This window comes from Epibacterium sp. ABZ3_068 (assembly GCF_056159265.1).
The window spans coordinates 2288932-2344056 of sequence record NZ_JBSWUV010000001.1 but is presented as its reverse complement, the minus strand read 5'-3'; the positions used below and the strand labels follow the sequence as shown (position 1 = coordinate 2344056).

Sequence of the window (55125 nt, the reverse complement as noted above, 5' to 3'; positions counted from 1 at the left end):
CGAGGTTCTGATGGAAGACCGCGCCACCCGCCATCAGGTGCTGGGTGAAATGGTTGAGTTCTTCGCCCGACACAGCTGACACCCTTGCGCCCCCTCGCTCTTGCCCCGTCTGGGTGACCTGTCGCTTGTGCTTCTTCGATGGGCACCATAGATGTTGAGGAAAGCATTCTCACAATCAGGAGCCCCCATGTTCCAGCTTCCCTTCCCTGTCTTTGACGTCAATGCATCTTCGGGTTCTGATGAACTCGGCGCCCTGCCGGAATGGGATCTCTCTGATCTCTACTCCGGCGAAGACGCGCCCGAACTCACCCGCGATCTGGACTGGCTCCAAGGGGAATGCGCCGCATTTGCCAAAGATTACGAAGGCAAGCTGGCTGAGCTGGACGCCGACGGGCTGCTGCAATGCGTGTTGCGCAATGAAAAGATCAACCAGGTCGCAGGCCGCATCATGTCCTTTGCGGGTCTGCGCTACTACCAGCTGACCACCGATGCGGGCCGGGCAAAATTCATGTCCGACATGCAGGAACAGATCACGATTTTCACCACACCGCTGGTGTTCTTCACGCTGGAACTGAACCGGATCGACGACAACGTGCTGGCCGCGCATTTTGCCGCCAACGCGGATCTGGCGCGCTATAAACCCGTGTTTGACCGCATCCGCGCGATGAAACCCTACCAGCTGTCCGATGAGCTGGAGAAGTTCCTGCATGACCTTGGCGTTGTGGGCGATGCCTGGGAACGTCTGTTTGATGAAACCATCGCCGGCCTGACCTTTACCGTCGACGGCGAAGACCTGAACATCGAAGGCACGCTGAACCTGCTCACTGAACAGGACCGCACCAAACGCGAGGCCGCCACCCGTGAGCTGGCCCGTGTGTTCAACGACAACATCAAAACCTTTGCCCGCGTCCACAACACACAAGCCAAGGAAAAAGAGATCGTTGACCGCTGGCGTGGCATGCCGACCCCTCAGACCGGGCGCCACCTGTCCAACCACGTGGAACCCGAGGTGGTCGAGGCGCTGCGCGAGGCGGTGGTTGCCGCCTACCCCAAGCTCTCCCACCGTTATTACGAGTTAAAGCGCAAATGGCTGGGTCTGGACCGCATGCAGGTCTGGGATCGCAACGCGCCGCTGCCCATGGAAGACACCCGCACCGTGAGCTGGGCTGATGCGGAAAAAACCGTCATGGACGCTTATACCGCCTTTGATCCCCGCATGGGTGAAATCGCCGCGCCCTTCTTTACAAAGGGCTGGATCGACGCCGGTGTGAAGCCGGGCAAGGCCCCCGGCGCCTTTGCCCATCCGACCGTCACCGATGTGCACCCCTATGTGATGCTGAACTACCTGGGCAAACCGCGCGATGTGATGACCCTTGCGCACGAACTGGGCCATGGCGTGCACCAGGTGCTGGCCGCCGAACAGGGAGAGATGCTCTCTTCCACGCCGCTGACACTGGCTGAAACCGCGTCTGTCTTTGGCGAAATGCTCACCTTTCGCAAAATGCTGGATGCGGCCGAAACGCAGGAACAGCGCAAGATCCTGCTGGCCGGCAAGGTCGAGGACATGATCAACACGGTGATCCGCCAGATCGCGTTCTATGATTTTGAATGCAAGCTGCATGCCGCCCGCGCCGAAGGTGAACTGACACCGGAGGACATCAACGCGCTGTGGATGTCGGTGCAGGCGGAATCCCTGGGTGAAGCCTTTGATTTTGTCGACGGCTATGAGACCTTCTGGGCCTATATCCCCCACTTCGTGCATTCGCCTTTCTACGTCTATGCCTATGCCTTTGGCGACGGTCTGGTGAACGCGCTCTACTCGGTCTATGCCGAGGGCGGTGAAGGCTTTGAAGAGAAGTATTTCGACATGCTCAAGGCAGGCGGCTCCAAACACCACAAGGAGCTGCTCGCCCCCTTCGGTCTGGATGCCTCGGACCCCAAATTCTGGGACAAGGGCCTCAGCATGATCTCCGACATGATCGACGAGCTTGAGGCGATGGAAGCCTGATCGTTTGAACAACCGGCCTGGCCTGTTTTAAGGCTGGGCCGATTTTTTATGAGGACATTTTTAGATGGCGACACTTACCTACAGCTCCCTGTCCGATTTTTCGGCCTTCGCTAACACATTTATCCCCGGCGGTTTTATCTTTCCCACGCCGCGCTACCGGTTCATTGACAGTGGTAATGGCAAGGTCACCTATATCCACATACAGGATCAGGCCAGCACCAGATATTACAATATCAACCCCAGCGTGACCCTATTTGGCCCGGACCTGCGCGCCAATGAAAACGGGGGGCTGTCGGGGACCGTCACCAGCTTTACATTCGCCTCCGAAAATCGCGGTGAAATCGCTACGGTTTCAGGCGTTTCCGGAGATGGCGCGCTTTTTACTAATATTCTGACCGCGCGCATCAACGGCGACAACATCGCAGGCTCCGCCTTTACCGAGCTCCTGGGAGGAGCGATCTCCGTTTTGACCCTAGGTGCCGAGGACGACCGCGTCTTTGATCGCGGCCTTTTCAAAGCGGTCAATGACCTGGACCTTGGCGCAGGCAACGACAGTTTCTTTGCCGGGCGACCACGGGATACCGATCGTAGCATTGATGGCGGTGCAGGCTATGATACTTTGATTCTGGACGATTTTGGCAGACCAGACCGCTTTGTGGTGGACCTGCGCCAAGGGCGCATCATCGCCGATGAAACCAGCTTTGCCTTCACAGGCTTTGAAGTCATCAAAGGAGATGCGTTTGTAGACCGCTACATTGGCTCATCTGCCGGAGACAATGTTCAGGCGGCCGGTAGCGATGACCGCATTCTTGGGTTTGGCGGCAATGACACGCTCAACGGTGGGTATGGCGACGACTTGCTACGCGGCCACAGCGGGCGCGACCGCATTCACGGTGCCGCAGGCGAAGACACGCTTTATGGCGGTGTCGGCGATGACACGCTCTGGGGCGGGTCGCAGAACGATCGGCTTTCTGGCGCAGCTGGCAAGGACCGCCTGTTTGGTGGCTCGGGCAAGGACAGGCTGTTTGGCGGCACCGGCGATGATCTCATAAAAGGCGGAAACAGCCGTGACCGGCTGTTCGGCGGGAGCGGCAATGATACGCTCGACGGCGGCGGCGGCAACGACATCCTCAGAGGCGGCGCCGGGGCGGACACCTTTGTATTCAAGACCTTCGCCAGAAATGACCGGATCAAGGATTTTTCCATATCCGACGGTGACCAGATCCAGTTCGTCTCTTCCGGGGACTGGGATTTTGATACCCAATCGCTGACCCTGACCGATCAAGGGCTCCATCTGACTGCGTCAAACGTTGAAAGCGACACGATACGGCAGGTCACGGTGAGGTTGGACGAGGAACTCCTGAGCTCCATTTCAATTGATTCACTTGAGGACTCGATCATATTTGCCTGAGGGAGGGCTGAAGCCAGCTGATCTTTGGCAAAACGGGCCCCTTGCCCCGTCAGGTCTCGGACCGAAGGAATGCCCTTTCCCAGCAAACAGGCCAATGAACTATGCCAATTTCTCTTGCGCCACTGGACTGGTCTGACGGGCACAAGGTATCGCAGATCGCGCCCTACCCGGACCAGATCCCCTTTGCCGGCACGGTGGAGGAGATCCTCCAGGAACCGCCCGCGCGGTTTGACCTGCATCAGATCCTGTCCACGGATTCGCAAGGGAACGCCACTCCTGTTGGTGTGTTCAAGATCGACCGTAGCTATCACAGCAGCTTTCCCTTTGCGCCCGCGACCGAAATCGGACTGCGTCGACGCACGCTTCCAGGGCGAATGTATTGGCACGACTGCCATGCGCAGCCTTGGGCCCTATCTCGCTCCGCTCTATCCAACCGCGACTTACGTCTACCTGACCGTAAATCTCCGCAATCTCACTGCGTTCTCGGTCTACAGTCGTGCAGGATTTGAAAACACCGGCAAGACTTGGCCGCTTGGCTCTGCCGGCCCGCAGGCCATCATGCGTCGGCTGCTGGCTCAGTCCTAGGACCGCCTGCGCCGTCCAAGCCTCTGTTTTTCCGAAATGAATACAGCGCTCACCTTGAGGCATGGAGCCGCGCGGTAAAAACCTGAGAATTTTGCTTAGCTTTCAAATCCGACAAAAACAATCAACCATTTGATTTTACTCACTTTTTTCTTGCCTCCCGCAAAGAATCGTCGTATCCACAGTTCAGACAAAAGAGCAAGCCAAGGTCAAAGGCAGCTCGCAACGGCACACACCAGCCAGCCCCAAGGCCAGCCAGACGTGCCAACGCCAGCCACCGACCGATCGTTAGCCAGCCCACATGTCTTCTCCAGCTCGCCAGCGTATTTCAGCCAGTGCCAGCCAGTCTGATCCAGCCATCGCCAGATCCTCCCGACACCCATCCGAACGCACCCACCCTAATAAGGCAGGCCCGTTCAAGACAGGTTCCTCCGCCCGCAGCCGCCAGCAAAACAAGACCCCCGGCCATGATTCCAGAGCCGGGGGTGTTTTGCCGGGCGCGCTTTAATGGCGACGGTGAAAATCCTGCCCCACTCCCTCCAACACCTTGGCTGGCCCAGGGCATCGCGGGCCAGAATGCTGTCATAAAGCCTCACCCTCATCTGGAAAATATCATCCCGATCTGCGGCCAAAGAGGGTATCGAAATTGCCTAATGTTTGGGCCGGATCAGGATGTGCCGAATAGAGAGCGCACAACACTATTGCCCCCTCAAAAACGCGGCCCGGCGCGCAGGTCACGCGCAATATTCCTAAATCAGTATGTCAAGAATTTTAACTTCTTCGTGAAAAACTGGATTTCACAATCAAATTCACGAGAAGTCCCATGGGCGCCAGCAACACGCCACTACCTGATCTGATAGAGCTTTCGTCCATAAACTCCAACGCCACGTTCACCGTAACGCCCGGCGGCGGAGGGGATATTGAAGGGGTCGTGGACAATGCGACCTATTCGGACAGCCAAGCTGGCAACACCGGCTCCTATATCGGAGAGCTGAACGATTCCTACGCGAGCGAAAGTGGAACGCTCGAAATTGATGGTGTGGCTTACATTATCCAACTGGTTACCCCCCTCAGCGACACCGCCGATCCGGTGACTGTCACCTACGACGGCGGAGCGTCCTCGGTCGATCTTTACGGGGATGAGGCCGTCTCAGAAGTCGCCTTCATTATCGCCTCCCCTCTGGGCGGCGGTTCTGACCGGTACTTTGCGGTCTTTGACGACAGTGTGGGTGATCTTCCCGGCATCACATCCATCCAGATCCGCAACCTGGACTGGAGCCCGGCGGGTCACGATGTGCAGCTGGACGTTTCGGGCGACAATAACGTGGCTCCGGTCTGCTTCCTTCAGGGCACGTTGATCCGCACCCCTTTGGGGGAAATCAGCATCGAACACTTAAAGCCGGGTGATCTGGTCTCCACCGTTGACCACGGCCCGATGCCCATTCGCTGGATCGGCCAGCGTGAGATGATCTTTACCCCCGAGAACGAACAGCACAAACCCATCCAGATCAAAGCCGACGGGCTGGCCGCCGGTTGCCCTTCGCGCGATCTGGCTGTCTCTCCCCAGCACCGGATCCTGCTGGACGGGCCCGAGGTTCTGTGTTTTCACGGTGCGGCCGAGGTTCTGGCCGTTGCCAAAGGGTTGACGGACATGCCCCGCGTGCGCCGCATGAAAGGCAAATCCGACGCGGTGTATTATACGTTGATGCTGGATCACCATGCCCTTTTATGGGCCAATGGCACCCGTTGCGAGAGCTTCTATCCCGGTCGGGTGGCCATGGAATTGCTGTCTCCTGCGCAACGGCACGCCATCGCGCAGGAGTTTCCCAATCTGAGCCGGGACGTGCAGCAAACCTATGGCCCGCATGTGCGCCCCGTGCTCACCTGTCAGGAAAGCCGCGCCTTATCCGCAGCCATATCTGGTCCAAGGGGCGAAACCCTCACTGCAGCCGAATAGCCGCGCCCCTAACCTAACCTCACCTGTGTCTGGACCTATGTCGTCTGGATTAGTTCTCGACCGGGACGATGTCGAAGACAAAGAAATGCGCCTCGCCCCCTTCGTTAGAGATCCAGTGGTCGACCTCTTTGCTCTCCAGAACGGCGGTCCCCGGCGCAACCAGAGTTTCCTCTTTACCCCGGTGCTCCATCACACCGTCGCCAGAGATCACAAAATAGGCACCCGGGCGGGTCTCGTGGTTATGGGAGGCAACAATTCCACCGGGCTCAACTTTTACCTGACGGATGCGGACCTGATAGCCCTCCATCGCCGGAATCTGCGCACCCAGTTCCAGCGCCGCCTTGCCAAAGACGCTGACGCCCTTGTGTTCGGTCGGGGCAACGTGGTCTTCATGGGCCAGCGATGCGGTTGCGGTTAGAATAAGGGCGGCGGCGGGGCCTGCGAAGGCGGTCATAAACGATTTCATTTGCGGTCTCCTTGGAACTCTAAAACCCCACGTCCGCGAACACCCGCGTCACGTGGACAGGGGTTTATTTGCCTAACTGAGTTAGCTACTCAAATAACCTTTCTGACAGGACATCGTGAGCTAACATCCCCGTGTAGACGCTTGACAGCCTTCAACAACCGCCACTACCACCGATTAGACCCCGCGAAAACTTGCCCTATTTGGATAGGATATGGATGACAGTTCTTTCACCTTCCCCCGCACCGTCACGCGCGAGGCGCTATTGATCGGCGGCAATGACAGGCTGTTGCGCAGGCTGCTTTATGACGTCACCGCGCTGGCCACCCGGATCGAACAGATGCGGGCGGAATTTGCCAAACGTCTGGGCGTCACCAAACCACAGTACAATATCCTGCTGCACGTGGCGCAGCATCAGGGCGATCATGGACGTACTGTTGCACAGGTGGCGGAGGCGCTGCATGTCTCTGGCGCTCATGTGACCAAAGAAGTCGGACGCCTGGTTGAGATGGACCTTTTGCAGAAGGCCCAGAACCCCGAAGACGGCCGCAGCGTTCTGGTCAAGATCACACCAAACTGCGCCACAGCCATTGACGCTCTCGCCCCGGTTTTGCGCAATGTGAACGACAGCCTGTTTGGCTCACTGGACCGCGACAGCTTTACCACGCTCTCGGACGGCATTCACGAAACATTGAAGGACGCAGAGGCCACGTTGCGCAAGCTGCCGTTCTTTCTGGAGACAAATGATTAGGCGTTACCCCGGGACCTCGTCGCGATCGGTCATGCCATAATCCCGCAGAACCTCTGCCACCCGGATCCGGTAATCGTGGAACAGATCCGCCCGCCCTTCGCGTTGCGCAGTCCTATGCGCAGTCAGCTCGCGCCAGCGTGCCACCGCAGCCTCATCCTCAAAGACCGAAAATGACAGGTATTTCCCCGGCGTCGTGAGGCTCTGGAACCGCTCAACCGAGATAAACCCCTCCACCTGCTCCAGCATTGGGCGCAGCTTGGCGGCGATGTCCAGATAGCTCTCTACCTTGCCGTCCTTTGGCTCGACTTCAAAGATCACAACGATCATGTCTGGCGTCCTTCTTTCGACTGCCCATGGGGCGCTGAAACCAGCTTGAGCCAGGTCCGGTCCTCCCGCAACAGGAACTTCTCACGCTGGGCAAACTCATAATTCTCGCGCCCCAGGGGATCTGCCGCCAGCCGCGCACGATAGGCCTCATACGCCGCAAGGCTGGCCACGTTATAAATCCCATAGGCCAGCGTCGACGATCCCTCATGCGGGGCGTAATACCCCACCAGATCCGCACCGCAGCGCGGGATGGCTTGCCCCCAGTTGCGGGCATAGTCCGCAAAGGCGGCGCGTTTGCTCGGATCAATGTGATAGCGGATAATACAGGTCAGCATTGCAGGCTCCTTTTGTTTGCCCGCCTGTCCTACCGCATTGAAACACGCCAATGCTTCGACTAAGATCGAACTATGAAAGACGGACCAGACATCGCCCGCATCGCCACGCTGATCGGCGACCCTGCCCGCGCCAATATGCTGGTGGAGCTGATGGGCGGCAAAGCCCTCACTGCCGGGGAGCTGTCCCGCGTGGGGGGCGTGTCGCAGCAAACCGCCAGCTCGCATCTGACCAAACTGGTGGACGGCGGCTTGTTGCAAACCGTGAAACAGGGGCGGCACAAATATTTCAACTTGGCCTCTGACGAGGTTGCAGGCGTTCTGGAAGCCTTGATGGGCGTCGCCGCCAAGTCCGGCCATTTCCGCACCCGCACCGGCCCCCGCGATGCCGCTCTGCGCAAGGCGCGCGTCTGCTACAATCACCTCGCGGGGGATATGGGCACCCGGCTTTATGACGGGCTGATCGCCCAGGGGCATCTGTTCAAGACCGGCACAGGCCCCGTCCTGACCGACACCGGTGCTGCGTTGATGTGCGATTTTGGCATTGATCTTGACGCTCTCTCCCGCAAACGCGCACCCTTGTGCCGCGATTGCCTGGACTGGAGCGCGCGCCGCGCCCATCTGGCCGGCTCACTGGGGCGTGCGCTTTTGACCCGGATGGAAGACTTGAACTGGCTGACCCGCACAGAGGGCTCCCGCGTGGTGACGTTTACCCCCAAAGGGGAAATCGCCTTTGCCGCGACTTTTGAAGTCTAACGGTGGTTTGATCGTTAAAATTTGAGACAATGCAACAGATACCGCCGGAAAAACCCTGCCATATCTGTGCCAACGGCCCAAAACGTTGCAAAATTTTCTGCTTGTCCAAACGGTCAATTGTTTCGCGTGCGAAACATTTTGGGCTTTTTTCATCGGCTTACAACAATGGCCAGGGGCTGCGGGTTTTCGTCTGACGCAGGATAAAATGGGTCTGGCTTTCGCGCACCAACCCCGAGGACAACACGCCTTTCATCAGAAAGGTTTCCAGATCCTCCGGGTCTTTGGCTGCAACCTTCAGGATAAAATCCGCCCCTCCGGTGATCGTTGCACATTCCACAATCCGCTTCTCTGCGGCGACCAGCCTGTTGAAGGATGCAATTGTTTCTTCCTGGTGGTCCATAAGGGTCACAAACATATAGGCAAGCGCATGAAGCCCAAGCCCCTTGGGGTCCAGCCGCGCCACATAGCCCCGGATCAGGCCTGCGTCCTCCATCCGTTTGATCCGCCGCCAACAGGGGGATTGCGACAGGCCTGCGGCCTCGGCCAGTTCTTGCAAAGAGGCTTTTCCATTGGTCTGTAAAACCGCCAGCAGCCGGTGATCCGCATCATCCAGTTTAAGTGAAATTTTCCAATCCTCCCGCCCACTGCGCACAGGTTTGCCTCAGTTGACTGTAACTTGCGCAAGTTAGGCAAGTATTTTCCCAGTTCTCGCGCAAAACTGAACCTGACACTTTTTGGCAGAAGAGGAGGCGCAGATGCCAAAATCCACCAAATACGAGGCCAAAGCACCGGGGCCAGATGGGCGGATTGCCTATTCGGCGGCGGATGATGCGGTTTGGGCCGACCTTTATGCACTCCAGGCCCCCGAGATCCGCAAACATATGGCACGCCCCTATCTGGACGGGTTTGACCGCATCGCCCTACCCCTGAGCCGCGTCCCCCAATGTGTCGAGATCACCGCACGGCTGCAAACTCTGACAGGCTGGCGCGTTGATCCGGTGCCTGCCCTGATCGGGTTTGGAAGGTTCTTTGACATGCTGGCCAATCGGACGTTCCCGGCGGCCAGTTTCATCCGCTCTCGCGAGGATTTCGACTATATTGAAGAACCGGACATTTTTCATGAACTTTTTGGCCACACGCCGCTGCTGACCGACACCCGGTTTGCCGCGTTTTCGCAGGCCATTGGCCGCACTGGCACCCGCTGCGCTCCCGAGGACTACAGCTGGTTGATCCGCCTTTACTGGTTCACGATCGAATTTGGCCTCTTGCGCGAAGGGCAGACGATCAAGGCTTTGGGTTCGGGGCTGGCCTCTTCGCCCGAAGAGCTGACATGGAGCCGCTCTGGCAAACCGGAGATGCGCCCCTTTGACATTATCGACATCCTGCGTACGCCGTATCGGATCGACATTCCGCAGCCGGTATATTTTGTTCTGGAAGATGCTGATGACCTGTTTGCCGCCACCCAGCGCGATCTGATGGCGGACATACGCACCGCACAGTCCTTGGGTCTGCACGCACCGAAATACCCGCTCAAAGTTGCCTGAAGGAGCCTTCTCATGACCACAGTTTCCTCATCGCGCGGCGGGTTTGACACCCCTCTTCTGAGTCACGACGAGATCGAAGACGCCATTTCCAAGACCCTGCCGGACTGGGCGTTCGAAAGGGATGAAAACGTCCTGATACGCCGTGTGACGGTAAAGGGTTTTGCCAAGGCGGTGTATCTCAGCAATCTTGCGACGTTTCTGGCGGATCAATCGGGCCATCACCCGGACCTTCGGCTGGGTTGGGGGTATTTCGAAATCCGCTATAGCACCCATGATGCCGGAGGCATCACGGCAGTTGACCTGGCCTGTGCGCAGCGGTTTGACACAGCGCTGATCGCCGCCTGACCGCAACCAGCTGTCAGTTCCCTGAACAAAGGAAAACCCCGGCCGATGAGAACCGGGGTTTTCTGCTTCCTGCGTGATGCGGGGGGGGACCGGTTCAGACCCGAGGGGTCGGAGGTGGCCTGACGTCCGATCGCAACATCATGCGGTGGCAAGCATGCCTTTTTCTTTGGCCAGATCGCGCATCTTCTTTTGCAGCTTCTCAAAAGCGCGCACTTCGATCTGGCGAATACGTTCGCGGCTGACGTCATATTCGCCGCTCAGCTCTTCAAGGGTCTTGGCCTGATCAGACAGACGGCGCTGGGTCAGGATGTCCTTTTCACGATCATTCAGCACATCCATCGCCTCGGCCAGCAATTCACGGCGCGCTTCCAGTTCGTCGCGGGCTTCATAATCACCCGCCTGATCCGCATCTTCGTCTTCCAACCAGTCCTGCCACTGCATGGTGCTTTCGCCATCGCCACCCACCATAGCATTCAGCGAGGCATCGCCCCCCGACATGCGGCGGTTCATGGAGATCACTTCCTCTTCGGTCACGCCCAGGTCGGTTGCGATCTTCTTGACGTTATCGGGGTGCATGTCCCCTTCATCCAGAGCACCGATACGGGCCTTGGCCTTGCGCAGGTTGAAGAACAACTTCTTCTGCGCTGAGGTCGTTCCCAGCTTCACCAGCGACCAGGAGCGCAGGATATATTCCTGGATCGAGGCCCGGATCCACCACATAGCATAGGTCGCCAGACGAAAGCCCTTTTCGGGATCAAAGCGTTTCACCGCCTGCATCAGGCCAACGTTTGCTTCTGAGATCACCTCGGCCTGCGGCAAGCCATAGCCCCGATAGCCCATCGCGATTTTCGCCGCCAGGCGCAGGTGAGAGGTCACCATTTTATGGGCCGAGGCTGCGTCTTGCTCTTCGACCCAGCGTTTGGCCAGCATGTATTCTTCTTCGGGCTCCAAAAGCGGAAACTTACGGATTTCCTGCAGATAACGGTTCAGACCGCCTTCTGGTGTTGGTGCCGGCAGATTTGCATAATTCGCCATTTAGATGTCCCTCCCGTAATGTATAACGGTTTAACATTGAGGCATATGGGGTAGCGCAAACAACGCTTCAAGATGCAACATTAATAAACTGGTTAGTTTGGTTTCCCCAAAGGGTCTGTGATGCGTGTCACAGTGATGTGCAGGGCTGAAACATCCGACCAGAACGCACCCATGTTCCCGATTGGTTCGAACCTTCCAGTTTTGGCAGTGTTTTAAAGCGCTTGCCTGCACCGCAAACACCGTCACCCAGGCCAGCGCGGCGCGTCTTCTTTGGCCCATTTTTTCGATCTTTTTTATCACTTGGACCGGTATTGAAACATTTCGGGGAAATTTTCGGGAAGACATTTCCCCACATTCTTTCCGGGACATGCGCCCCTGCTGCCCGGATCGGAGGTTCCTACAGGCTCTGAGCAACCTCTCCCGCCCCCGGATCGGTGTTCTTGTCAGAACCCCGCCCAGCGTTGGGCCGAGCGCCGCGCCGGAGGCGCGGCGCGGGTCGCCTCGGGCTGTGCCCGAGGCGAAACACCTCCTAGCTGCAGTTGTTTCGCATTGGCGAGACAGGTCAGGCCAAGGCGGCCAGCATGTCCTGCATATCCCGCGGCAGTGGCGCTTCAAAGCGGATGGCCTGCCCCGTAACAGGGTGATCAAAGCCCAGAACCGCCGCATGAAGCGCCTGACGCGGGAAGGTGGACAGCGCCGAGATCGCTTTTGGCGTCAGTGCTTTAGGAGAGATCTTGCGTTTGCCGCCATAGGTTGGATCCCCAACCAGACCGTGGCCCGCATGGGCCATATGAACCCGGATCTGATGCGTCCGTCCGGTCTCCAACCAGCATTCTACTAAAGCGGCCGCCGCTGGCGCCCCGAAGCTTTCCACCACTCGGACCCGGGTCACCGCATGGCGCCCCCCCTGGAACAGAACCGCCTGGCGCTGGCGGTCGGTCTTGTGCCGGGCCAGCTGAGTGGTAATTTTCAGGATATTACCGGGTTCAAAACTTGCCCCCTTGACCCCGCGCAGGCGGGGATCGGTGCTAGCGGGCACGCCATAGCAGACCGCGCGGTAATAGCGCTCTACCGTGTGTTTCTCGAACTGTGCGGCAAGCCCCTGATGGGCGGCATCGGATTTGGCGACCACCAGCAGGCCCGAGGTTTCCTTGTCGATGCGGTGCACGATGCCGGGACGTTTGACCCCACCCACACCAGAGAGGTTCTCGCCGCAGTGATGCAGGAGCGCATTGACCAAGGTTCCCGAAGGTGAGCCCGGAGCCGGGTGAACCACCATCCCTGCAGGTTTGTTCACCACAATCAGATCGTCATCCTCGAACACCACCTCCAGCGGGATGTCTTCGGGGCCGATATGGCTTTCATCAGCCTCTTCCACCGTGATCTCCACCTGATCCCCTTCGGCCACGCGGGCCTTGGCATCGGTCTGGACCTGGCCATTGACGGCGATGCTGCCGCCCTCGATCAGTCGGGCCAGACGGGTGCGCGACAGGCTTGCCGCCTCTGGCACATCACGGGAAAGCGCTTTATCAAGCCGCTTAGGCGGGTTTTCCGCAATAACAAATGAGATCTGGCGGCTGCCCATGACGGACCCTTTGGAAATAGAGACAGATGATGAACCGCGCCAGCTGAGGTTCCTGCGCCGGTTGGTGACAGGGCTGACGGCAGTAATGGTTTGCGGGCTTTTAGTCATTGTCGCGCTGCTTGTCATCCGTTTGTCAAACAGCGGGCCGCAATTGCCGGAAAACATCTCCCTGCCCCAAGGGGTGACGGCGCAGGCCGTGACCTTTGGTGACGGCTGGATTGCGGTGGTCACAACCGACCAGAGGGTTCTGATCCTGAACAGCCTGTCCGGAGCTGTGCGGCAGGAGATTGCCATCGAGGCTGAGTAACCCGGCCCCGACGATACTCTCAGATCAGGAGCGCAACAGGACCTTGTTGCTTTCCAGAGCTTGCGCGATGCGGGCGTATTGGTTGCGGTTTCTGTTATCTGCAGAGCGCAAGAGTTTTGTCTTGGCCTCTTCCAGAATGTCTACAGCCTGTGCATTCACGGCAGCCAGCGCATCCGGTGCGATGGGGCGAAGTGGGCGCGTGGCTCTGTCAGCGCCCTGCCCCGGTTGTGAGGCCGTCACACGATTGCGCGTTCGATCCCGGTTCTCGCGTGCCAAAGTACCCAGATTGGCCGAGGTCTCCGCAAGGATACTGCGGACTTCGGCGTAATCGGTCCCCTCGGGAATCTCTTCGGCAATTTGGTCAAGCCGGTCAGACAGACAGTCCACCTGCAGGGTTTTATCATTCAGCTGCTGACAGAAAAGCCGTGCGGCCGTCAGGCTGCCCAGAAGCTCTTTCAAATACAGCGACGAGCCAAACCCGCCTGCAGGAACAACAACTGTATAAAGAACACCGGACGCCTGAGCGGTTGCAACAACCGGTGTAAGGGCCAGCCCGGTAATAGTAAGCCCGGTGACAAGTGAACGACACAAAGCGTGCATTTCCCCCTCCAAAACCATGAACATATTTGTAAACATCAAAGGCCCCAACCGACCGGGCACCTTCTCTCTGTGACTTACCACAGCGATCTGAAGATACCTATGGCTTCCTGCGCCTTTTTCACTGAGGAACGGGCTTGCACCAGACCTTGTGCCTGCCTTAACATGCATACCAGTTGCTGACGGGGTAGATGGTCCTATGTTTATTGATTTCAAAAGAAAATTCTTGTCTACAGCGGTGATCGGGCTGGCCCTTCTGGCCCAGTCGCAAGAGGCAAAAGCACAAATTGTCGAAGCCGCATTGGCGGAAGCCCGCGTACGTCTGGCATGCGGAAGCGGCACCCCAGTTTCGGCGGCATATCTGCCGAACGGGTCAATTGAGGTGACCTGCCGTCAGAACCTGCCGCGCCGCGCGGCGACAGACGCTGCAAGTGTGGAAGCCACTGGCCAAAGCCCCTTTGGCGGGACCGGACTGGCGACAACCCCGGCCGCCGGTGCAATTGCCGCCGCCGTGGTTCTGGGCGTTGTGGTCGGCGACAGTGGCGAAACCACCACAACAACCGCTGCCCCTACGGTTGACTTGCAGTAGCACAGACGCCGGAGTTCAAGCCGGTTAAGCCTAAAACCAATGCGGCCCGTTTCATCTCAGCCTGTTCCATTTTTGGAGCGGGCTTTTTATGTGTCGCGCAGACACAAAATGCGCCGTACAACGGGCGAACAACAGAAGTGATATGTATGATAAGTGGTACCACCTCCCCGGCTCGAACGGGGGACCTCCTGATCCACAATCAGGCGCTCTAACCAACTGAGCTAAGGCGGCACTGCGGGGCGATTTATAGCACAGTTTCAGAGAGCGCAAGAGGGGGAAAACAAACTTTTCTGCGGATCGCCGAAAAACTTTCATACTGGAGCGCAAGGCGTCGGGCCGGTGATGAGCGCGTGGTGGGCCTGCAGGATGCTTGCAAAACGTGATCGCGCAAGGTAGCAGAATTGTTCATTCCTCACCCCAAGCCGGAGGCCGTCATGGGTATCAATTCCGAACGCGATATCGAAGCCAATCTGCAGATCGGCCCCACAGATGCCGGCATGATCCGCCTGTTCATCGAGGCAGACGGGATTGAGATCCCGATGGATTTTGACCCCGAGGAAGCAGAAGAGATTGCCGAAGAAATTCTGGCCGCAGCCCAGGCTGCGCGCGCAGTGGCAGGGTAATCTCCAACCAGCGGTCAGGCGGCTGATCTGCCGGGTTCAAGCGAATTGAGCAATGGCGCTCCTTTCGCAACACAGCTTAACAATCACGTTGCGATAACCTGTACCGGTTCGCTGATCAGCCATCGCCCTCTGGATCGTGCAACAACAAGCCATCGCGCCCAGGCCTAGGGTCGCGCAGGCTGTGCAGACGACGGGCTGCATCCATCGCAAATTTATGGGTCAACTTCTTGCGCCGCGCGGCGGCCAGTTTGGTCTCTGGCCCCATGCGGATGATTTCTGCATCGTAGTCATCTGCAATCAACAGCCCGGTCCCATCTGGCAGCAACTCAGTTGGGAACGCGGTGTCCACTGCCCAGAAATAGCGGTCACACCACTCCAGATAACCTTCCCACTTTTGGTCCGAGGTGAAATCGGCGCGGCTTGACTTGCACTCCACCACCCAGATCTCCCCTTTGGGACCAAGGGCCATAACGTCCACCCGCAGGCCACGTGTGGGTACAAACTCTTCGAGAGATGCAAACCCGTGTGAGCGCAGGTAACGTGCAACACCACGTGCCAGCCTTTGCCCCGGCTGCAGGGAAACCATGTCATCGGGACTGTGATCGGATGTGTGAACCATGGACATAATGTGAACAAGAACAGAACAAAACGCAAGATTTCATCTTTTCCCATAGGCCAATGTCCACATGGTTTGTGCGTTCACCATGCTTGAAATCCGAAATGGAGGCCCGACAGCGTCATCGGATACACTCTATTGTGATCGCATGATGTTTTGGACTTTGGTCGCGCTTGGTTCATCTGTGGTGCTCACTACGTTTGACCCAGACAATAAAGAGGAGCCCCCGATGGCAGATCTTTCGGAAAAAGTGGTCATCACCGATGCAGGCCGCGCGCTGTTGGACGAGCTGCGTGCTGAATATGGTGACGTCGTGTTCCAGCTGTCGGCCGGATGCTGTGACGGAACCGGTGCCATGTGTTTCAAGGAAAGCAATGCCTTTATTGGCAGCAAAGACATCAAACTGGGGGATGCGGATGGTGCGGGCGTGTGGGCCTCTCCGTCGATTGCCGGGATCTGGGAAAACTCGCAGGTGATCATCGACGCGGGACCCGGCTCTGGCGATGGCTTCAGCCTCGACAATGGCCGCACAACCCGGTTCCTGACCAAGGCGCGCATTCTGAGCTCCAACGGCTGAGCCGCGCCGCGCTCTGACCCCGAGGGCGCTGATATTCTGGGTGCAGCGATTCTTTTGGCTGCGCCCAAGGCACAGGATCGAAAGCTGTTGGGCCCGGCCAGGCAGGCTTGTGCATCAAGACATCAGGATCAACAGCTCCCGTCACATTCCCCTTTTTGAACTTATCGTGTATCGCCCTGCGCGCTGCAATCAGCGGGTTTTCAGGGATTTGGGTGACCTTTCTGGGCAAAATCGCATCCATGGCGCGATTTGATACGGCTTCTGCTCGCGCTTTACCCACCTGTTTGTGAAGTCACGTCATTTGGAATTTAAGACTTTTTTAATGACTGTGGCGCGTATCTAAAGTCGTTACAAACCGTAGCTTACCTATTGAAAAACATCATAAAATCCCAGAACAGGATGAATGACATGCCTACAACTCTTGTCGGTACCGCATACCGTATTGATGGCGTCGAACTTGGTCAGAATGACATCATTTCGGCTGGCACACCCCTCACCGCTGTTGAGCTTAAGACAGTGGACCCTGATGCAAATGATTTCATCGTCATCCCAGAGTCGGTGATCTTTGAAGGCACGGTGAATGAAACCGTGTTGAGCGAAGCGGAAGACATTGATTTCTTTGTCGATGGCGTTCTGGTTGCGTCTCAATCACCCACCTATGAGTTCGTTTCACTGAATACCGACGCAGGTGTTGTGTTTGGCATCACCTTCTCCGCGGGCGGGGACACCTATTTCCTGCCACGCAATGAATATGCGAGCAGAACCATTACGTCTGTCACTGCGGATTCTCAAATCCGCGCCAACGATGTGTCCTTTGATCAGTTGGAGTTTGGCCTGCTGCCCCCCGGTGCGACCTCCTTTGAGGGTCTGGTCTTTGGCCCCGGTTCCATTGACGCCCCCGGTCTGGGCACCACCCGTACGGTCATTGATAGCGACGACACCCCGTTTAATGCGGACGAAAGCACCGAGATAAACCCGTTTAACTCAGAGGTTCTGGTAACCGTGACCCTTGATGACGGGCGCACGATTTCCGGTGTACAGGCGTACCAGTCCGGCGGCCTTGATTTTGTGAACAACCAAAACATCGACACGCGCGCCTATGCGGTAGAGGTCGCAACCATCGAGGCGGCGGGCTACACTCTGGACAATGTCGTAGGGGCACAGTTTGAAAGCTTTACCAGCCACGACCTGACCTACGCAGAGGTTGGCTTCAGCGCCGATGGCGTTGTCGATGGCGGCGAAGACCCCGCCCCCACTCCGGAACCAACGCCGGATCCAGAACCGACACCGGCGCCCGAAGTTGTGGTGATACAAGGCACCAGCGGAGCGGACCGCCTGACAGGCAGCGACGGTGACGATGTGATCATCGGCGGCGCTGGACGCGACACGCTGACAGGCAATGATGGCGCAGACACATTTGTCTTTGGCGCGGATGCGGACAATGGCAGCCGCGAACGCGACATCATCACCGATTTTGACGCCACCGAAGACGTGATTGTTCTGGAAGATGGTGTTGGTATTCGCCGCGCCTTTGAACGTAACGGCGATCTGCATATCCAGCTGGATGGCGGGGACCGGGATCGCGTCATTGTGCGCGACGCGGACACCAGCGTCCTCGACGAAATCGTCTTTGTTGCAGATGATTTCCTGGTCTAAACCCAGACCATAGACGGGAGCCTCTCCTGTCTGACAAGACTCCTGCGGGCGCGATGTGCCAAGGCACGTTGCGCCCGCATTGCGTGTGGCTGCTTACGTATTTACACCAAGGGGTGATCGTTTTCCCAAAATTTACCTTCTCGGGCTAGCTTCAGCTTAGGTCGAGGGATTCTGCATCCCCCTTCATATTGGCCTGAGGAAAAGTGTAATGGGATTATCCGCACGGTCGCTGATGTTCAAATTCGCGGCGCCAATACCAGCAATGATCTTTCTATGCGCCCTTGTGGGCGTTTTTGCAGTGCCTGCAATGGTGGAACACACCGCCATTAGCCAAGCCAGCACAATGACTGTGCAAAACGCCCATCAGATCCGCTTGATGTTGGCAGAGTCTGACAAAGAGAATTCATATAACTCAGCGCTTTTTGACGAGAGTTTTGATATCGTCATTCATTCCGCTGAAACCGTCGCCGCGGATCCTGAGCTGATGCAGCTTCACGAAGCGCTGGCAGCGTCGCAAGACGGGTTTATCAGGCAGTTCTCGGATAAAACCGGCCAACATATTCTGCGCATTGTGACAGCCGTATCCCCCGGAAAACCCGATGGCGCGCTGCCCGAAAGCGCACTGATTGACATCAAACGCAACATCGATGCCGCAATTAGCCCGGCGGACAAGTTGGCCTGGACGCTACTGAGCGGTTTGGCGGCCCTTGGATGCATTGGTTTGATTATCTCCATCATTACGGCACGGTCCGTTCTACGCCCGATTGACACCATCTGTGAGGAAGTTGACCGGATGGCGGCAGGTGACCTGCAACAAAAGATTTCCACTGCGCAGCGTGCTGATGAAATCGGCAAAATCGGCCGTGCCCTGCAGTCACTGCAAAAAGATCTGTACGCTGCCCATCAGGCAGAAGAAGCAAGGTCCAGCCTGCAGGAGCAGCAAGCCTTTGTCGTGAGCCGCCTGCGGGAAGGATTGAATGCCATGGCCAAGGGCGACCTGACCATCGTGATCTCTGAAACCTTTCCGGAAGATCACGAGCAGCTTCGCCGTGATTATAACCGCACGGTTGAAACCCTGTCAGAGACCATGCACGAGATCGTCGAAACCTCGAACAGCATCCGCAACGGAGCCTCTGAAATCTCTGCAGCTTCTGACGATCTGGCGATGCGCACAGAAAGCCAGGCTGCAACGCTGGAAGAAACCTCTGCCGCGCTGGATGAACTTACGGGAAGCGTGCGTACCGCCGCAGAGAGCACCCGCGGAATCGAAAGCACAATGGGGGAAGCCCGCACCGTTGCACAGGATAGCGACAGCGTCGTGCGCAGCGCCGTTGAGGCCATGAATGAGATTTCGGAGAGCTCGAACCACATCTCCAAGATCATCACGGTTATTGATGATATTTCCTTCCAGACCAACCTGTTGGCTCTGAACGCTGGCATCGAGGCCGCGCGCGCCGGTGATGCTGGCCGTGGGTTTGCCGTGGTAGCCGCCGAGGTCCGCGCGCTGGCCCAGCGCTCGTCGGATGCTGCAATGGAAATCAAGGAACTGATCGGCAACAGCGCCGAACAGGTAGAAAACGGGGTTCAGCTGGTCGGCAAGAGCGGCAGCGCCCTGTCCGCTGTCGTGGGTCAGGTCAGCGATATTTCCAGCCTGATCTCGGGTATCGCGCAGGCTGCTGACAAACAATCCGTTGGCCTGCATGAGATCAACGTGGGCGTATCGCAGCTGGACCAGGTCACCCAGCAAAATGCCGCCATGGTTGAAGAATCCACTGCCGCCAGCCACCTGTTGAAGAATGAGGCCGCAAAACTGGCCGAACTGGTGGCACATTTTGATATTGAGCGGCGCTCCAACGGTGAAATCTTCCTGTTCGATCTTGATGAGCCCGAGGAGGAGGAGGAAGTAGCAGATATTCCTCCGCCGCCACAAACCTCGGCTCGGATTGCGCAACTGGCCGCAGGGGGCTCCTCCCCTTCACGAGAGTGGCAGGATTTTTGATCTGGGCCCTGCGCAGAGCGCCAACAAACAGCGCTCCAGCGCCCTTAACGCAGCCTCATGAGGCGGATATCGGAAATCCCGCTGACCCCTAACCCAAGACCCAAAACTCAGGTCAGAAACTCAGGCCGGATATTCAGGCCTGAACCTTAGACCAGACAATCTTTCCAGAACCTCTGGCTTTCCAGAACCTCTGGCTTTCCGGAACCTCTGGCCCGCCCCGTCAGGGAAGCAGAGCCAGACGTTTCAGGAACTGGGCCTTCACAACATCCGCAGCGACTCCCATGCAGACATGTACCGGTGCGCGGCCACTGTCGGGAGCCGCAAGCGTCGCCCCGATATCTTCTCCTTCGCAGGAAACTCGCAAAGCAACCTTACGCCGGTCAAAATGTTGAGGATGGGTGCAGGCAATAACCGCCGCCGGATCATGGAGCGAGCACCCCTCGAAATCGCGAACCTTCTTGTAGAAGGCGATGTAGAAATGGGACATGTCCTGGAGCATACCGCCCAGCTCTGGGGAATGGGCCGCAATTGCTGTGAAGTCCTTTGGCGTGCACAGGATCCGGTGCGTCACATCCAGTCCCACCAGTGTGACCTTCTCTCCGGCCTGCATCACGATGTCCGCCGCATGCGGGTCATGATAGATGTTCGCCTCTGCAAATGGGGTGATGTTGCCGCCCTCTTCTAGGGAACCGCCCATTATGACAATCGCTTTGACGTTTTTCACAAATTCCGGATCGCGCTCCATCGCCAGGGCAATGTTTGTCAGCGGACCGATGGGGCAAATGACCAGCTCCCCTTTGTGTTCCCGCGCCATACGAGTCAGGAAATCGGCCGCCTCTTCGGCAACGGCCTGCCCTTTGGGATCCGCAGCCGGAATATCGCCAAAGCCTTCAGCTCCGTGCACCTCGGCCGAAGGAGGAAACGGAGGCAGTACCAGCGGTTTGGCTGCCCCCTGGGCCACGGGGATATCATCCAGCCCGGCCGCTTCCAGCAGGCGCAACGCATTGCGGGTGGCCATTTCGGTGGTCACGTTGCCAAAAATCGTGGTCAGCCCCAGGAGATCAATGTCCGGCGCAGCCGCCGCATAGAAAATCGCCATCGCGTCGTCGACGCCGGGGTCAGTGTCAATGATCAGCTTCATCATTATGTCCTTTAAACGCAGCGCGCTGCCGCTGAGCGGTGCACGCCCCTTTTGGAGGTTTGACGCTTGCACGGATTAACATCCCGCTTCAATCAGAAAAGAAAAGCGCGCCTTCGTTCAGAAGACGCGCCCTTCGTTTCAGCCAAACTGGCAGAAATCAGGTGTTGAACAGGAAGTGCATGACATCGCCGTCCTGCACGATATACCCCTTGCCTTCCGCGCGCATCTTGCCCGCTTCCTTGGCCCCGGCTTCGCCTTTGCCTGCAACATAATCGTCATAGGCAATGGTTTCCGCGCGGATAAAGCCTTTTTCAAAATCACCGTGGATGACGCCCGCCGCCTGCGGAGCTGCGGTGCCTTTGGTGATGGTCCAGGCTCGGGCCTCTTTGGGACCTACGGTAAAGTAGGTTTCCAGCTGCAACAGCTCGTAACCTGCACGGATCAGACGGTCGAGCCCCGCTTCGGCCAGCCCCATCTCTTCGAGGAACATGGCCGCTTCATCGGGTTCCAGCTGGCTGATCTCTTCCTCGATCTGGGCAGAGATAATCACATGGCTGTTGCCCTGCGCAGCAGCCATATCGGCCACACGTTTGGAATGATCGTTGCCCTCAACGCTTTCGCTTTCGCCAACGTTACAGACATAGAGCACAGGTTTTGTCGTCAAAAGCTGCAGCATGTCCCAGGCTTTGGCGTCTTCGGCGTCCACCTCGACGAGCCGCGCGGGTTTGCCATCCTCAAGCATCGCTTGCGCTTCGGCAAGCAACCGGTCCTGCTGCTGGGCTTCCTTGTCATTGCCTTTGAGCTTGCGCACCAGATTGGCCCGGCGCTTTTCAATGCTTTCCAGATCGGCCAGCATCAGCTCTGTCTCGATGGTTTCCGCATCGGCCACCGGATCCACGCGATCTTCCACGTGGGTCACGTCCTTGTCCTCGAAACAGCGCAGAACATGAGCGATGGCGTCAACTTCGCGGATATTGGCCAGAAACTGGTTGCCAAGTCCTTCGCCTTTAGACGCGCCTTTGACCAGACCCGCAATATCCACAAATGTCATCCGCGTCGGAATGATCTGGGCCGAGCCTGCAATTTGCGCCAGCGTGTCCAGACGTGCGTCCGGCACGCCCACATCACCGACATTGGGTTCAATCGTACAGAACGGAAAATTGGCCGCCTGCGCCGAGGCGGTTTTGGTCAATGCGTTGAAGAGCGTCGACTTACCCACATTGGGTAGGCCCACGATTCCCATTTTAAAGCCCATCTTGGCCTCCTGATGCCACTTGGAAGCCGCTTCTAGGCAGCAATGCCCCAAGGCGCAAGTATTGCGCGCGTGCCGTAACCATTCGTGTGGAAATGGCGACATTGTGTTCACCAGATTGTCATACCCCCTTTTGCACGGCTGACTTTCGCCTATATGGTTCCAGTCAAACAAAAACACGATGAGGACGTGGGATGAAATCTTTGCTCGCAGGCGCGGCGCTGGCCGTAGCCGTTGCAGGTGGCGCACAGGCACAATCTCTGGTCTTTGGTCTAGGGTATTCGGATTTTTCTGAAACCGGTTCCGAAGACGGTGTGATCTTTGCTGTGGAGCTGCATGGTGATTCCTTTTTCGAACGCGGCAATTTTTCTGCTGGCTGGGGCGGTGTTGCCTCGATCCAAGAAACCGGAGACGCCTTTGTCGGCGCAGGACTGGTTGGGACATTTGATCTCAAAAACCGCTGGTTCATCGAAACCAGCGTGATGCCAGGCGCCTATTTCGACAACGAAGAGGGCAATGATCTGGGCTCTACCTTTGAAATCCGCAGCCTGTTGGGCGTGGGGCGCACATTGAACAATGGCAACGCCGTGTCGATGTCGATTTCGCACAAGTCCAATGCCTCCACCGCGGAGCGCAATCCCGGCGTCAACAGCCTCATGCTGCGCTGGCACAAACCGCTGTAAAGCGCGGCAGGACTAAACGGTTAAAATGGTCACTTGGGCGGCCGGGATTGATTTCTTGTAAAACTTTCGGCACATCAGTGCAGAACAAGGAATAAAGGCACGCCCATGACCCGCATCGACGCCAAATTCGCCGCGCTGAAGGCCGCAGGCAAAAAAGCATTTGTCACCTATGTGATGGCGGGCGATCCCGATTTCGACACATCGCTTGAGATTGTCAAAGGCCTGCCTGGCGCAGGTGTCGACATCATCGAACTGGGTTTGCCGTTTACCGATCCGATGGCAGATGGCGCCACCATTCAGCTGGCCGGTCAACGCGCGCTGGAAGCCGGCATGACGCTGGAACGCACTTTGGAACTGGCTCGTGAGTTTCGCAAAACCGATGACGAAACACCGATTGTGCTGATGGGCTATTACAACCCGATCTATAACCGGGGTGTGGATCAGTTTCTGGTCGACGCCAAGGAGGCCGGGATTGACGGGCTGATCGTCGTTGACCTGCCCCCGGAAGAGGACGAAGAACTGTGTATTCCGGCTCAGGCGGCAGGGCTGAATTTTATCCGTCTGGCCACGCCAACCACGGATGATGCCCGCCTGCCCCGCGTGATGCAGAACACCTCGGGCTTTGTGTATTATGTTTCGATCACCGGCATTACCGGTGCTGCCGAAGCCCAGGCCGCCGATGTTGCACCCGAAGTGGCTCGGATCAAAGCGGCTGGTGATCTGCCGGTCATCGTGGGATTTGGCATCAAAACACCCGAAAATGCCCAATCCATTGCAGCCATCGCGGATGGTGCTGTTGTCGGCAGTGCCATCGTGAGCCAGATTGCGGATGGCAAATCCGTGAGCGAAGTCCTCGATTTTGTCTCAGCTCTCGCGGATGGGGCGCACCGGGGCTAAAGCCCTCTGCCCGCAGCAAAGTATCTCAACCAAACGCCGCTTTCCAAAAGAGCGGCGTTTATTGTGAAATCCAGCGCCTGCCCGCCCCCACCTATCCCAAAGGATAGGAGCAACCTGCGAACCTAACCTTTGTCGCGCCTCAGGATACCAAAGCAACCGGTCCTTTTTTCGATAATTTTCGCATACTGACCTTATCGAGATTGATGGAGACCAGAAATGGACAAGCTTTGGATTAGCGCACTGACGGGAGCACTGACCGGTGGACTGATGTCCAGCACCAGCGTTGTCCTGTTCGGAATGTCGCTCTGGGGCATTCTGATTGTCTATCCCCTGGTGGGCCTGCTCACGGCAGGTATAATTTACGGTTTCTGGAGCCATCTGGAAGCGCCCAAATCCGATAATCAGAGTGCAATCACAGACAACTTTTCCAACGTGGATGCACTTCTGAAGTGAAAGCGAGCGGGGCAGCGGCCCTGAACTCTAATAAAGTTTTAACAGAACTGTAGACAGCTTATCCTTGCCGGAACCTGTCTGCCGATCTTTAGTGACTTCGGGTGATTGCCGAAAGGTTTTGAAGGGTGAGACTGTGGCGTTTTTTGGTTTGACGTGTGGAATGATATTGGGCGGCATTGCGTCCTTTATCGGGTGTTTTGTATTTGGGATGCCATTGTGGATGGGCTTTCTGACCTACTCCAGCTTTGGTGCGGCAACGATGATTGGCGTGGTTCTGACCATGTATTTGCGCCACGATGACAGCGATGACGGGCATGTATTTGGCCCTGACCGCGAAACTATTTTGGATCAGCAATGGCTGGAAACCGCCTCCGGAGAGGCCAAAGGAAACGCCCAGCAGAATGTCGCTTAACGCCCTCAACCCAATTGGCGTCCGTCAGAGAGACCGCGCGAGCCCGGCGTGGTGTTTCTGATGTCGGCCCTGTCCAACAGGGCCTGAACCACGCACTGTTACCCTTTTTGGAGATCACAACCTGCGCTTTGAGGTTGAATCCTGCATTGACCTATTATTAGCCTTCGTCAAGCATAGTTCAGCAAAAATTAAGCTAGCGAGTTGTCACATGATCTCACGCCGTCACTTTGTCGGAATTACAGCCGCCGCCCTGGGCGTTTCTGTATCGCCGCGCTTCTTGGAAGCGGCTGAACCAAAACCCTTTGATCCTGTCCCCCAGGAAGTGAAGATCAAGAAAGCGTTTGAACCGGGTCAGATCCTGGTCCTGCCCCGGTCTTTCTATCTTTATTATGTGACCGAGCCACGCCGGGCGATCCGATACGGCGTTGGCGTCGGTAAAGCCGGACTTGAATTCACCGGCACTGCCGTGATCCAGCGTAAACGCGAGTGGCCAAGCTGGCGCCCAACCCCCGAGATGATAAAACGCGACCCGCGGGCCTATTCGAAATTTGTCGATAACGACTATATCCAGCCCGGCGGCCCAAAGAACCCGCTTGGGGCACGCGCGCTCTATCTGTATCAGAATGGCGTGGACACCTATTTCCGCATTCACGGCACCAACCGCCCTGACACAATCGGAAGCGCCGTTAGCAACGGCTGTATCCGCCTGACAAACGAACATGTTGCCGATCTGTATGAACGGGTTCCGGTGGGTACTGTAGTGACCGTTCTCTGAGAGGGGCTGACGCCAGCGCCACAAGCCATCCGCAAATCAAGATGATGGGTTTTCCTCGCTAACTCCATCTGCTAGACGATTGCCCGTGGTCAGGCCCCTTAGCTCAACTGGATAGAGCAGCTGACTTCTAATCAGCAGGCTGAGGGTTCGAGTCCTTCAGGGGTCGCCATCACTTCTTTATTTGTCATTACAGCATAACAGTGCCCGTTTTGGGCATAAGCGTGCCAAGTGGCTGTCAAGCGGTTTCTCTCGAATCGCCAAAATAAAGCACCTCAATCTTGGTAAGATATTGATTCAAAACTAACTTCCGGAATGACATTAGTAACATCCTGGCGCAGGTAAATTCCCCCATAGTTCCGACCGCTTGGAGTGAACGGCATGATGCCGGCCATCTTCAAGCTGCGGCTCAAGGAGTTGCGGTGTAGCCCTGCCTCCTCGGATAGCATCGTGAGTGTCGTGAACAGCGATCGAAACGCTGCGATGTCGTTCTCTGTCATGTGATAGATTGCTTGCCCCGTCGTGGCGTTCTTCATCAAAGTTGCGGGCGTGTGACCGTCTTGGATGAAGGCAAGAAAAGCCCCTTTCTGACGCAAACCGATGCTGCGGGCAAAGGCCACAGCGGTCGGAGGCTCGACATTGGTCTTCCTTTGATCAATCACGGCCACCATAGATTTGGGCACCACCAGCGACCGATAGCCCCGTTGTTCGGGCAAATACCCCAAGGCCACAGTCCCATCGAAAATACCATCGGTCACGCGCTTCAGCCCGCCCTGATCTTGCCCTCCGGCGACATGTAAAGAAACCCAGCCCTGATCCCCCCGCGCCACGTTCACCGCAGCTTTGAGCAAAGCATCCCGCAGGTTCTGCGCCTGCTCCTTCCGCCATCGCGCTTTTACTTTCGGATCCTTGACCGATGGAGTCAGAACGCCATGTTCGACAAGCCGTTGGAACTGCGCTTTTGTTGCGCCAAGCGTTGCGCATATCGCAGTTGGCCCAACCCAGTTCGGGATCTCGCGCAGGACATCCTGGAAACGATCTGCGTCAAAGGTCTTGCGCGCGGGCGGTCGTTGGTCACCAACGACAAAAGCGCCCTTCTCCGTCAAAATCCTGTCCAGCAGTTCGTCCCCAATACCAGCCTCAGCGGCTGCGCTGGCGACTGAATGCAGTTTCCTTTTCTCGACAACTTGCCCCAACACCACCTCGCCCGCCGCAAATGGCCAATGGTCCAGGATGCAGGCACGCATGATATCACGGAACCCATCAAATTCCGGCGCATCAGCATAGTCCCGGTTCAACACCGCATAAAGCGCGCCAAAGGCCTTCTTCGGCCCATCCCCTGCACCAGATGCCGCCATAACCAGACCGTCGAGAATAGCCCGAAAAGCCGTTGGGCCCTCATTAAGTGCGGAAAACCCAATGGCTTCGGGCCGCCCCGCCTCCACTGGAAGGTCCCTGCTCACAAAACCATGATCGATGATCTGTTGCCCAATATGCTTGCACAGTCTGGCTGCGGCAAAAACCGTGTGGCCCTTAAACCAGGTTTCGTCTTCCCCCGTCCGCAAACGTCTATCGAGCCACAGATCGTAGGCTGTGACATTGAAGGGTGTTTCCTCAGCTTTCGCCGCGCGAAGTGTTGCCTGCAGATCCGAAAACCCCGCCTGGAAGTCCCATCGCCTCAAGGGCGTATCTTCCTCCCAAAGTGGAACAAGTGGCCGGTTGTGCGTGACGCAAACCTTGGCGTCTTTGAGCTGCCACTCTCCGCGATATGTCATGGCCGTCAAAGGCGCCACAGACTGCGCTGCGATATCCGCTCTCAGGCAATCCGGGCACCCCCGCACCACGGGACTTCGTAAAGTGCGCGACGGGACCAGCTCTCCGCGAAATTGCATACGAATGTCACCTGCGGGCCGCCCGGTCCAAGAAACGAGTTCGCCCAGCTGTTCCGCTCGAAGACCAGCAACCTCAGCCAAAGTCTGAAGCGCGACCTCTTCGAAGTTCAACACCCGCTTGAAGGAGAAACCCATGTCTTTGGAAAACTCAACAACACCGAGGCCATTCGCTGCGGCCAATCGAGACAGGAACGAAGGCAAAGTCTCACGTGCTTTGGGTTCCAGCGTAAGGTTTAGAACGGGCACAACGTCTTCCGATTTAGCAATGTTCTGGAGATTTAGAGAACCTTGTAGATACTGCGTGGACCTCAGGGGTTCAACACGACGGGCGGTTTCCGGAAGTTCGCCGCGTCTGCGAGAGGCTCATGTTCAAGAAGGATTAGCGGCCATTCAAGCCCGCACGACCCTTGGATCGATGCTGCACACTGCACTAAGGTCAGCAATGCGCAGATAGCGACATTTGCAAAGTCTCAGGATCTGCCACCTAGGCAACGGTCTCATGCTGCACGAGCAATGGAGGGAACAGACCTTCGCCGCAGATGCAGCCACCAACCACTGTCGAACGGAAGGGAGGCGGACTTTGCCGTCATTCGATTTTGAGCCCTCGCTGGCGCAGCATTCGATTGCGCGGGCAGCGCGGTTTCCTCCGCGCCACAGGAATTGTCGTCACTGCTGACATTCAAACTGCCGCAAACGACCATGAACCAACCTGGGCGTTTGCCAAACCACTCAGTGACACGAAATCCTCGGGACCACGAATGTGGACTTTGAATTTCCAGCTATTTCTGACGCAGCATCAGCTAGCTGGTTCAATGCTTCAAGCCGTTGCGCAAGACGAGGATCGAAAAACAGCCCGCCCTTGCGAAGGGCGGGCCAACTGCTCAAAGACGGGTTAATTTATCCGGCTGGCACATATGGGAAAGACGAGTGGTGAACAGTGATCAGCAAGTCACCGGCATCGTCGCGGGCATACTCAAAGGTGAATTCTGCCTTGGCCTCTTTACCGGTATTGGCGTCGGTGAAGTAATAATTTCCCATGGCGGTTGCGGAATCTGAATCCAGAATGATCCCCGCGTTTTCGAAACGAACTGCGGTCCAGGGTTGGATAGCAAAGCCGTGGTCCTCTTCGACGATACCGCCAACGAAATAGGAAAGGGCTTCTTCTTCGGTCATGCGAAACTGTTGGTCTGCTGCGCGGGTAGGCTTGAACAGAACCGTGCCCTCATCATAGGCGTAAAGCGTGTCCACATGTTCGGCCGCAATCGCGCGATAGTCACCGCCATCCGAATAGGCTTTGCCGATTGCAACGATGCCGTCCCCCCAGATTTTTTCGGCTGCCAACACATCGGCCTCAGTAATTGCACCTCCTGCAAAGGCCGGGCTGCTCGCGGCCAGCAGGGTCAGTGCACCTGCGACCAGTGCGCCTGTTCGTTTAACCGCTTGGAAGGGCTTGAGTTGCATGTGAATTCCTTTCATGCAGAGCGTTGTTGATGCATGCAAGATAACCGTTTATTGCAGGGCGCACATCTGCCGGACGGTTTCGAATTGGCTCTGCCAAACGGTCTATGCCACCTGGCGGATAACGGCACGAGCGACAGATGTTATGAAGGAAATTAAAGCCCTTTAGATCAGGAGAGCCTCACGCCATGACGGGCGACACTGCCACAACACAGGACCGAAGTTCGCAGAAGAAACTTTTGATCGCGGATGATCACGAACTGGCTCGGTCGGGCTTGCGCGCGATGCTTGGCGGGGAAGACGATCTGGTCATTGTGGGCGAGGCTGTAAATGGCACTGAAGCCGTCGAGCTTTGCCAAAATCTCTCGCCGGATCTTGTTTTGCTGGATGTGCGTATGCCTGGGCTCGATGGCCTGGGCGCGGCGCGCCAGATCCGCGATCTTGGAACGCAGGTCCCTATCTTGATGCTGACGGTTGAGAACAATCCAGACTATCTGGCGCATTCAGTTGCGGCAGGCGCTGTGGGCTATGTGCTCAAGGATGCGTCCCGTGCAGACCTCCTGGCTGCAATCCGGTCGGTGCTAAACGGCGGCAAAGTTCTCGATGGCGGCATGGCAGCGGAATTGATCGGCGCAATGGGTCAGGGCAATACCGGTACGCCCGAAACCTCAAGGCACGCCACGGCAAAGGATGTGGCCTTGACACCGCGCGAATTGGACGTCCTCGAACGGGTGGTCGACGGCATGACGAACAAGGAAATCGCCCGTGCGCTCGGCATGGCGCCGGGGACCGCCAAAGTGCATGTCGAGCGGGTGATTTCAAAGCTGGGCGTGGCCGACCGCACGCAAGCGGCGGTGCACGCTGTCGAACACGGCCTTGTTGCACGACGCCCTTGAAAGCACAGCATCGATATATCGCGGGTTTCTCGCTCCGCTCTCAGGGACTGGCCATAATCGTATTGCCGCTGCTCTCGTTCTTGGGCGCTCTGGCTTGGATCAATCACTCCACCTCCGCAGAGGAAGACGCCGCCAACACCGTGCAACGCACCTTGCGTGCGCAGGACGCCATCGAACGGATCGAAGTGCAATTAGACCGCGCCGCGACCACGGCCGTATTGGCGGGATCAGAAGATGGCACCGTTGAACGAACAGACGCCGCAGAACAGGCGCTCGCTGACCGGTTGGCGCCCATTTTGGAAGAACTGGCGGATGAACTGCGAGATCCCGAACAAATCGAGCGACTGAACCGCATGCGCCCGGCGGTTGACGCGCTCGTGACCCGCGCCGCCACATTGGGGCGTGACCCGATTGGATTTGTCCTGGCTGTGGATGCGGTGCGGCTGGAACTCGACGCCCTGCGGGCGCGCGAAGGCGCTTTGCTGCAGAACCGCCTGACGCAAGAGGACGCAACGCGCCGCAACCAGATACGCGTGATGTCTGCGGCAATCCTGCTCGCCATTCTCAGTACGGTCGCGGTTGCGCTGATTGTCTTTACCGGCATCGTGCGTCGGGTCCGTGCCGTGCAGCGCAAAGCCGAAAATCTGGCACCACGCACCCTGACACTGCCGAATAGGCCACCGGGCGATGAGATAGACGCTCTGGCGGCCTCTATTGATGAAGCAACAAAGCTCTTGGCGGATCGGCAGAGCCGCCTCGAAGATCTTGTCGCCCGTCAGTTCAGGACCCAAGAAGAAGAGCGCCGCCGCGTGGCCTATGATCTGCATGACGGTCTGGCGCAGGTTGCGACCTCGGCACATCAGCATCTGCAAGCTTATGCCGGTCGCTTCCCGCCGGGTGATCCAGAAGCGGCCGCCGCGCTTGATCGCGGTCTCGCACTGGTCAAAACGCTCGTGTCAGAAACACGGACCGTCATCGGCGGCTTGCGCCCTGGTGTGCTCGACGATCTCGGGCTTGGGCCCGCTATCAATGTGGAACTTGAACCCTGTCGGGCAGAGGGCCGTAAGGTCTCCTTTCGCGATGACTTGGAGCACCAAAGGTTGCCAAACTTGGTCGAAACAGTTCTGTTCCGTATCGCCCAAGAGGCGCTCAATAACATTCGCAAACACGCTGGAGAAAGCGCAGCAATTGACATCATACTGAGCTGCTCTGATCGCGCGGCCATGCTCGCTGTCTATGACGATGGCATTGGCTTCGACTTGGCAGAGGCCAGGCCGTCTGCATCCTCGCCGGGGAAAAGTATAGGCCTCGAAGCCATCCGAGAACGCGCAACGTTGGCTGGCGGTTCCGCAGACATCAAAACCCGTCCAGGACATGGTGTCCGCATCGTTATAACCATCCCAATCACTCCCTGAGGTGTAGCTTCAATGCTCGAATGGCTGCTTGTTCTTGTGGCTTGCTAGGCACTTAACTATGTAGATATCGCGATCTTTGGGTTGCGAGCGCGCGCAGCGCGAGTTTGCAATGGCCGAGTCGGGCTCTCAGCCGCCTTGCGGCGGTGCGGCAGCACTGTTGCGGCAAAACAGCGCTCGATCCTACCCGCCTGATGACGCCAGCCAGCCCAAACTCGACATTCGATCCCGGCGCAGAGAGCCCTATGCTGCGGATGCGTGATCCATATGCCAATTTCCCGAAAGCAGCCCTTCGTCGGCCTTGGTGAAGGCTCCCCAATGCTGCGACCGGCGCCAGTGTCAGCGAAGCGCAGTGAGCGACATTTGCAAAGTCTCAGGATCTACCACCTAGGCAACGGTCTCATGCTGCACGAGCAATGGAGGGAACAGACCTTCGCCGCAGATGCAGCCACCAACCACCGTCGAACGGAAGGGAGGCCGGACAAAGCACCATTTCGCTGCGGCTGCGCGAACGACCGTTTTCAGTCGGTGACGACCGGCTTTGCATGGACAGTTGGCTCAATGGGCGTGCCATCATTTTCCGCAGCATGGCGATCAAACATCTTCACGTTTGGCGGCAGAATCGTTCCGGAAGGGGCTTCAGATACGAAGATGTGCTTGCTGTTGTCAGGCCCAACTTTGATCGCGGAGGGATCATCCAACGTTCCAATATATAGACCAATCTTGTCCGGCCACCGTTCAAATGTCAGCGCCAGTTTGGTCCCGCAATGCGAACAGAAGTGTACGTTGATCTCCTTGCCGCTTCCTTCTGACGGTTGTGTATAGGTCGCAGGGCTGGTGCCGCCGAAGCTGAAGTCTTGCTTCTCAAAAACTGGTTGAATCATACGATCCGAACCCGTGGCGCGTTGACAAAATCGGCAATGGCAAATGGTGATCCAAAGCGGCTCAGAACCCGTGTCGTAAGTTACCTGCCCGCATAGACAGCTTCCAGTTAATCCAGTTTGCATTATTTCTCTCAATCGTCTCATTTCGTTTGAAACCAATGCGTTGGGCATTACCCGCTGCAAACATGCCCCGCAGATTCCAGACACCGCACTGCTTTATCGGCATCTGAGGCAGATATTAGTACGTGCTCGCCGTCGTAAGTGCAGACGACAAATACTCCGATGCCATTGGCGGAAAGAGGTTCGATAAGGGACTGGACAATTCCAGCAGCATCAAACGGAAACGGACCAATCGTGCGCAGGCAGGCCCAACCTCTTTCTGATTCCACGTCAGCGGGAACGCGATCTTCAAGGCAGACTAAGGTTGTCTCGTCATCGGAGTTGATAACCGCTTTAAAGCCTGGGCCGTTCAACCAGTCGGGAGCGTCCCCATCGGCTGTAAGTCGAGAAACAGCATAGCGTCCCGGAACAAAACGAATTTGTAGTGTATGGTTCAAAGTTAGGTCCTCCACAGTTTTACTGAAGAAGGACATTCCCAGACATGACCAGTTGCGTCACTTGGGAGCTTCATCTTCTAAGATGATCAATAAGTGTAGGTTAAGCCGCACAGTCGGTGATCGCAAGCTGCCATTCATCCAGCCTACAGCATTCGGTAAATTGGGCTCAAAGCCGCCTTGCGGCGGCGCGGCAGCACTGTTGCAGCAAAACAGCGCTCGATCCTACCCGCCTGATGACGCAAGCCAGCCCTTTCGAGACCTTCACGCGAGGTGGATCAGTGCCATTGCCGCAGGCGCGAAGGAAATCGGCGTTTTCCCAAGAGCGGACTTTCAGACCGCTTTGAACCGCTCCGTGCCACCCCAGTCGCAACGCTTTACAGCGTTTTTTACATCCTCCGCCATCACGCACTCTCTGGCAAGGACAAGAATTCGATGGAAACACTGGTGAGATCGATGAGATCCATCAGGGCCTGAAAGGACCGGCGCTGTGCCATCAAATCATTGGATGCAACGCCCTGTTCGCGCGTCTCCCAGAGATAGAGATCAACCCAATAGCCCCCGTCATCAATGTATAATGTCTGACTGATGAAGCCGGGGAGTGTTTCAAGGTCGGGCAATATTCCGTCTACGGCAGAGACCATCTCATCATTTGAAACTGTCGGCTTTGCCTTCCATTTAACGAGTTCAACAACGCGATTACGCTCCATTACCTAGTCCCTTCCACATGCTGCTTGATTGTGACTTGTCACAGTTTGTTAGCCGTTCTAAGCGTTCTTGATTAGCGATAGTTTCTGAACCATTGTCCTAGATTATGAACAGTAAATTCTATGGCCAAGCTGAAGTGCTCGTTGAAATCGTCCGGCAAGGCTCCATGACCGCCGCAGCGGCGGCACTGCGGCTATCCAAATCGAACGTCAGTCAGAAAATCGCAGAAATGGAGAGTGATCTCGACGCTGTTCTTTTAAAGCGCAATACACGAGCGATTGAGCTGACGCCCGCTGGACACAGAGTATACGGTCTATGCGTGAAAGCCGTAGATGCACTGCAGCTCGCTAGGGGAGAAGTCGGGCACGAGCTTCGAAGCGCCGTCCCCAAGGGAGTTGTGAGCTTGTCCGGTTCGAACCTTTATCTGTCCGAATTCATAATGCCTTTGCTTCCGGGCTTGCGCGAAAACTATCCGTTAGTTCGCATTGATCTAGTCGGGGGCGATTCCCCTGTAGATCAACGCGCCGAAGGCGTTGATCTGCGTATTCGGGTTGGATCAACCGATACCGACGGTGCAAGAACCTATCCGCTTGAGCCACTGGAACGTATTTGCTGTGGTCGAAGCGATCTTATGCTTGAAGCAAGAAAACCTTCTCATCCGAGCGAATTACAGGAGTTGCCACTTATTCTGCGAAGGCAGGAACAACCTGTGTGGGTTTTCAGAAACAGCGGCAAGACAACAAATTACAACGTTACCAACCCCGCAATACATGTGAACAGCTACGAGTTATGTGTTGCCGCCGTTCGCGCTGGCCTAGGAGCCGCGGTTCTGGCCAAAGCTGTTGTTCAGAAAGACATAAACCATGGAAGCATCACTGAACTGCTGTCGAACTGGACGATTGATCCCATCCCGGTTTCATTGGTCGTACCAATATCTAGGCTACGCAAGCCAGAAGTCATGGCTGTAACTCGATACATTTCCAGTAATGTCAAACAAAGTTGCGCCCGCTGAAAGCAGCCTTCAAACACTTTCTCTAGAAAGTCCGTTTCGTCTAAGGTTTTTGGCTGCTGTTCAGCGTGAGCTGCAGTGGCGACAAACCTTAGACTTTGCGGACCTCTGCTTTGCTCTGTCAAAGGTCCGCAATAGTGTTCAACGGTCTTTGCAAATTGACACTAGCGTATTCAGCGCATTGATCGCTGCAGGCAAGCCTCCGTAGAGCGCCATTTGCCAGATTACTTCAGCGATCTCTGTTTCGCTTAGTCCGACTTTTAGACCAGCCTCAATGTTGATACGCAATTGTGGCCCGGTTTGGCCACCCATCGCCGCCAATGCCGCAATTGTCGCGATGTACCGGCTTTTAAGGTCCAAGCCGGGGCGCGCATAAAACTGCCCGTAAGCCATATCTATGACCGTATCCGACATGCCCGGCAGGAGGTGCCCGTATCGTTCATCCAATACCGCCTTCAAACCGGGATTGAGTTCATTCTCCATGGCTGCGCCGGTTTTGTTGATCATCTCAACGCTCCTCCCAGAGTGAAGCCACCATCGACAGTGATGTCTTGACCGGTTACGAATTCGGAGTCCTTGGACAAGAGCCATAGTGCCGTGCCAACAATGTCTTCGGGTTTCCCGTTCCGACGCAGAGGCGTATGGCCTGACAGCCGATTAGAAATTTCGGGATCCAACACCTCATCAGCCATTGGCGTCAGGATAACTCCAGGGCTGATCGCATTTACCCGAATTCCACGCGGCCCCTCTTCGACGGCGCAGACACGCATCATGGCCAGCAAACCGGCTTTGGTTGCGGCATAGGCCGCTGTTCCGGGCATGACAGAATTGGCAGTCCATGACGCATTGATGAGAACCGAGCCACCGTTCATGTGGCGCAGAGCCTTAGCAATGGTCTGTTGCGTACCAATCAGGTTGATCTGAACCAAGGTTTCGAAATCGTCGGCGTCCGTGTCTTGAACGGATTGAAACTCTCCCAATTGTCCGGCATTGGCAAACACGGAGTCTAGCGCCCCATACTCAGCGACAATGGCGTCCATATTCTTCGAAATTTCCTCTGGCTTAGCAATATCACAGACCTGAACACGGGCAGAGCCACCTGCCTGACGTATTTCATCTGCGACGGCCTCAAGCAAGGTTTCCCGCCGCCCCCAAAGCACGACTGTTGCTCCTTCTTGTGCAAGCCCTACTGCAGCTTCCCGCCCCATGCCGGTACCCGCACCGGTGACCAATACCACGCGGCCTTCAAAACGTTTTCTCATGGTGTCTCTCTCATTGCATTGTGTTCGCGTAGGAGCAATTTAGATTGGGAAGGAATTCAGGGTAATTTCCAAATTTATTTCCAGATAGAAAAGGATATCTTTTGAATGGATCTCTTCGTTGCGATGCGCACTTTTGTTGAAGTGTCGCGGGCTGGCTCGATGAATGCAGCTGCACTAAAATTGAATGTCAGCAGCGCATTGGTGGGGCAACGGATCGCGGGATTGGAAGATTACCTGCAGACCCGACTTTTGAACCGGACAACGCGTCAGCAAAGCCTGACGGATTTTGGGCAGATCTATCTGGAACACTGTCAGGATATACTTGAAATGGTGTCCATCTCAGAAGGCAAGGCCAATGATCAGGCCCAACATTTAAATGGGCGACTGCGCATTACCGCACCGGTCAGTTTTGGCACAGCTGCCCTGATGCCTGCCCTCAAGACGTTTACTGAGGCTGCGCCACAGGTTGAGGTCGAGCTATGCTTGTCGGATCGAAACGAGGATCTATTGGCGGATGGGTTTGATGTGGCCTTCCGGGTTGGCCCGCTTGAGGACAGCAGCCTGATACAGGTAAAACTTGCTCCCTACAGAATGGTTGCCTGTGCATCGCCAGATTACCTGGCTGCACATCCTATGCCACAAGACCCTACGGATCTAAATTACCTACAAGCGGTCCTATTTACAAAAACTGGCCGTAAACCCTGGCGCTTTACTAAAGGAGCCGAGACGAAAAGCTGGGCACCCAAAGCGGCCGTCTCGGTCAACTCTGGCCAAGCATTGTTGAACGCCGCAAGGGCAAGTATGGGGATTGTTGTACTACCCGAAGTCCTGGCCCGCGGTGACATTGCTGCAGGCGAGCTTGTTCCGGTCTTGGCCGATTGGTCCCTTCCCATGCAGCCAATGTCTCTGCTCTATCAACGTGACCGATATCAATCCCAAAGGATGCTGGCCTTTATTGAATTTGCCCGTTCTACATTCAAGGCCCGGTGATAACGTGCGGAGCTACTGCACTAGATTTGGAAAGCAGCCGTTCGTCCGCTCTGCAGAAAACGTACCTTTGGGCTCCGAGCCGACTTGCGGCGGTGCGGCAGCGCTGTTGCAGCAAAACAGCGCTCGATCCTACCCGCCTTATGACGCCAGCCAGCCCAAACTCGACGTTCGATCCCGGTGCAGAAAGCCCTATGCTGCGGATGCGTGATCCATATGCCAATTTCCCAAAAGCAGCCCTTCGTCGGCCCTGGTGAAGGCTCCCCAATGCTGCGACCGGCGCCAGTGTCAGCGAAGCGCAGATACCGTACTTTGCAAAGTCGTCGGATTTGGACGATGAGGGACCGTCACATGCTGCAATGCAAAAGGTCAGCTCTATAGGACGGGCACAAAGCGACTGCCGTAAACGCAGTAAACAAACCCACTGGGTTTCTGGCGGATAGGGTCATGGTTTTTCACTTCTAAGTCACACAAGAGTGATCGTTCAACAGCGCTAGATTTCGAAAAACTCGCAAAACGGCCTTGAGCCAAACGCCCTTTATTATAGGGAATTGCTGAAATAGGCAGGTCAAGCGCTGCTGCTGCAGCGGGCGCAGCAGTTACAAGTTATGGAACCTGCCATGCTGTCCGCGCTCTTGTGAATAGTATTGCGCGGCGGTTGGCAGAAATCCAATTTCCCGATATCACCCTCAACGAGAGCCGCCCTGATGATGATGTCGCCGCTGAGACGGAAGATGAAACAGAGGGTTCACCTCAAAATCCGGATGAAGATCCCTGGGAGGATGACGATTGGGAGCCGGAATGGACGGATCATGCTATTGAAGAAATGATGGACGAGGATATTTCCCCTGATGACGTTTACGATGCCATCAACAACCCCCTCGATGTCAGGCCAGGATCAAGTGATAAAGGACCAACGACTGTGTACGAAGGTCCTTGGGCAACCGCTGTGCTAAATGGAAATGGTGCGATTGTGACGGTATGGGCAAACTAGATTCCACTGAGATTGATCCGCTCATAGAGCGGGTCAACTCTGTCCTGTATGAGGATTGGGACCCATTAGGGCTTCGAGGTATTGGAGGGCCTAAGAAGCAATACATGCGCTACGCAACTGAAATCGTGAAAAAAATGCGTTTTTCGGAAGATGAAGCGGCGATATTCCTTTATCTGCAAGAGGTATACGTCCGATGTTTGGGAGAAACGGCATCTGATTGGGATAAAACCCGTGCAGCTGCGCTTGAAATATTTAAAGTTCTGCACGCGTGGCAGCGTTAGGAGACATAATCATTAGGTCGGAAACGTGAGTTGGTAGCCATTGCAATGGATGAAAGATGTCGAGACTGGAATGTTCAGATACGTTTGACGTTCTTCTCGGATGACCCCGATATAGAAAGCTGGCGCTCTGTGGTGCCGCCAGATCCGGAGACGTTGCGCAACAAGGGCAGTCGCAGAGTCAAGCCTGCACTGCCGCGGAGCAGTCTCTTGGGATATGAGACATCCGCGTCAGAGTGGGATGCCAGTTTTGAAGAGCATTGGGACAACCTGAAAACGCGACTGTCCGGGTATGAGAGCGTCTTGACCAAGTTGTCGCAACGCTGCACCAAGGTCAGGTTTTTGATCATTGTCGATCACTACGGGCGTTTTCCACCATTGATCCTGCCGCGCGACTGTCTCGAGATGGTTGAGCGCTATGGCGCAGAGGTGGAGATTGATGTTCTGGACGGGCGATAAATCTTAGATGGCACTGATACACCACGCGGCGAAACACAGGAACGGCCCAAACGGCAAAGCCCGCGTTGTAATTTTTAACGCACTTGGCCAGGCGACCATCAGAACAGCGCCGCTGATCGAAGCGGTCATCACCACCCAGATGGTTGCCGAAAATCCGCACAGGCCGCCAATCCCCGCCATCAGTCACGAAACCTGATTTCAATGGCAATCCGGGAACCGTTCAAGCCGGAGATTTTCAAGATCGGTCGTATGGAACGAACGGTAAGCCAAAGACTGACGTAGATTGGGACGCCGATCACGAAGGTGCTGGCCGCCCTCATGCTCATGATTGGGTAAAAGGCAAGCGCAGCAGAGCGCGCCCCGCAACGGCCGAAGAACTTGGATGGACTGGTGGACGCCGTAAGCCAGATACGGTTAGGTTGGGAGAATGAAGGAAGTTGACAAAAGACTACATGATTTTGAAATTCAAGAAATTCGCCTCGAGGGTAAAGACCTATGCTGGAAAGCTGTATACGGTGGAAGTACCAAGAGAATGATTGCTCAAGGTGTTATCGAGTTATCAATGTGCACTCCCCCACAGCCGGCGATAATTTCTAGAGTAGAAGTTTACGACTTGACAAAGGAAAATTTATCCTCATTTGAGATGGGTAGCAGCGTTTCAGAAACTGGGGATAAAACCGTAGAGGCTGTGATCCTCTCAGTTGAATTTCACACTGATTGGAAATTGGTAGTTTTATGCCGTGGGTATTACATTGCCGAGGATGATTGAGTGAGGCCCTGATTTCCGGTGATTAGTTCTTATGTTTCGATTGTCCGTCGTCATATTTTTGGGAACCAATGGTGGCTCTGTTGCACAAATCTCGTGAGGGATTCATCTTGTGAACCCAGCGTGGTAGCCGGGATGCATGAGCTGACCCACACCCCCGACCTACAAGACCAGGAACTGGCCAGCCTAGCGAGCCATTGAGGCGCCATTGGTTCTAGCCCAATGGCGAGCGAAGCGCTAAAGCGCCGGGGATCGCTGACGATCTGGTTCGACCCTGAGATGAGCTGTGATGGCGTGCCGACAGGCAGGCGTGGCCGACAGCAGACCTATAGCGATGCCGCTATCCAGACGTGCCTTTCGATGAAGGTTTTGTTCGGCATGGCGCTTCGGCAGAGTGAGCCAGTGAAGGCGCCACTGGTTCGAGCCCACTGGCGAACGGTTTCGTCGAAAGCCTGTTGCGGTTGGTTGGTCTCGACTGGGCGGTGCCCGATTTCAGCACCCTGTCCCGCCGCCAGAGTGAGACGGGACCGTGGCCCCTGTGGGGCCGCGAAAGCCCAATCGAACCCTGGCCGTCAACATCCCCTATCGTGGGTCGAAGGGCCCGCTGCACCTGTTAATCGATAGCACCGGGATCAAGGTGGAGGGTGAAGGTGAGTGGCACGCCCGCAAGCATGGTGGTCCCAAGCGGCGCGTCTGGCGCAAGATCCATCTGGGGATTGATGAGGACACGCTGGAGGTTCGGGCCGTGGAGAGGTTCTGTTGCGCAAATCGGCTGATGTCCGGGGTTCCCCTTACCCCGGACACACGTATCCCACGGCCTCGGTGACAGGGATGCCGAGCGCGGTGTATGGGAAACTGACCTTCAAATTTCGCAGACGCAGCGTCGAGCCTAAAGCCTGTCGCGTAAGGGACCGCTTTGGGCTGGCTGGCGTCATAAGGCGGGTAGGATCGAGCGCTGTTTTGCTGCAACAGTGCTGCCGCACCGCCGCAAGGCGGCTCGGAGCCCATACCTCCCAAGTTGTTACCCAGCGGCAAACGTCAGCTGTCCCGGCGAAGGCCGTTTTTGACGATTTGGGCTTTCGTCCAATGAATGTCACTCTGGACATGCCCTTCACGGACATATTTCGCGATATGCGTGGCCATATCGCTTTCAAGAAATGGTGAAATCGACCTCACAACAAAGCCTTCCTGGGTGTTCAGATCCAATAGGTTGAGGACTGAGTTCACTCCAGCGTCATTGAATTTCCCCCGTTGAAGTACAGGGACGGGCATCACGCCCAATTCCTCAAAGCGACCTAGTGTTTCATCCCAGCTCTGGACTTCGTCGCCTACGACCCAAGCAAAGCCGAGGAAATATGACGGTAATTCGTCATAAGCCACTGAATGCTTCGCAAACAAGTATTCCCCTACAATCCTCTCATCCTCGGAGAGACTGGGCGAAATTCCGGCCGCATACGCCTTCATCCAATCCCGCGACGCGTGGTATCCGCTGTCAGGGCTTCGAGCGTGACAACCGCCCGAGAAAATAGTCGTGTTCTCGCCGTCCATTTTTTCGGTGAACACGACTTCGTCGGCGGCCCGCAGATGTGTGAGATCTTGGATGATCTTGTCATCACTCCCGACACCCGGAGAGGTAGGCAAATGGAAAGTACGTCCGTATTTCTTCATGCGAATCTTATGGCAGAGCTGCGTGTCAGAAGAAAGAGCGGCCCTTCAATCGAGATGGAGAACGGTAGCTTTGTCCCGCAACGCAGTCATCCGGTTAGCCCAAGATGCTGCACGGCGTACAAACGGCGGCTCAGGGCGCGCCGGTATTGCTGACTACTTGACTGCAGGATGATCTCTATTTAGAGGGCAAGTAGGCTGTAGACGCCTGCCTTCCGCTGACATTTGTCTTGGTTAAGTTCTGCGACAAACATCTCTATCTACTTCTTTCCGCATATCGCGCGGATGGCAATGCGGATCCCATCTTACACTACGCGATTTGGTTAGAGAGATATGGGATATGACAGATACCCCCACCAATACATTTACCGATGGGCCACTAAGCTCCATTTACATGAAAACCGCGCTCCCGATCATTTTCGTGATGGGGATGAACGGGGTACTATCCGTGGCAGATGCACTGTTTCTGGGCAACTATGTTGGGCCGGGTGCACTGGCCGCCGTGACCCTGATGTTCCCGATCTACATGTTGATCGTGGCGCTTTCCACGCTTGTCGCGAATGGCATGTCGAGCCTTTTGGCGCGGTCCCTTGGCGCAGGCAACATTGATGAGGCCAGAACCACCTTTGCAGGCGCGCACGGCTTGGCCGTCGCATTGGGCGCAGTCCTGATCCTGTTGTTTATCTTCTTTGGTCAACCCGTTGCGCTATTAGCGGCCGGAGGGTCCGAGACATTGGCGCAGGTGGGACTGGTCTATTTGCAGATCACTGTGCTCTTCTCGCCGTTGCTGTTCGTTTTGTCTGTTAATTCTGATGCATTGCGCAACGAAGGGCGCGTGGGTTTCATGGCCGCGATGAGCCTGCTGGTGTCGATTGCAAACATCGCGTTCAACTATGTGCTTATCGCCCTGTTGGACATGGGCGTTGCTGGGTCAGCTTATGGGACGGCCGCGGCGCAAGCGTTTGCCTTTGCGATTATTTTCGCGTTCCGCTTTTGGGGCGAAACATCGCTGAAGCCATCCACATTGATAGCAAATTCTCTATTGGGAAATTGGGGGCGGATCTTCGCGCTAGGAGCGCCCCAAAGCCTGAATTTCATTGGGCTTGCGCTCGGCTCTTCGGCGATCATTGCTGCGCTGCAATGGGTGGGGCAACCGCGCTATGCCGATACGGTTACCGCATACGGAATAATCACTCGGGTCATCACTTTCGCTTTCTTGCCACTTCTGGGGCTATCGTTCGCAATGCAGACGATCACGGGTAACAACTACGGTGCTGAACTCTGGCATAGGTCGGATGCAAGCCTGCGTGTGGCGCTTTGGTTGGCCTTTATCTATTGCGCGGTTGTGCAAGCCATGGTGATGAGCGCGCCCGGCCAGATTGCCAGCGCGTTTGTGGATGACATGGCCATCATTGCGGAGGTTGAGCGTATTTTGCCTGTTATGACCTCGGTCTTCTTTCTGGTTGGGCCATTGATGATGATTGCAACTTACTTTCAAGCAATTGGGCTGGCCGGCAAAGCTGCATTGCTCAGTTTGACCAAACCATATGCTATCGCGATCCCCCTAACGTTTTTGATGCCTGTCTTATTTGGAGAGATCGGCATCTGGTACGCTGGTCCAATGGCTGAAGTGATCATGTTGGGGATCACCGCATGCGTTCTCAGGCACGCCGCGCAAAAGACCGGATTGAAATGGGGCATTTTCCACGGCGGGACAGGAGAGGTGTCATGAACAACCAACTTCCTTCAACGGCGCAGGCAAAGGAGCAAGCGAAACGCCTACGCAAGAAAATGACTGAAGATGGTACGCCGATTGGCCACGCCAAGTCTCTTGAGCTCATCGCCCATCAACACGGGTTCCGCGATTGGAACACAATGTGCACAGCCATCGGAAACAGGCCGCCCAACGGTTGGGCCGTCGGTGAAAAGGTTAAGGGCACCTACTTGTCCCAACCGATTGAGGCAACGGTGATTTCAATCTCGATGGTCAAACCCGGATGGTTCCAATTAGAGCTGGACTTGGACGAGGCCGTTGACGTGGTCACGTCGGACCGATTTTCCAATTGGCGCAAGCGTATTCGCGGTACGGTAGGCCCCAAAGGGCAGTCACTCGAAAAGACAAGTGATGGCAAACCACACCTGCATATTGATCTAGGGTGACGGCAAGAGGCTTTTTTTGATCAGAAGCGGCCATTGGTTTGACTACGGCCAATGGTCGCTTTGTCCCGCACAGTTCCAGTTCCATACTCGCTGACTTTCGCTGTCGCAGCGAAAGTCAGCAACGCGGGCTGCGACTGCAGCATCAACACATCAGGCTGGATGTCGGCTCAGGGCCTATTCTGTTGAAAAACTCTTCTTGTTTGGTGCTGGATTGACTGGTTCAATTCTTGCGACGTTGCAGGAGATTGACCGCGATGATGGGGCCGAGGCAGGAAGCGCAGGGAGCGTTGTTCTACGAGTTCTCGATTGAGGACCATGTTCCTCAGGATCACATTCTCCGTGGCATAGACCGGTTCGTCGAACTTTCAGGCATCCGGGGACACCTTGCCCCCTTCTATAGCTCAACGGGCAGACCGTCAGTTGATCCGGAACTGATGATCCGGATGCTGCTGGTGGGCTACGTGATGGGCATTCGATCTGAGCGTCGGCTCTGTGACGAGGTGCATCTCAACCTCGCGTACCGCTGGTTTTGCCGCCTCGATCTCACTGATCCGGTGCCGGACCATTCGACCTTCTCGAAGAACCGGCACGGCCGTTTCCGAGACAGTGACCTTTTGCGGCATTTGTTCGAGACGGTTGTTACGCGCTGTATCGAGGAAGGGTTGGCCAGTGGGCAGCGTTTCGCAGCTGACGCCAGCCTGATCCAGGCTGATGCCAATCGGCAGAACTCCTCACCGCAGCGGGATTGGGCACCTGAGAAGATCGTCCCTGAAGATGCACCCCGCGCCGTCAGGGAATACCTAGAGACGTTGGATGAAGCCGCCTTTGGTGCTGCAAGCCCGGTGAAGCCGAAGTTCACCTCACATTCCGATCCAGCCTCGCAATGGACAGGGGCACGGGGTGGACCCGCCTATTTTGCCTATTCCGCCAACTATCTGATCGACACCGACAACGGTGTGATCCTGGATGTTGAAGCAACTCGGTCTATCCGACAGGCTGAGGTCGGTGCTACCCGAACCATGGTTAGTCGGGTGCACCAGCGCCATGATCTCAAGCCGGAACGGTTGATCGCAGACACGGCTTATGGTTCGGGACCCATGCTTGGCTGGCTTGTCGATCATGGCATTGCTCCGCATATCCCGGTTATCGATAAATCCGGTCGCAACGACGGGACCTTCGAGCGAGCCGACTTCACCTATGACACTGAGAATGACGCGTACATCTGTCCAGGTGGCAAGGAACTCAAACAATACCGCCGGGCCTTCACAAAGCCGAGGGAACCGAAACCGGACAAGGACGGCATCCTTCGTTATCGTGCCCGCAGATCCGACTGCGACGCCTGCAACCTGAAAAGCCGATGCTGCCCGAAAGAGCCGCGGCGCAAGGTAACACGGTCGGTCCACGAACCATCCCGAGACGTGGCGCGCGCCATCGCCCAAACCACCCAATACGCGATCTCTTGCAAGCTCAGGAAGAAGGTCGAGATGCTGTTTGCCCACCTCAAACGCATCCTCGGTCTCGGACGCCTCCGATTACGTGGTCCATGCGGCGCACGCGACGAATTCCACCTCGCCGCCACCGCCCAGAACCTCAGAAAACTCGCAAAGCTCATCACGGCTCCCCAAACAACACCCGCCATATGATCAAGGTCTCGGCTGTGCAGATATCGAGATCAAAACCGAGCATTCAAATCGGCGAGTTTTTCAACTGAATAAGCCCGACCCGGCCATTTTGTTTTTATGCTGCGTGCGCTCGCAGCGGGAGAAATGCGGCATGAGCGAAAAACTTCATGCTGTCGCGCAGCAGAACAACCGGCCATTCGTGCAGGTGGCAGCATCGATCGAGCGGCGAACTTACAGGTCGCGGGACAAAGCAGGCATTGGAATTTGTGCCTTCGCTTGTGCAGCGTCCGTTCGCGTTTGCCGAACGGAACTAGCCGTCTTCTGGCTAGCGGCGTCAAACCGACCATTCAAACCGACTCCGCGCCGTCAAATCCAGCCTTCGTTTTCGCCGCTTCCTTTCCGAGCTATCCAAGTGCGGAGAAATTGGTCTTGGGTTCCGAACCTTTCCAGTGCAGCACTGATTGCTGTGTAGCGCGGCAGGTTTTCTGTTTCAGGCCATTGAAAGCGAGGAATGTCGGGGACATCCAGGCCATCGGTTCAAACTGAACGAAAGCGTGCACCATGGCCGCACTTTCACGCTTAGCTTGGCTTTCTACACAAGGCAGTCGTAAAAATGCGCAATTTTCTCGGTCTATACCCATCGCTGCTTCGTCACCGCGCCGTTGTCCGTGATGGTCACGAAAGACAGCGTTTGATCGGCGTTTTGCATGCGATGCCGCAGCAGCTTTCGGGTCATTCGTAAGAGGTCGACTTTGCATTTTGCTTGCTGAGCCAAATTCTCTGACCCATCGGAATGCCGGTCAAGCAAGAGCGGTGCAATTTCACCAGCAAATTCCACAAGTAAAAACTGATCTTCACGCAAGATTGCCACGTTGGATTGGCTGATCGATGTGCCTAACACCTTTTGCCACTCTGTTTCATAAAGTGGCTCGCCAAAATCGAACTCCGAGTAGGTGTAGTTTCGCCAGTTCTTCGGCTTTTCCGTCCCGAAAAACGGCAACAATGAACGACCATCGACAGAATTCGGGATCTCCTGACCGATCCAGTCCAGAATTGTAGGCATGATATCGATGGACTCGGTTGGCGCCGTGACGTCCTGCCCGGCGAGAGTTCCGCTTCCAGGCATTCCCACAATCAGAGGCACGTGGAAGGCTGCGTCATGTACCGACATCTTGCCCCAACTATGGTGGTCTCCCAGCATCTCACCGTGATCTGCGGTCACGACGATCAGAGTGTCTTCGTATTGCCCACTGTCTTTCAGAAAGGACATAACCCGTCCGATGTGATGATCCACTTCAGTGGCCAGCCCCAAGTAGATCGAGCGCAGGGTCTGAACATTGGCATCGGTTGGCATCAAATCCGGTTGCCCGTCCACAAAATCGGCAACGGAGGTTGAGCGAATAGTACCTTCAAAGAAGGGGTGTACGGAAATCTCGTCTTCTGTACTGGCCAAGCGGTTGGGCATCGGCAATTCATTGGGATCGTACATGCGATTGTAAGGCGCTGGCGCGACAAGCGGCGGATGGGGTCGAATGTAGGTCAGGTGCGCGCACCAGCCCTGCGCAGGATTGACCGCCATATGCTCAAGGAACTTGTCCGTCAGGTAAGCCGTGTCGCTGTGTTCCTTGGCGTAAAGCGCGGGTCCATCTGGGTGCAGCATGCAGTTTTCCTGTTGCGGAACAAACAGATCTCCCAGCCCATCGAACTGGTAACCCTTGTCCCGAAGATAGCCCTGCCACCCCGCCGAGACTTCGGCCCGCATTTCCACCACTTCCTCGAAACTGGCCATTGGATATTCATAGGAAAACAACGCAGGATCATCCGCATTATGCACGCGCGGATCCTGCGAGGTATCGGTATAGCCAAATAGTTTCGGGATATAGCCCGCTTTGCGCAGCTCGGTGCCAAGGTTCGGCGTGTCATGGCGTAGCGGCGTTCCATTGCGCACAGACCGATGGTTCATCGCGTATTGGCCAGTTAGCAACGAGGCGCGTGATGGGCCGCAGGGATTGGTGACCGAGAAGTGGTTTTTGAACGTTACACCATCCGCCATCAGCGAGCGCAGATTGGGCAAATCGACATATTTGGCGAGCTCACCAAACACGCAATCCGCGCGAAGCTGATCAATAACAATAAAGAGTATGTTCTTAGATCTGGCAGTCATCGCGCCCACTCCGCCTGGATTAGTTCCAGGACAGCCTCGTGCAACGCAGGTGTTGCTGCGGAGACAACATGCCCCTCGGATTGAAGCGTCAACGCCTTACCGTTCCAGTCGGTCATGATACCCCCAGCTGCTTCGACGACAGCGCGCACGGGCAGGTAGTCGTAGGGCTGAAGATCATAGTCGACCACTGCATCGACATGACCCATCGCTAAAAGCGCGTGGGGATAACAATCATAGGAAAGGCGGCGGGTTTGTCCGGCCTTCATGAGTTGATCAAAAACTGCCGCATGGTCACGGTAGATTTTCTCGCCCTCGTTGATGAACAGGACTGCCTCTTCTAGTGCAGTCTGGTTGCTGACGGAAATCGGCTTCCCATTCACAGTCGCACCCTTGTCTTTCACGCCGATAAGAGTTTCCCCCAAGGTCGGAACGCCAATCACGCCGATTTCGAGCTGACCAAATTTTAACCGGCCCAACAGAAAACCAAAGAGCGGATGCCCCGATAAAAACGATCTAGTGCCGTCAATAGGATCAACAATCCAGATATGATCACGATCATCGCCCTGAAAACCGGCCTCTTCCCCAAAGACGCCATCTTCTGGAAAATACTCAGCCAGATAGCTGCGCACAATTTCCTCGACCCCTCGGTCGGCTTGGGTAACGGGGCTTTCGTCAGATTTGAAATCAACCCCAAGCTTGCCTCGAAAATAGCCAAGTGCGGCTTCAGCGGCGATGGATGAAATCCGTTCCGCGTGTTGCGTAATGTCAGTTGTCATTTAGTCCAGTTCCAACTCAAGCCAATTCTAGCGTTGGCCGAGACGCCGTTGCAGATTTTGTAGGCAACACATGGCAGGCCACAAAGTGGCCATCGTCGATTTCGATAAGCTCGATCGGATGCGCCACGCGGTCAAAGCCTTTCGGCTCATCAACAACGCGATACCCGCCATCTGTCCATTGAACGACCGGATGAAAGTCTTCGCCTTCAAACTTCTCGGGATTGAACGGGGCATCGGGGTCCGGGTGAGGCACCGCCGTAAGTAGTGCTCGTGTATAGGGGTGACGGGGATTGAAGAAAATCTTCTCTGTTGGCCCATACTCCATAAACTGGCCGCGATACATCACAGCGACACGGTGGGAAATTTGCGCCACCACCGCCAGATCATGCGCAATGAACAGAAAGCTGATGCCCATTTCGTTCTGAATGTCGCGCAACAGATCTACAATTTCAGCCTGGATTGATACGTCCAGCGCGGATACGCATTCGTCGCAGACCACAAATTTCGGCTTTGAAACCAGCGCACGGGCAATGCAGATCCGCTGGCGCTGCCCCCCCGAAAACGCATGTGGGAAGCGACGCAGGTGCTCCAGATCAATTTTACAGCGCGCTGCAATTTCGCGCACGCGCTCGTCGATTTTCTCTCGATCGGTCATCACGCCGGACGCCACCAGAGGCTCGGCAATGATATCACGTACGGTCATGCGGGGATTGAGCGACGAGTAAGGGTCCTGAAAGACCAAACTCATCTCTGGTCGGAAGGACCTCAGCACATCACCAGCCAGAGCGTTGATCTGTACCGGCCCTTCCGAAAAAGCCATGTTGAGCTTGGAGCGCACCTTGCGCAACTCCTCTGGGCTGGCGTGTGCCAGATCGATATCACCCTTGTTTTTGCGATGAAAAATCACTTCGCCGTCGCTCGGGTCAATCGCCCGTAGAATGGCGCGACCAACTGTGGTTTTGCCCGAACCGGACTCCCCAACCAATCCAACAGTCTCACCACGCAGAATATCAAAGGTGATGTCGCGTACAGCCCGCACGGTTTCGATTTCGGTGCGGAACAGTTTCTTGTTCTTAACTTCGAAATCCACAGCCAGATTTTTGACGTCGATCAAGGATCGGCCCCCCCCCCCTGTCAGCGGTTTAGGTGGGACAACCTTGTCCAAGCGTGGCACAGCAGCCAACAGCCGTTTGGTATAGGCTTCTTGCGGGTTTTGGATCACCTCGCGAACGGTGCCGCGTTCGACGATTTCGCCTTTGTACATCACCGCGACATCATCAGCGACCTGCGCAACTACACCCAGATCGTGGGTGATGAAGATCATGCTCATATCGAGTTCGGTTTGCAGGTCGCGCATCAGTTTCAGAACCTGCGCCTGAATGGTCACATCAAGAGCCGTCGTGGGTTCGTCAGCGATCAACAGTTGTGGACCGGCCGACAGTGCAAGGGCGATCATCGCGCGTTGGCGCATACCTCCGGACAATTCGTGCGGGTATTGATCGACACGCTGTCCCGGATTGGTCAGTCCAACCTTATCCAGCATCTCAATCGCAATTTCACGCGCTTGACGGCGCGAAACTTTGCGATGCAGCAAGATGGCTTCCATGATCTGATTGCCAACGGTGTAAACTGGCGAGAAGCTGGCCATCGGTTCCTGAAAGATCATACCAATTTCGCCGCCGCGCAATCGATGCATGCGCGGATCGTTCCGGTGGATCTTGGCGATATCAACCGCCTTGCCGTTTTTTGCGATGTAATTGATCTGACTGTCTTCACCAATAGAAGCGATCCCCGGCAAGAGCTGCATCACCGCCTTGGTACTGATGGATTTGCCGGAACCTGACTCTCCTACGATGCCCAATGTTTTGCCCTTTTCCAAAGAAAAGGAGACATTGCGCACAGGAGTAATCAGGCCTTCGTCAGTCCTGAAGTTCAATGTCAGGTTTTGAACGTCGAGTATCTTGGTCATCACTTGGCCTCCGCATATGGGTCAGCGGCGTCACGAAGGCCGTCACCAATGACCGTGAACGCAAGCACGGCAACCACAACAAAAATGGCAGGAATGAACAGCCACGGGGTCTGTTCGATCGCGCGAACCGATTGCGCCTGCTGAAGAAGGACCCCCCAGGATACCGAGGGTGGGCGCAGGCCAAGGCCCACAAAGCTCAGCGCGGTTTCGCTAAGGATCATGTAGGGAAAGCTGATGACCAGATCGACAATGATGAAACTGGTGAAACTTGGCAGCATGTGCTGGGCAATGATCCGTTTGGGGCGCGCGCCAGCCAGACGAGCTGCAACCACATAGTCTTCGTTGCGGATCGACAAAAGCTGTGAGCGTATGCGCCGCGCCAAAGTCGGCCAGCCGAACAAGCCCAATATCAGCGTCATGGCAAAATAGACTTGCGTCGTGGACCATTCCTTGGGCATGGCCGCAGCCAGCCCCATATACAGCGGGATAATGGGAACCACGCGAATGACCTCAGTTACGCGTTGGATGACATTGTCAATCAACCCACCGAAATATCCTGCAACACCCCCGATGGTCAGCGCCAATACGAACGAAATCAGCACGCCCAACACGCCGATCGAAAGCGAGGTACGGGTGGCATAGATCGTGCGACTAAACACATCCCTGCCCAAATCATCGGTGCCCCAGAAATGAAACTTCTGGTCCACGTCCGGGCTCAGACCGATAAGGTGACGATCGGTCGGCAGCACCCCAAGCACCTTCACCGGCTCGCCTTTTACAAAGACCTGCAAGTAATGGCGCACCTCAGGATCAGGAACAGAAATCGCACGCAATGTGACCGGATCGCGCTTCGTCGAGGTTCCGTGCACAAATGGCACAATCGAGCAGCCGTTCTGGTCGCAGAATTTAGGAACTTGTGGCGGGCCCTCAATGTAGGAGGTGTCGCGTGTCACCGGCCCATAGGGCGCGACAAATTCGGCAAACATGCCTGCCAGCGCCATCAGGCCCAAAAGGACAGACGCCAGCATGGCCGCACGGTGACGGCGAAAACGCCACCAGATCAGCGTCCATTGAGAGGCTGAGTAGTATTTCAAAAGGCGCTGGCGCTCTTTTTCTTCTTCAACGGTCAGCGGTTGTTGCTTCGGGTCAAACGTATCGGTCATGAATCAGGCGCCCAGTTTGATGCGCGGATCCAGCCACGCAAGCAGCAGGTCCGAGACAAAGTTCATAAGGACAATGGCGAAGGTCAGCATCAGCAGGATCGCGCCTGCCACATTCATATCGAGGTCGAGATAGGCCTTTAACAACAACTCGCCCAATTCGGTCAGTCCCAGCACCACGGCCACAATCGGCAGTTCCGAGAAGATGCGGTTCACGTCAAAACCGATGGTCGACACAATCGGGTTGATCGCAAGCCGCGCAGGATATTTGATCAGCAATCGCCCTTCGGGCACCCCGCGCGCCCGCGCGGCAGTGACAGAGAGCTTGTTCAGCTCATCCGACATTGTCGCCCGCACGGTTTGGATCTGATAGGCTACGGCCGACCAGGCCAGCACGATCGCCGGCAGCCAAAGGTGTTTGAGCATGTCCCACACTTTGGCCAGTGACCAAGGTGCATCCTGATAGGCAGCAGAGAAAAGCCCCCCAATATCAGCGCCAAACCAAAGGTTTGCAAAGTAAAGCAGCACCAAAGCCAAAAGAAAATTCGGCAGGGCAAGACCCAGATAGGAGAATACTGTCAGCCCGTAATCCACGGCCGATCCACGGCGCACCGCAGCATAGATGCCGATTGGGATGGAGATGATATAGGTCAGGATCAGCGTGGCAAACAGGATGCCGGTGGTAAGCCAGACCTTGTCGCCGATGACATTTGCAACCGATGTTTCAAAGGCAAACGCCTGCCCAAAATCGCCGCGCAGTACGATGCCACCGATCCAATCGAAGTAACGAAACAGCATTGGCTTATCGAGACCCAGATCAACACGGATCGCCTGAATGTCTGCTTCGGTTACGTTAACGCCAGTGCCAGAGTATTTGCGGAAAGCATATCGGTCAGCGTAGTCACCGGGTGGAATTTCCATGATTAGGAAGACCATCAATGACACCAAGGCCATCGTGATGATCATGCCAAGCATGCGCTCTAATGTGAATCTGAGCATTCAGACGAACTCCGCCGAAGGGAAAAACGAAGGCCCGGCGCATGCCGTACACACCGTACGAACGTGCACCGGGCCAACTCAGTTTGGCTTACTGCTCCAGCCACCACTGGGCTGGGCGGTAGGGATAGGTCCAGTAGAAGTCGTAAGTCTTAGACTTGATCGGCTTCACGTTCTGCAGATCGTTGCGATACAGGAACGGCGCGACGATGTCCCCGACAGTGCCGATTTTCAGCATGTTGTCGGTGTGGATCTTGACGATCTCTGCACCCAGCTTGTTGCTTTCGTCAGATCCCATTTCAACCTGGATGAACTTCTCGCTGAGAGCCCAGAGTTTCTGGATGTCAGCAGGAGGCTCGATGCCTTCTGCACCGTCAGTTTTCTTCCAGGACGCCCACAGGGCACCAGTGCCCGGGTTGAAGAAGTCACCGAAAGGCGGAACAAACACGGTTGTGTCCTGGCTGATGGTCGGGCCAGCATTGCCGTCATATTTCCAGGTGGTCAGGTCCAGATCGTTGTTGTTGCCAGAGGCGCGGTATTCGTCCGATGTTACCTCTTTCAGGTCAACACGCACACCTACAGCAGTCCAGTAGTCGCGCACCAGTTCCATCATCTTCACAGGAACACCCTGTGAGGAATAGACCAGACGCACAACCAGCGGCTTGCCATCGGGGCGTTCGCGCGTGCCGTCGCCATCGCTGTCGGCCAGACCCATCTCATCAAGCAACGCGTTTGCGGCTGCGGTATCATACGCGATGTCGCGGTTCAGGACCTCGTCGGATACGAACGAAACGGTCTTGGGTTCCGCCGGAACGCCCTGCATCGGGGTGCCTTGGCTCAGATAGACGATCTCGTTGATCTCGTCGCGGTTCAAAGCCAAAGACATGGCGCGGTTGAAGCGCAGATCGCTAAAGATTTTGCGCAGCACTTCGTCTTCGTGGGTGCGGTTGAACGAGAAGAACACGTTTTCACCGAAGGTCGGGGCAAACTGGATGTTATAGTTGCCGCGCGCTTCGTTTTCCTTCAGCAGCGGGAAGTCCTCAAGGAAGACAGCCTGCTGTTTCCAGACCACTTCACCGTTCATGATCTTGAGGTTCTGGACTTCTTTGTCAGCCACATAGGTTTCAACGATTTCGTTGATGTACGGCAGCTGATTGCCTGCAGTGTCCACTTGGTGGAAATAGGGGTTTGCCACCAGTTTGCGACCTTCAGAGGTCTCTTCCACAACAATGTAGCTTTCCAGTGTCGGCACGACATGGCGACCGACTGCTTCGGCTTTGGCAGGGTCTTTCAGCAGCGGCGACGGGACGTCTTTCCAGTCCGAGCCACCATAGTAGAAATCAACCGCTTCTGCCCCATTGGCAAAACCCAGCGCCTGTGCGGCAGCATCTGCGTCAGCATTGTGCTTGGGCATGAACTGGCTCAGGAAGTGTTTCGGCTGGAACGGCTGGCCATAGTCCACGGCAAAGCGGTTCATGATGCCGGGAGTTGGAACCGGGAACGTGAACTGAACGGTCAGATCATCCTTGGCTTCAACCTTCACAGGCTCACCTGCAAACAACCAGCGGTCCGGGGTCTTTTCGTAAACATCAGGGTTCAGAATGATGTCGTTCATCCAGAACTCGACGTCAGCAGCCGTGAAGGGCGCGCCGTCGGACCACTTGTGGCCTTCACGCAGCGTGATGGTCAGTTGAGTGTAGTCACCGTTCCAAGACCAGGCTTTTGCGATGTTCGGAACAACCGTCTGCAGGTCGTCAGAGTAACGCACGAAATTCACGTGACGTACCGACAGCAGATCCGAGGTGCCGGATTCGGTGGCTTTCGACAGCCCGGTGATCGCACCGCCATAGGAACCGATGGTGTCATAAGGCATGACCACCAGAGGCTCATTTGGCAGACGATCCGCAACGGCGGCCAGATCGGCGTTGCCGAAGATGCGGGCATTCAGCGCGTTGATCGAGGGGTTTTCAGAAAACGCCAGCGTACAAGATGCCGCGCTTTGCAGTTCCACCAGTTCGAATTGCTGCGGGAACTCAGATTTCAGACCCATGGGGTCAGCGACGGTTGCCGCCGGGCAGTTCGCCAGGGCTGGGGACGCCAGCAATGCAAGTGCCGAGCAGGACAGAAGAGATGTTCGGATAGTCATGATAGCCTCTTTGTGCGGTGTGTGCGCAGCGTTAGAGGCCGAATTTTACAGTTCTATGACAGACCAAGGGCTATTAGAAAATCCTATGACTTACAGTATGATGCAAAACCGTTACAAAGCCTCTTTCGTGATGCGCAGCAACTCACCGACTGTTGCAGTAGATCGCATCGCGGGCAGACAGGTTAAGTAGTGGGTAATTTGGAGGTTTTTGTCCTCGATGGGTAAGAACATCAAACCGCCTTCTCCTACAAACTCCCGTTCAAATCCCACGCCGACCCCCAATCCTGACCGTACCAACGTCATGATCGATCCCCAGGATCCCAGACCAAGCAATGTATTGAGTTGAACCCGTGCGATTCGCGCTGCTGCCTCAAAGGACCGGCGTGTTTCTGACGTTGGCTCCCGTTGTATCAGATCCAATCCTTCAACGTCATTCCAACCCAATGATCCTTTTTTTGCCAGCGTATGTTCAACTGGCACAATCAGTCCGATCCGTGTGTGAGCAACCGGGGTATAGTGCAAACCAGATGGGGGTTCATTGGACGTAATAAAGGCCACGTCGAATACCCCATTGCTCAACAGTGGCAACAGATCATTCGTCGCCATGGCGCGCGCAGTTACTTCCACACCAGGAAATTGGCGCACAAACTGTGAAACAATCGGCATGGCAAGCTGGTGAGTTGTATAACCAATATTAAGCGTGCCGTACTCTAATCCTTTCTTGCCTGACAGTTGGTTTTCCAACTCCACGCGCAGTCGGACAATTGCATTTACCTTGCCACGAATTTCTTCAAGAGTTCTGGTTGGTACAATTTCGTTACCCGTGCGCTCAAACAGCTGGCACTTAAATTGTTTTTCCAGTGAACCAATCAAACTGGAGACACTGGGCTGTGAAACACGAAGGTGTTTTGCTGCGAGCGTGAAACTTCCGTACCGCGAGACAGCTTCTAGAGCTTGAAGCTGTTTAAAACTGATGCTTGTTTCTTGGGGCATGCAAGGCTCAACTTTTCAGGATTTGAGGGCAATCTCTATAAATCCGGAAGGTAGAGTTGTTGTTGGTATAATGCAAAGCGTGAGCTAATTTGGCAACTGACCTATGCTGCGACTTGCACGAATGGCGATATCGATCGCAACAAGCTAGCACCGGAATCGCTCTCGTCGTATATTATTTGCTACGATCGCAGGCAGCATGAAAACCAAACTCACAGAATGGGCTCTGTGCGGACGAATGCACTGGC

General features: G+C 55.9%; 57 protein-coding genes, 2 tRNA genes and 1 pseudogene (1 of these 60 only partly in view). 34 read left to right on the top strand and 26 right to left on the bottom strand.

Annotated features, from left to right (window positions below; translation table 11 throughout):
* The 5 genes from ACXAEW_RS11225 to ACXAEW_RS11205 all read left to right on the top strand — a co-directional run.
* Positions 1 to 79: the 3' end of an alpha/beta hydrolase gene (locus tag ACXAEW_RS11225; protein WP_474941392.1), read on the top strand. Its footprint begins 866 nt before the window's first position; only the last 79 of its 945 coding nucleotides appear in the window; its start codon lies off the left edge, out of view; its stop codon occupies positions 77 to 79.
* A gap of 108 nt (positions 80 to 187) precedes the next feature.
* The gene (locus ACXAEW_RS11220) at positions 188 to 2008 is read left to right on the top strand and encodes a M3 family oligoendopeptidase (RefSeq protein WP_474941391.1); all 1821 of its coding nucleotides are present in this window, start codon (positions 188 to 190) and stop codon (positions 2006 to 2008) included.
* Positions 2009 to 2072: 64 nt separating this feature from the next.
* Entirely contained in the window at positions 2073 to 3419 is a 1347-nt protein-coding gene (locus ACXAEW_RS11215; RefSeq protein ID WP_474941390.1) for a calcium-binding protein, read from the top strand.
* A gap of 324 nt (positions 3420 to 3743) precedes the next feature.
* Positions 3744 to 4004 (top strand): N-acetyltransferase, encoded by a 261-nt coding sequence (locus tag ACXAEW_RS11210; protein WP_474941389.1) that lies wholly within the window; start codon positions 3744 to 3746, stop codon positions 4002 to 4004.
* An 820-nt stretch (positions 4005 to 4824) separates the two neighbouring features.
* Positions 4825 to 5958 (top strand): Hint domain-containing protein, encoded by a 1134-nt coding sequence (locus ACXAEW_RS11205; protein ID WP_474941388.1) that lies wholly within the window; start codon positions 4825 to 4827, stop codon positions 5956 to 5958.
* 49 nt (positions 5959 to 6007) lie between these two features.
* Here ACXAEW_RS11205 and ACXAEW_RS11200 read toward each other — a convergent pair whose 3' ends face one another.
* The gene (locus tag ACXAEW_RS11200; protein ID WP_474941387.1) at positions 6008 to 6424 is read right to left on the bottom strand and encodes a cupin domain-containing protein; all 417 of its coding nucleotides are present in this window, start codon (positions 6422 to 6424) and stop codon (positions 6008 to 6010) included.
* Between the two features lie 211 nt (positions 6425 to 6635).
* Between ACXAEW_RS11200 and ACXAEW_RS11195 the strand changes: the two genes are divergently transcribed.
* Positions 6636 to 7172, top strand: a complete 537-nt coding sequence (locus tag ACXAEW_RS11195; protein WP_474941386.1) for a MarR family winged helix-turn-helix transcriptional regulator — start codon at positions 6636 to 6638, stop codon at positions 7170 to 7172.
* Between the two features lie 3 nt (positions 7173 to 7175).
* Here ACXAEW_RS11195 and ACXAEW_RS11190 read toward each other — a convergent pair whose 3' ends face one another.
* Together ACXAEW_RS11190 and ACXAEW_RS11185 are read right to left on the bottom strand one after the other, a co-directional pair.
* Complete coding sequence (locus tag ACXAEW_RS11190; protein ID WP_474941385.1) at positions 7176 to 7499, bottom strand: antibiotic biosynthesis monooxygenase family protein; 324 nt, start codon at positions 7497 to 7499, stop codon at positions 7176 to 7178.
* Entirely contained in the window at positions 7496 to 7834 is a 339-nt protein-coding gene (locus tag ACXAEW_RS11185) for an NIPSNAP family protein (protein WP_474941384.1), read from the bottom strand. Before ACXAEW_RS11185 ends, ACXAEW_RS11190 begins: the two co-directional genes overlap by 4 nt.
* Before the next feature lie 72 nt (positions 7835 to 7906).
* Between ACXAEW_RS11185 and ACXAEW_RS11180 the strand changes: the two genes are divergently transcribed.
* On the top strand, positions 7907 to 8587 hold the full coding sequence (locus ACXAEW_RS11180; protein ID WP_474941383.1) for an ArsR/SmtB family transcription factor: 681 nt from the start codon (positions 7907 to 7909) through the stop codon (positions 8585 to 8587).
* Positions 8588 to 8744: 157 nt separating this feature from the next.
* Here ACXAEW_RS11180 and ACXAEW_RS11175 read toward each other — a convergent pair whose 3' ends face one another.
* A complete protein-coding gene (locus ACXAEW_RS11175) occupies positions 8745 to 9239 on the bottom strand; it encodes an Lrp/AsnC family transcriptional regulator (protein WP_474941382.1) in 495 nt (164 codons plus the stop codon).
* A gap of 103 nt (positions 9240 to 9342) precedes the next feature.
* Here ACXAEW_RS11175 and ACXAEW_RS11170 point away from each other — a divergent pair, with 103 nt between their 5' ends.
* The gene (locus ACXAEW_RS11170) at positions 9343 to 10131 is read left to right on the top strand and encodes a phenylalanine 4-monooxygenase (RefSeq protein WP_474941381.1); all 789 of its coding nucleotides are present in this window, start codon (positions 9343 to 9345) and stop codon (positions 10129 to 10131) included.
* Positions 10132 to 10143: 12 nt separating this feature from the next.
* On the top strand, positions 10144 to 10476 hold the full coding sequence (locus tag ACXAEW_RS11165; protein ID WP_474941380.1) for a 4a-hydroxytetrahydrobiopterin dehydratase: 333 nt from the start codon (positions 10144 to 10146) through the stop codon (positions 10474 to 10476).
* Between the two features lie 138 nt (positions 10477 to 10614).
* Here the strand turns inward: ACXAEW_RS11165 and rpoH are convergent, their stop codons facing one another.
* Both rpoH and ACXAEW_RS11155 read right to left on the bottom strand, forming a co-directional pair.
* Positions 10615 to 11511, bottom strand: a complete 897-nt coding sequence (gene rpoH, locus ACXAEW_RS11160) for an RNA polymerase sigma factor RpoH (RefSeq protein WP_474941379.1) — start codon at positions 11509 to 11511, stop codon at positions 10615 to 10617.
* A gap of 562 nt (positions 11512 to 12073) precedes the next feature.
* Positions 12074 to 13096, bottom strand: coding sequence for an RluA family pseudouridine synthase (locus ACXAEW_RS11155; protein WP_474941378.1), 1023 nt, complete (start codon positions 13094 to 13096; stop codon positions 12074 to 12076).
* Between ACXAEW_RS11155 and ACXAEW_RS11150 the strand changes: the two genes are divergently transcribed.
* Entirely contained in the window at positions 13095 to 13403 is a 309-nt protein-coding gene (locus ACXAEW_RS11150) for a DUF6476 family protein (protein ID WP_474941377.1), read from the top strand. The two genes, ACXAEW_RS11155 and ACXAEW_RS11150, sit on opposite strands and share 2 nt — an antisense overlap.
* A gap of 24 nt (positions 13404 to 13427) precedes the next feature.
* On the opposite strand, the gene ACXAEW_RS11145 is transcribed toward ACXAEW_RS11150, so the two are convergent.
* Positions 13428 to 14039 carry a hypothetical protein gene (locus ACXAEW_RS11145; RefSeq protein ID WP_474941376.1) on the bottom strand — a complete coding sequence of 204 codons (612 nt, stop codon included), beginning with the start codon at positions 14037 to 14039 and terminating at the stop codon, positions 13428 to 13430.
* 160 nt (positions 14040 to 14199) lie between these two features.
* On the opposite strand from ACXAEW_RS11145, the gene ACXAEW_RS11140 reads away from it, so the two are divergent.
* Entirely contained in the window at positions 14200 to 14589 is a 390-nt protein-coding gene (locus ACXAEW_RS11140; protein ID WP_474941375.1) for a hypothetical protein, read from the top strand.
* Between the two features lie 154 nt (positions 14590 to 14743).
* Here ACXAEW_RS11140 and ACXAEW_RS11135 read toward each other — a convergent pair.
* A tRNA-His gene (locus ACXAEW_RS11135) sits at positions 14744 to 14820 on the bottom strand.
* Between the two features lie 203 nt (positions 14821 to 15023).
* On the opposite strand from ACXAEW_RS11135, the gene ACXAEW_RS11130 reads away from it, so the two are divergent.
* Complete coding sequence (locus tag ACXAEW_RS11130; RefSeq protein WP_474941374.1) at positions 15024 to 15212, top strand: DUF6324 family protein; 189 nt, start codon at positions 15024 to 15026, stop codon at positions 15210 to 15212.
* 115 nt (positions 15213 to 15327) lie between these two features.
* Here the strand turns inward: ACXAEW_RS11130 and ACXAEW_RS11125 are convergent, their stop codons facing one another.
* A complete protein-coding gene (locus tag ACXAEW_RS11125) occupies positions 15328 to 15837 on the bottom strand; it encodes an MmcB family DNA repair protein (protein WP_474941373.1) in 510 nt (169 codons plus the stop codon).
* A gap of 220 nt (positions 15838 to 16057) precedes the next feature.
* On the opposite strand from ACXAEW_RS11125, the gene ACXAEW_RS11120 reads away from it, so the two are divergent.
* The 3 genes from ACXAEW_RS11120 to ACXAEW_RS11110 all read left to right on the top strand — a co-directional run bounded on the left by ACXAEW_RS11120 (position 16058) and on the right by ACXAEW_RS11110 (position 20060).
* Entirely contained in the window at positions 16058 to 16405 is a 348-nt protein-coding gene (locus ACXAEW_RS11120) for a DUF779 domain-containing protein (protein WP_474941372.1), read from the top strand.
* 408 nt (positions 16406 to 16813) lie between these two features.
* Positions 16814 to 18061 carry a calcium-binding protein gene (locus ACXAEW_RS11115; RefSeq protein WP_474941371.1) on the top strand — a complete coding sequence of 416 codons (1248 nt, stop codon included), beginning with the start codon at positions 16814 to 16816 and terminating at the stop codon, positions 18059 to 18061.
* 208 nt (positions 18062 to 18269) lie between these two features.
* Positions 18270 to 20060 carry a methyl-accepting chemotaxis protein gene (locus tag ACXAEW_RS11110; RefSeq protein ID WP_474941370.1) on the top strand — a complete coding sequence of 597 codons (1791 nt, stop codon included), beginning with the start codon at positions 18270 to 18272 and terminating at the stop codon, positions 20058 to 20060.
* Positions 20061 to 20280: 220 nt separating this feature from the next.
* Here the strand turns inward: ACXAEW_RS11110 and ACXAEW_RS11105 are convergent, their stop codons facing one another.
* Positions 20281 to 21204, bottom strand: coding sequence for a nucleoside hydrolase (locus tag ACXAEW_RS11105; RefSeq protein WP_474941369.1), 924 nt, complete (start codon positions 21202 to 21204; stop codon positions 20281 to 20283).
* A 154-nt stretch (positions 21205 to 21358) separates the two neighbouring features.
* On the bottom strand, positions 21359 to 22456 hold the full coding sequence (gene ychF, locus ACXAEW_RS11100; protein WP_474941368.1) for a redox-regulated ATPase YchF: 1098 nt from the start codon (positions 22454 to 22456) through the stop codon (positions 21359 to 21361).
* Between the two features lie 191 nt (positions 22457 to 22647).
* Here ychF and ACXAEW_RS11095 point away from each other — a divergent pair, with 191 nt between their 5' ends.
* The 6 genes from ACXAEW_RS11095 (at position 22648) to ACXAEW_RS11070 (ending at position 25842) form a co-directional block, all read left to right on the top strand.
* A complete protein-coding gene (locus tag ACXAEW_RS11095; RefSeq protein ID WP_474941367.1) occupies positions 22648 to 23136 on the top strand; it encodes an acyloxyacyl hydrolase in 489 nt (162 codons plus the stop codon).
* A gap of 105 nt (positions 23137 to 23241) precedes the next feature.
* On the top strand, positions 23242 to 24033 hold the full coding sequence (gene trpA, locus ACXAEW_RS11090; RefSeq protein ID WP_474941366.1) for a tryptophan synthase subunit alpha: 792 nt from the start codon (positions 23242 to 23244) through the stop codon (positions 24031 to 24033).
* Positions 24034 to 24249: 216 nt separating this feature from the next.
* Positions 24250 to 24486, top strand: coding sequence for a hypothetical protein (locus ACXAEW_RS11085; RefSeq protein ID WP_474941365.1), 237 nt, complete (start codon positions 24250 to 24252; stop codon positions 24484 to 24486).
* A gap of 220 nt (positions 24487 to 24706) precedes the next feature.
* Positions 24707 to 24898, top strand: a complete 192-nt coding sequence (locus tag ACXAEW_RS11080; RefSeq protein ID WP_474941364.1) for a hypothetical protein — start codon at positions 24707 to 24709, stop codon at positions 24896 to 24898.
* A gap of 208 nt (positions 24899 to 25106) precedes the next feature.
* Positions 25107 to 25673 carry a L,D-transpeptidase gene (locus tag ACXAEW_RS11075; RefSeq protein WP_474941363.1) on the top strand — a complete coding sequence of 189 codons (567 nt, stop codon included), beginning with the start codon at positions 25107 to 25109 and terminating at the stop codon, positions 25671 to 25673.
* Between the two features lie 92 nt (positions 25674 to 25765).
* A tRNA-Arg gene (locus tag ACXAEW_RS11070) sits at positions 25766 to 25842 on the top strand.
* Between the two features lie 103 nt (positions 25843 to 25945).
* Here the strand turns inward: ACXAEW_RS11070 and ACXAEW_RS11065 are convergent.
* Both ACXAEW_RS11065 and ACXAEW_RS11060 read right to left on the bottom strand, forming a co-directional pair.
* Positions 25946 to 27808 (bottom strand): TniQ family protein, encoded by a 1863-nt coding sequence (locus tag ACXAEW_RS11065; protein WP_474941362.1) that lies wholly within the window; start codon positions 27806 to 27808, stop codon positions 25946 to 25948.
* 651 nt (positions 27809 to 28459) lie between these two features.
* A complete protein-coding gene (locus ACXAEW_RS11060) occupies positions 28460 to 29023 on the bottom strand; it encodes a phosphoribosyl-AMP cyclohydrolase (RefSeq protein ID WP_474941361.1) in 564 nt (187 codons plus the stop codon).
* Between the two features lie 185 nt (positions 29024 to 29208).
* On the opposite strand from ACXAEW_RS11060, the gene ACXAEW_RS11055 reads away from it, so the two are divergent.
* Entirely contained in the window at positions 29209 to 29916 is a 708-nt protein-coding gene (locus ACXAEW_RS11055; protein ID WP_474941360.1) for a response regulator, read from the top strand.
* Positions 29913 to 31331, top strand: a complete 1419-nt coding sequence (locus tag ACXAEW_RS11050) for a histidine kinase (RefSeq protein WP_474941359.1) — start codon at positions 29913 to 29915, stop codon at positions 31329 to 31331. The genes ACXAEW_RS11055 and ACXAEW_RS11050 overlap by 4 nt, the downstream gene beginning before the upstream one ends.
* 518 nt (positions 31332 to 31849) lie before the next feature.
* Here ACXAEW_RS11050 and ACXAEW_RS11045 read toward each other — a convergent pair.
* From ACXAEW_RS11045 to ACXAEW_RS11035, 3 genes are all read right to left on the bottom strand, one after another.
* Positions 31850 to 32383, bottom strand: coding sequence for a GFA family protein (locus ACXAEW_RS11045; protein WP_474941358.1), 534 nt, complete (start codon positions 32381 to 32383; stop codon positions 31850 to 31852).
* Positions 32383 to 32769: an ACT domain-containing protein gene (locus ACXAEW_RS11040; protein ID WP_474941357.1), complete on the bottom strand. Its 387-nt coding sequence runs from the start codon at positions 32767 to 32769 to the stop codon at positions 32383 to 32385. Before ACXAEW_RS11040 ends, ACXAEW_RS11045 begins: the two co-directional genes overlap by 1 nt.
* 401 nt (positions 32770 to 33170) lie before the next feature.
* Positions 33171 to 33476 (bottom strand): hypothetical protein, encoded by a 306-nt coding sequence (locus ACXAEW_RS11035; RefSeq protein WP_474941306.1) that lies wholly within the window; start codon positions 33474 to 33476, stop codon positions 33171 to 33173.
* A 104-nt stretch (positions 33477 to 33580) separates the two neighbouring features.
* Between ACXAEW_RS11035 and ACXAEW_RS11030 the strand changes: the two genes are divergently transcribed.
* On the top strand, positions 33581 to 34486 hold the full coding sequence (locus ACXAEW_RS11030; protein WP_474941356.1) for a LysR family transcriptional regulator: 906 nt from the start codon (positions 33581 to 33583) through the stop codon (positions 34484 to 34486).
* A 138-nt stretch (positions 34487 to 34624) separates the two neighbouring features.
* Here ACXAEW_RS11030 and ACXAEW_RS11025 read toward each other — a convergent pair whose 3' ends face one another.
* Positions 34625 to 34990, bottom strand: coding sequence for a carboxymuconolactone decarboxylase family protein (locus ACXAEW_RS11025; protein WP_474941355.1), 366 nt, complete (start codon positions 34988 to 34990; stop codon positions 34625 to 34627).
* Positions 34987 to 35745: an SDR family NAD(P)-dependent oxidoreductase gene (locus ACXAEW_RS11020; RefSeq protein ID WP_474941354.1), complete on the bottom strand. Its 759-nt coding sequence runs from the start codon at positions 35743 to 35745 to the stop codon at positions 34987 to 34989. Before ACXAEW_RS11020 ends, ACXAEW_RS11025 begins: the two co-directional genes overlap by 4 nt.
* A gap of 105 nt (positions 35746 to 35850) precedes the next feature.
* Between ACXAEW_RS11020 and ACXAEW_RS11015 the strand changes: the two genes are divergently transcribed.
* From ACXAEW_RS11015 to ACXAEW_RS10985, 7 genes and pseudogenes are all read left to right on the top strand, one after another.
* Positions 35851 to 36735 (top strand): LysR family transcriptional regulator, encoded by an 885-nt coding sequence (locus tag ACXAEW_RS11015; RefSeq protein ID WP_474941353.1) that lies wholly within the window; start codon positions 35851 to 35853, stop codon positions 36733 to 36735.
* Between the two features lie 655 nt (positions 36736 to 37390).
* Positions 37391 to 37726: a DUF4258 domain-containing protein gene (locus ACXAEW_RS11010; RefSeq protein ID WP_474941352.1), complete on the top strand. Its 336-nt coding sequence runs from the start codon at positions 37391 to 37393 to the stop codon at positions 37724 to 37726.
* 104 nt (positions 37727 to 37830) lie between these two features.
* The gene (locus ACXAEW_RS11005) at positions 37831 to 38007 is read left to right on the top strand and encodes a hypothetical protein (RefSeq protein ID WP_474941351.1); all 177 of its coding nucleotides are present in this window, start codon (positions 37831 to 37833) and stop codon (positions 38005 to 38007) included.
* Between the two features lie 45 nt (positions 38008 to 38052).
* Positions 38053 to 38463 (top strand): hypothetical protein, encoded by a 411-nt coding sequence (locus tag ACXAEW_RS11000; RefSeq protein ID WP_474941350.1) that lies wholly within the window; start codon positions 38053 to 38055, stop codon positions 38461 to 38463.
* A 7-nt stretch (positions 38464 to 38470) separates the two neighbouring features.
* Complete coding sequence (locus ACXAEW_RS10995; protein WP_474941349.1) at positions 38471 to 38659, top strand: hypothetical protein; 189 nt, start codon at positions 38471 to 38473, stop codon at positions 38657 to 38659.
* 231 nt (positions 38660 to 38890) lie between these two features.
* Positions 38891 to 39232, top strand: coding sequence for a hypothetical protein (locus tag ACXAEW_RS10990; protein WP_474941348.1), 342 nt, complete (start codon positions 38891 to 38893; stop codon positions 39230 to 39232).
* A gap of 193 nt (positions 39233 to 39425) precedes the next feature.
* A pseudogene (locus tag ACXAEW_RS10985) lies at positions 39426 to 40031 on the top strand (IS5 family transposase); the annotation flags it as partial.
* A gap of 236 nt (positions 40032 to 40267) precedes the next feature.
* On the opposite strand, the gene ACXAEW_RS10980 reads toward ACXAEW_RS10985, so the two are convergent.
* Positions 40268 to 40897 carry an RNA ligase family protein gene (locus ACXAEW_RS10980; RefSeq protein ID WP_474941347.1) on the bottom strand — a complete coding sequence of 210 codons (630 nt, stop codon included), beginning with the start codon at positions 40895 to 40897 and terminating at the stop codon, positions 40268 to 40270.
* 337 nt (positions 40898 to 41234) lie between these two features.
* On the opposite strand from ACXAEW_RS10980, the gene ACXAEW_RS10975 reads away from it, so the two are divergent.
* From ACXAEW_RS10975 to ACXAEW_RS10965, 3 genes are all read left to right on the top strand, one after another.
* Positions 41235 to 42626, top strand: a complete 1392-nt coding sequence (locus tag ACXAEW_RS10975) for an MATE family efflux transporter (RefSeq protein ID WP_474941346.1) — start codon at positions 41235 to 41237, stop codon at positions 42624 to 42626.
* Positions 42623 to 43054, top strand: coding sequence for a glyoxalase superfamily protein (locus ACXAEW_RS10970; protein ID WP_474941345.1), 432 nt, complete (start codon positions 42623 to 42625; stop codon positions 43052 to 43054). The genes ACXAEW_RS10975 and ACXAEW_RS10970 overlap by 4 nt, the downstream gene beginning before the upstream one ends.
* Positions 43055 to 43308: 254 nt before the next feature.
* Positions 43309 to 44697: a transposase gene (locus tag ACXAEW_RS10965; RefSeq protein ID WP_474940388.1), complete on the top strand. Its 1389-nt coding sequence runs from the start codon at positions 43309 to 43311 to the stop codon at positions 44695 to 44697.
* Between the two features lie 610 nt (positions 44698 to 45307).
* Here the strand turns inward: ACXAEW_RS10965 and ACXAEW_RS10960 are convergent.
* From ACXAEW_RS10960 to ACXAEW_RS10930, 7 genes are all read right to left on the bottom strand, one after another.
* Positions 45308 to 46840, bottom strand: a complete 1533-nt coding sequence (locus ACXAEW_RS10960; RefSeq protein ID WP_474941344.1) for an alkaline phosphatase family protein — start codon at positions 46838 to 46840, stop codon at positions 45308 to 45310.
* Positions 46837 to 47616 carry an inositol monophosphatase family protein gene (locus ACXAEW_RS10955; protein ID WP_474941343.1) on the bottom strand — a complete coding sequence of 260 codons (780 nt, stop codon included), beginning with the start codon at positions 47614 to 47616 and terminating at the stop codon, positions 46837 to 46839. The genes ACXAEW_RS10960 and ACXAEW_RS10955 overlap by 4 nt, the downstream gene beginning before the upstream one ends.
* Positions 47617 to 47632: 16 nt before the next feature.
* Positions 47633 to 49585, bottom strand: a complete 1953-nt coding sequence (locus ACXAEW_RS10950) for an ABC transporter ATP-binding protein (RefSeq protein WP_474941342.1) — start codon at positions 49583 to 49585, stop codon at positions 47633 to 47635.
* Positions 49585 to 50748: an ABC transporter permease gene (locus ACXAEW_RS10945; protein WP_474941341.1), complete on the bottom strand. Its 1164-nt coding sequence runs from the start codon at positions 50746 to 50748 to the stop codon at positions 49585 to 49587. Before ACXAEW_RS10945 ends, ACXAEW_RS10950 begins: the two co-directional genes overlap by 1 nt.
* Before the next feature lie 3 nt (positions 50749 to 50751).
* Positions 50752 to 51744, bottom strand: a complete 993-nt coding sequence (locus ACXAEW_RS10940; RefSeq protein WP_474941340.1) for an ABC transporter permease — start codon at positions 51742 to 51744, stop codon at positions 50752 to 50754.
* An 88-nt stretch (positions 51745 to 51832) separates the two neighbouring features.
* Complete coding sequence (locus ACXAEW_RS10935) at positions 51833 to 53887, bottom strand: ABC transporter substrate-binding protein (RefSeq protein ID WP_474941339.1); 2055 nt, start codon at positions 53885 to 53887, stop codon at positions 51833 to 51835.
* A gap of 111 nt (positions 53888 to 53998) precedes the next feature.
* A complete protein-coding gene (locus ACXAEW_RS10930; protein ID WP_474941338.1) occupies positions 53999 to 54880 on the bottom strand; it encodes a LysR substrate-binding domain-containing protein in 882 nt (293 codons plus the stop codon).
* Between the last annotated feature and the right edge of the window lie 245 nt (positions 54881 to 55125).

What these genes read in the sequence shown, in the direction of transcription:
- ACXAEW_RS10975 (WP_474941346.1), top strand. Translation starts at nt 41,235, where the DNA reads ATGACAGATACCCCCACCAATACATTTACCGATGGGCCACTAAGCTCC.
- ACXAEW_RS10955 (WP_474941343.1), bottom strand. Translation starts at nt 47,616, where the DNA reads ATGACAACTGACATTACGCAACACGCGGAACGGATTTCATCCATCGCC.
- ACXAEW_RS11190 (WP_474941385.1), bottom strand. Translation starts at nt 7,499, where the DNA reads ATGATCGTTGTGATCTTTGAAGTCGAGCCAAAGGACGGCAAGGTAGAG.
- ACXAEW_RS10965 (WP_474940388.1), top strand. Translation starts at nt 43,309, where the DNA reads ATGATGGGGCCGAGGCAGGAAGCGCAGGGAGCGTTGTTCTACGAGTTC.
- ACXAEW_RS11055 (WP_474941360.1), top strand. Translation starts at nt 29,209, where the DNA reads ATGACGGGCGACACTGCCACAACACAGGACCGAAGTTCGCAGAAGAAA.
- ACXAEW_RS11130 (WP_474941374.1), top strand. Translation starts at nt 15,024, where the DNA reads ATGGGTATCAATTCCGAACGCGATATCGAAGCCAATCTGCAGATCGGC.
- ACXAEW_RS11185 (WP_474941384.1), bottom strand. Translation starts at nt 7,834, where the DNA reads ATGCTGACCTGTATTATCCGCTATCACATTGATCCGAGCAAACGCGCC.
- ACXAEW_RS11170 (WP_474941381.1), top strand. Translation starts at nt 9,343, where the DNA reads ATGCCAAAATCCACCAAATACGAGGCCAAAGCACCGGGGCCAGATGGG.
- ACXAEW_RS11115 (WP_474941371.1), top strand. Translation starts at nt 16,814, where the DNA reads ATGCCTACAACTCTTGTCGGTACCGCATACCGTATTGATGGCGTCGAA.
- ACXAEW_RS10940 (WP_474941340.1), bottom strand. Translation starts at nt 51,744, where the DNA reads ATGCTCAGATTCACATTAGAGCGCATGCTTGGCATGATCATCACGATG.
- ACXAEW_RS10990 (WP_474941348.1), top strand. Translation starts at nt 38,891, where the DNA reads ATGAAGGAAGTTGACAAAAGACTACATGATTTTGAAATTCAAGAAATT.
- ACXAEW_RS11150 (WP_474941377.1), top strand. Translation starts at nt 13,095, where the DNA reads ATGACGGACCCTTTGGAAATAGAGACAGATGATGAACCGCGCCAGCTG.
- ACXAEW_RS11095 (WP_474941367.1), top strand. Translation starts at nt 22,648, where the DNA reads ATGAAATCTTTGCTCGCAGGCGCGGCGCTGGCCGTAGCCGTTGCAGGT.
- ACXAEW_RS11060 (WP_474941361.1), bottom strand. Translation starts at nt 29,023, where the DNA reads ATGCAACTCAAGCCCTTCCAAGCGGTTAAACGAACAGGCGCACTGGTC.
- ACXAEW_RS11125 (WP_474941373.1), bottom strand. Translation starts at nt 15,837, where the DNA reads ATGTCCATGGTTCACACATCCGATCACAGTCCCGATGACATGGTTTCC.
- ACXAEW_RS11205 (WP_474941388.1), top strand. Translation starts at nt 4,825, where the DNA reads ATGGGCGCCAGCAACACGCCACTACCTGATCTGATAGAGCTTTCGTCC.
- ACXAEW_RS11025 (WP_474941355.1), bottom strand. Translation starts at nt 34,990, where the DNA reads ATGATCAACAAAACCGGCGCAGCCATGGAGAATGAACTCAATCCCGGT.
- ACXAEW_RS11140 (WP_474941375.1), top strand. Translation starts at nt 14,200, where the DNA reads ATGTTTATTGATTTCAAAAGAAAATTCTTGTCTACAGCGGTGATCGGG.
- ACXAEW_RS11145 (WP_474941376.1), bottom strand. Translation starts at nt 14,039, where the DNA reads ATGTTTACAAATATGTTCATGGTTTTGGAGGGGGAAATGCACGCTTTG.
- ACXAEW_RS11045 (WP_474941358.1), bottom strand. Translation starts at nt 32,383, where the DNA reads ATGCCCAACGCATTGGTTTCAAACGAAATGAGACGATTGAGAGAAATA.
- ACXAEW_RS11195 (WP_474941386.1), top strand. Translation starts at nt 6,636, where the DNA reads ATGGATGACAGTTCTTTCACCTTCCCCCGCACCGTCACGCGCGAGGCG.
- ACXAEW_RS10930 (WP_474941338.1), bottom strand. Translation starts at nt 54,880, where the DNA reads ATGCCCCAAGAAACAAGCATCAGTTTTAAACAGCTTCAAGCTCTAGAA.
- ACXAEW_RS11085 (WP_474941365.1), top strand. Translation starts at nt 24,250, where the DNA reads ATGGACAAGCTTTGGATTAGCGCACTGACGGGAGCACTGACCGGTGGA.
- ACXAEW_RS11015 (WP_474941353.1), top strand. Translation starts at nt 35,851, where the DNA reads ATGGATCTCTTCGTTGCGATGCGCACTTTTGTTGAAGTGTCGCGGGCT.
- ACXAEW_RS11105 (WP_474941369.1), bottom strand. Translation starts at nt 21,204, where the DNA reads ATGATGAAGCTGATCATTGACACTGACCCCGGCGTCGACGACGCGATG.
- ACXAEW_RS11035 (WP_474941306.1), bottom strand. Translation starts at nt 33,476, where the DNA reads ATGGAGCGTAATCGCGTTGTTGAACTCGTTAAATGGAAGGCAAAGCCG.
- ACXAEW_RS11030 (WP_474941356.1), top strand. Translation starts at nt 33,581, where the DNA reads ATGAACAGTAAATTCTATGGCCAAGCTGAAGTGCTCGTTGAAATCGTC.
- ACXAEW_RS11080 (WP_474941364.1), top strand. Translation starts at nt 24,707, where the DNA reads ATGGGCTTTCTGACCTACTCCAGCTTTGGTGCGGCAACGATGATTGGC.
- ACXAEW_RS11165 (WP_474941380.1), top strand. Translation starts at nt 10,144, where the DNA reads ATGACCACAGTTTCCTCATCGCGCGGCGGGTTTGACACCCCTCTTCTG.
- ACXAEW_RS11020 (WP_474941354.1), bottom strand. Translation starts at nt 35,745, where the DNA reads ATGAGAAAACGTTTTGAAGGCCGCGTGGTATTGGTCACCGGTGCGGGT.
- ACXAEW_RS10935 (WP_474941339.1), bottom strand. Translation starts at nt 53,887, where the DNA reads ATGACTATCCGAACATCTCTTCTGTCCTGCTCGGCACTTGCATTGCTG.
- ACXAEW_RS11215 (WP_474941390.1), top strand. Translation starts at nt 2,073, where the DNA reads ATGGCGACACTTACCTACAGCTCCCTGTCCGATTTTTCGGCCTTCGCT.
- rpoH (WP_474941379.1), bottom strand. Translation starts at nt 11,511, where the DNA reads ATGGCGAATTATGCAAATCTGCCGGCACCAACACCAGAAGGCGGTCTG.
- ACXAEW_RS11110 (WP_474941370.1), top strand. Translation starts at nt 18,270, where the DNA reads ATGGGATTATCCGCACGGTCGCTGATGTTCAAATTCGCGGCGCCAATA.
- ACXAEW_RS10960 (WP_474941344.1), bottom strand. Translation starts at nt 46,840, where the DNA reads ATGACTGCCAGATCTAAGAACATACTCTTTATTGTTATTGATCAGCTT.
- ACXAEW_RS11200 (WP_474941387.1), bottom strand. Translation starts at nt 6,424, where the DNA reads ATGAAATCGTTTATGACCGCCTTCGCAGGCCCCGCCGCCGCCCTTATT.
- ACXAEW_RS10970 (WP_474941345.1), top strand. Translation starts at nt 42,623, where the DNA reads ATGAACAACCAACTTCCTTCAACGGCGCAGGCAAAGGAGCAAGCGAAA.
- ACXAEW_RS10945 (WP_474941341.1), bottom strand. Translation starts at nt 50,748, where the DNA reads ATGACCGATACGTTTGACCCGAAGCAACAACCGCTGACCGTTGAAGAA.
- ACXAEW_RS11075 (WP_474941363.1), top strand. Translation starts at nt 25,107, where the DNA reads ATGATCTCACGCCGTCACTTTGTCGGAATTACAGCCGCCGCCCTGGGC.
- ACXAEW_RS10950 (WP_474941342.1), bottom strand. Translation starts at nt 49,585, where the DNA reads ATGACCAAGATACTCGACGTTCAAAACCTGACATTGAACTTCAGGACT.
- ACXAEW_RS10995 (WP_474941349.1), top strand. Translation starts at nt 38,471, where the DNA reads ATGGCACTGATACACCACGCGGCGAAACACAGGAACGGCCCAAACGGC.
- ACXAEW_RS11005 (WP_474941351.1), top strand. Translation starts at nt 37,831, where the DNA reads ATGCGCTACGCAACTGAAATCGTGAAAAAAATGCGTTTTTCGGAAGAT.
- ACXAEW_RS11220 (WP_474941391.1), top strand. Translation starts at nt 188, where the DNA reads ATGTTCCAGCTTCCCTTCCCTGTCTTTGACGTCAATGCATCTTCGGGT.
- ACXAEW_RS10980 (WP_474941347.1), bottom strand. Translation starts at nt 40,897, where the DNA reads ATGAAGAAATACGGACGTACTTTCCATTTGCCTACCTCTCCGGGTGTC.
- ACXAEW_RS11000 (WP_474941350.1), top strand. Translation starts at nt 38,053, where the DNA reads ATGGATGAAAGATGTCGAGACTGGAATGTTCAGATACGTTTGACGTTC.
- ychF (WP_474941368.1), bottom strand. Translation starts at nt 22,456, where the DNA reads ATGGGCTTTAAAATGGGAATCGTGGGCCTACCCAATGTGGGTAAGTCG.
- ACXAEW_RS11120 (WP_474941372.1), top strand. Translation starts at nt 16,058, where the DNA reads ATGGCAGATCTTTCGGAAAAAGTGGTCATCACCGATGCAGGCCGCGCG.
- ACXAEW_RS11155 (WP_474941378.1), bottom strand. Translation starts at nt 13,096, where the DNA reads ATGGGCAGCCGCCAGATCTCATTTGTTATTGCGGAAAACCCGCCTAAG.
- trpA (WP_474941366.1), top strand. Translation starts at nt 23,242, where the DNA reads ATGACCCGCATCGACGCCAAATTCGCCGCGCTGAAGGCCGCAGGCAAA.
- ACXAEW_RS11180 (WP_474941383.1), top strand. Translation starts at nt 7,907, where the DNA reads ATGAAAGACGGACCAGACATCGCCCGCATCGCCACGCTGATCGGCGAC.